This window comes from Paenibacillus sp. sgz302114, assembly GCF_056120345.1.
In genome coordinates, this window is sequence record NZ_JBVYOI010000004.1 from 115,344 (window position 1) to 173,014 (window position 57,671).

Below are 57,671 nucleotides of genomic sequence, written 5' to 3' on the forward strand. Positions count from 1 at the left end.
AGGCAAGCTGACCGGCGAGGAGCTGAGAGCGCTCGGATTGCAGCTGAATTTTGCGCCTGATCTGGACATTAACAGCAACCCGGATAATCCAATTATCGGAATGCGCTCGTTCGGAGCAGATCCAGACTTGGTGACTCGACTCGGGCTGTCTGCGATGAAGGGGCTTAAGGACGCAGGCGTGATTGCAGCGGTGAAGCATTTCCCGGGGCATGGCGATACGTCGGTTGATTCCCATCTTGGCCTGCCGGTGCTGAACTATGACCGCGAGCGGCTCGATGCTATGGAGCTGAAGCCATTCCGCGCAGCAATTGACAGCGGCGTCGATATGATAATGACTGCACATATCGCGTTTCCAGCGGTCGATAACGAGCGTGTAACTTCAATGAAGGATGGCAGCAGCATACCGCTCCCAGCGACTTTGTCGAAGAAGGTGCTCACAGGCATGCTTCGTGGTGAGCTGGGTTATAAAGGCGTCATCATCTCCGATGCCTTCACGATGAACGCGATTGCGGAGCATTTTGGCGAGAATAAATCGGTTGAACGCGCGGTTGCTGCCGGTGTAGATATCATTCTCATGCCTCAAAATATCGAAGGGGCACATCGGACATTAGTGGAAGCGGTGAAGAGCGGCAGGTTATCGGCTTCGTCGATTCACGGTTCAGTTAAACGAATTTTGCAGCTTAAGGAAAAGTATGGGTTGTTCGACCAAAGCGAGAGCCTCACTTCACAGCTCGCATCACTGAAGAATATTATCGGTTCCCCAGAGCACCGTGCTGTTGAGCGCGAAATCGCGGATCAGGCGGTCACCTTGCTTGCTGGCCGCGATCAAGTCCATCCGGATCTGATTCATTCTGGAGATCGGGTTGTCATTGCTGCTGCCGATGAGATGCAGGCGAATCAGCTCAAGACACAGCTTCAGCAAGCGGTGTCTACGTTAGCGCTGGAGATTGAGACAATCTTGATTAAGCCGGGGCAGGCGTCCGAAGCGCTTCCGGCTCTTGCGAAGGCTGATTATGTCATCGCTGCATCCTATCAATTCCGCAATGTTGCTAGCGAGTTTAACTGGAGCGATACACAGACGATCATAAATGAGTTGAACAGGCTGGAAAAGCGGTATACACTGCTGTCTCTCGGGAATCCGTACGAGCTGCTGTACTTGCACAATGCACAATCCGCGTTGGCCGTGTACGGCAAGCAAGAGCCGAATACAGCGGCTGCGATTCGAGTTCTGATCGGGCAGAAGAATCCGCTCGGAACATTGCCAGTCAAGTTACAACCATGACATAGTCATCAAGCACGCCTGTGCGAGTAGGCGTGCTTTATTATTTTTTACGAAGAGTTGGACAAAATGTGCGCTCTGACTAGCTCGCTCTGCGTGCTATTTTCATAGATTACAGTAGAAGGGAGAGGGATGCGCAGGTATGGCGAAAGTCGGAGTTGTTATGCCCGTTTATTATCAGGATGAAGCATTTATCCGTATGGCGATTCAATCCGTTCGCACTCAAAGCTATCTCGAATTTACCTTCCTGATTGTAATCGACGGGGCGCCGGAGCTTCTGCCGCTCATTCAGGAATGTACGCATGGGGATCCGAGAGTGACTATCGTTTCTTATCCGGTCAATCAGTGTGTTGCGTTCGCGCTTAATTATGGCTTCGAGATTCTAATGGACCAAGGTTATGAATATTTGACATGGGTATCGACGGACAATGTGTATTATCCATATTTCCTCGGCACATTGGTGTACGAGATGGATCAGGCGGCGCCTAACGTGGGCATCGTCTATAGCAGCTTTAACCAAATCTTCGAGGACGGAACGATTGCACATACGCCCGAGTTTCTTCAGACATTACGGAACTGGCAAAATCGCCCGAAAGAAGCGCTGCTAGACGGTTGTATCATCGGCCCATCCTTCATCCATCGGACGGAGTTTTGTCGGAAGGTAGACGGCTATCGGATGCGGTATATCCAAGATTACGATTATTGGCTGCGTATGACGGATTACTGCGATATCAAATATGTAGCGATCGAGCTGATGGATTACCGGATCAATTCGCCATTCAGCCTCTCAACGCACATTGCGAATGAGTCGTCCAAGTACCGGATGTGCTGGAATGAGGTGCATCATTCACACTTTGAAACCCGGATGAGGCGCGGAATGCCGCTCCTATACAGCGCTTTGTTCGTCGTGAAGCCGAATGAGGTGGAGAAGGCGAGGGCTGCCCTGGGCAATATTATTGATCAATACGAGACGAACTGCGAGATCCTGATCGTAAGCTTAGCGACGCAGAAGGAGGTCGAAGCCATTATCGAGCCTTATCAAGATCCGCGCGTGCGAGTCTTGTATTATGTGAAGCACACGATCAGCTATGCGCTGCACAAAGCGCTAGCCAGAGCAAGAGGAGAGTGGTGCATGATCTTCGACAGCCAGTATGCGCCTGCCGAGAAAAGCTTCGTGCGTTCAATTAAGGAGTCGGGGCTGATGGATCCGAATGTGACCTCTGCGATTTCGTGGTATAACGGAGAAGTTACCTCATCGAAGAATGTTCACTATCTCTTTCAGACGATGACGGTGCGCTCCCGGATGCAAGCATTCGTGCTCGGGGCATTGAAATAATGGATCCAATTGTGAGACCTAAGAGAGCCTAATCGGGGCTCTTTTTTCTTTTCCAGGCAGGAAAGCTGTTGCATCTGGAGAACTCTTCCAGTACAAAAAAGAGTGATGATTGCAGGAGGTTTGTTTAATATGGTTAAGGAAACGATCATTGCAGCTGAAGCAAATGAAGAAGGTTAACGAGTCTATTGCAAGAGAAAAAGCGTGCACGTTTATTAAAATGAATACGTTTAGCTTTCAAGCGCAGCAATTTTATGTGAAGAACGGCTACACGGAAGCTCTGGTCATGGAGGACGCTCCGACTGGTTATCGTCATCGTTTTTTTAAGAAAGAAATCGTCTAAACCTGTCCCAAGCTGCATAAGGTACGAGTGATTCATTATCCATAAAGCGAAAGAAGGGCTAATCTTAATGAATACACAGACGGTCCAGCCTTCGAGAGAGGATATTCTCGCACTCTATAAGGAGAAGGGCTTTGCGGTCATTCCGAATGCACTTTCTGAGGAGGAACTTGATTATTTGAATCAGCTGGTGGAAGATTCCTTGCAGCAGCATCCGGACCAGTGGCATAAGCCCCAAGCCGGCGCAGTCGGCACGGTGAGCTTGCTTCAGACGCATCCGCTGGAGATGGACCGCTTCATCCGTCATCCTGTCACGTTTCCGCTCGTACAGGAGGTATTGCTCGGTGAGGCTCGTTTTGCCCAGTTTGATTTTCGCGATGTATCGGCTGACCTTGCAAGCAGCAGCGAGATGCATTTTCACCGTGATATCAGCTTTTATGGGACGATGGGCGGGAAGATCTATGATCCCGACAATCCCTACATCAGCACGTATACATGCGTCATCTATTATCTGTCGGATGTCCACGACTGCTGCCCGGCGTTCTGCCTCGTGCCAAACAGCCATACGTATGATTCTCTAGATGAGGCGAAAGCGAAGCTGGGAGATGCTTACGAGGAGATCCCGATTCGGGGGCAAGCTGGCACTGCGGTGTTGTATAACATTACAACCTATCACACACGCAAAGGCGGAAGGGAAGACTGCACCCATGGCCGGCGTACGATGCATAATTACCATTCGCGGGCATCAAGCTATCCGCTGACGAATTGGGCTACGGTACCCGAAGTGCTAGCACTAAGTGACGATTACGAGACTCGTTTATTTTATTCGCAGTGGACGCCGAACCAAATTAAGTTCGTAAAAAGAAAATTACACGCAGCCGATCCCGTCTTATTATCCAGTGCAGATGATTAAATAGGTGATAGAATGCGAGAAGGCCGCTAAATGGAGCGGCCTTTTATTATTTAACCACATTAATCTTTACCCGCAGCGATTAAGAGGAACATCGGCCTGCGAGTTTCTTCGTGCCAAGCAGCGTTGCTCTCGAGCATCTCCTTCGTTGGCTTTAGCTCAGACAGATTCGTCAAGCTGAATCCAGCTGCCAGCAATCCGCCGATATACGTTGCGACTGTGCGGTGGTACTTGATGACATCGTCGTTTAGAAATCCCGCTTCACGAGCGCCTTCAGCATGATAATGATCCACCGGCCAGTGTTGCTTCTCGCCTTGCGGACCGTAATGCCAATCTTGCGCCGCGAGCGCTGTGAAGATCGGATGCTCCACGGAGAATACGAAGCTTCCGCCAGGAACGAGCATGTCATGCACGCTACGGCAGATTGCGTCAAAATCCTCAATATAATGGAGGGCAAGGGAACTGAGTACAACGTCAAACGTTGCAGCCGGCAAATCGATATCTTCAATGGCCATTTGTCGATATTCGATCTGCTCGTCATCCGTCATTTCTTTGGCGCGTTCCAGCATGTTAGCGGATAGCTCGATACCAAGCACGGAGCGCGCCTGCTGCTCGCGAGCATACCGGCAATGCCAGCCAAATCCACAGCCTAGATCAAGCACCTTCATATCCCGAAGATCAGGGAGCATTGCGCGAAATGTACTCCATTCTCCAGCGGCATCCAAGCCTCCGATCGAACGTGGCATCTGACTGTATTTGGCGAAAAAGCCGGAATCGTCATATTTATTCTGTTTCATATCGGTGGCAGACCTCCTTAGCAATAAGGTATAGTCTAGCAGTAATTGGATGGGCCGAGCAATCTAATTAACGATTGACTTGGAGTTAGCTCCAGAGGTTACACTACGTTTATACCATTAAGATCGTAGAGAAACGAGGAGGAAGCCGGACATGTTAATTGCTGAAGTGAGCGAGAAGTTTGAGCTATCTCAGGATACGCTCCGCTATTATGAACGCATCGGGCTCATACCGCCAGTAAATCGGAACAAGAGCGGAATCCGGGATTATACGCAGGAGGACTGCAACTGGATCGATTTTATCAAGTGTATGCGGCAAAGCGCGGGGCTTCCGGTTGAAACGCTGATTGAGTACGTAGCTTTGTTCCAGAAGGGCGACGACACGCTGCATACGAGGAAAGAACTTCTGATTGATCAACGCGAGAAGCTTGCAGCCAAGCTCGAAGAGATGAGAAGCACGTTAACACGCCTCGATGATAAAATCGCAAGGTATGATCAGACGATTGCGAAGAAAGAAAATACGCTTCGAGTCCAGCAAAAGCAGGAATCGAGATAGGAGACTTAATTAAGATGGACGCGAGAACGGAAGCAAAACGAGCTGCAGCGGAGAAAGCTGCAGAATATGTACGTGACGGGATGATCGTTGGATTAGGTACAGGCTCCACTGCTTATTGGACGATTCAAAAGCTAGGGGAGTTGACGAAGAATGGTCTCAGCATGAAGGCAGTTGCAACTTCGATGCAGTCCGAATTACTGGCGAAGGAGCTGGGGATTGCGTTAGTCCGATTATCGGAGATCGAGGAGATCGATCTTACAATTGATGGCGCTGATGAGGTCGATGATGAGTGGAACTTGATCAAAGGCGGGGGAGGCGCGCTTCTGCGGGAGAAAATCATTGCTTCTGCCAGCAAAGAGCTCATCATTATAGCCGACGAGAGCAAGGTCGTACAGCAGTTGGGGCGATTTCCTCTGCCTGTTGAGATCGTGCAATTCGGACACGAGCTTACGCTGCATAAGCTGGCCTCCTATGGGTGCATCCCTCGTTTGAGAAAACATGGCGAAGAAACATTCGTAACGGATAACGGCAATTATATTGCCGATTGTCAGTTTGATAAGATCGGATCGGCGAGCGAATTACATACGGAATTAAACATGATACCCGGAGTCGTTGAAAATGGGTTATTTATCAATCTCGCGTCGAAGGTGATTGTTGGCGGACTTGATGGGTCAGTCAAAGAATTGGCGAGGTGATAGATAGCGCCTACTATGCAGGGGCAAGCTTTCTCAAAAAGGACAAGTTCTCATAGGCGAAACGATATTGACTTGGTCAAGGGCCGCATGCAACAATGAGCTTGAAACTTAAAAAAGATTAGGGAATGAGTGATGGCGATGTATTGGCGTAATGCACGATACTGGACAATCGCATTACTACCCTTCGTAAATAGGGACCGCGTGGAAGCGAACAGCTTCCGCACGGTCCCTTTCTTATGGTAAAGCAAGAAAGGAACTGCATGATCTCGTCCATTCGTGGGAGGAGTGTTGACATGAAGCCAATCGTACTGGACGGAGAAAGCCTCACTCCTGAACAAATAGCGGAGGTCTCGTATCATAATCGAACGGTTGTCCTAAGTAGCGAAGCAAGGAAGCGGGTAGATGCTTGCCGGAAAATGGTGGAGGAGCTGGTTGCAGAGGGGCAAGTGGTATATGGAGTGACGACAGGCTTCGGGAAGTTCAGTGACGTCGTCATTTCGCCGCAGCACGCAGCACAGCTCCAGATGAACTTGATTCGCAGCCATGCGTGCGCCGTCGGCAATCCGATGAACGAACCGGCGGTACGCGCGCTCATGCTGTTACGCGCGAATGCGCTTAGCAAAGGAAATTCAGGTATTGCGATGTCAACGCTGCAGTTATTGATTGATTGTATCAACAAGCGTGTTCATCCGGTCGTTCCTGAACAAGGATCGTTAGGCGCTAGCGGTGATTTGGCGCCGCTCTCGCATCTTGTCCTCGTGCTGATTGGCGAGGGAGAGGCGTATTATCAAGGGAAGAGGCTTCAAGGCGCACAGGCACTAGCGAGAGCAGGACTTGGACCGATTACGCTGCAAGCCAAAGAAGGGCTCGCGCTTATAAACGGGACGCAGATTATGACTTCAATTGGCACGCTCGCTTATGTGAAAGCGCTGCGGCTCGCGAGAATCGCGGATGTAATCGCTTCGATGACGCTGGAAACGCTGCATGGGATACCGGAAGCTTTCGCCGAGGATGTGCAGCTTGCGCGCCCATACCCCGAGCAGATTGGTGTTGCACGCAACTTGCGAACGCTCCTGCAAGGCAGCTCTCACACAACCCGACAAGGCGAGCTCCGGGTGCAGGATGCCTATTCCCTGCGCTGCTTGCCGCAAGTGCATGGCGCGACACGGCAAGTGCTCGGTTACACGCTCGATAAGCTTCTAGTAGAGATTAATGCGGCAACGGATAATCCGCTCCTTTTTCCAGATAAGGGGCTTGTCGTATCAGGCGGCAATTTTCACGGCCAACCGATCGCTTTTGCCATGGACTTCATGAAGATTGGCATGAGCGAGCTTGCGAATATATCGGAGCGCCGCACAGAGAGGCTCGTGAATCCGGCGCTGTCGGGAGGCTTGCCGGCATTTCTCAGCCATAATCCCGGCCTCGGATCTGGCCTTATGATCTTGCAGTACGTCAGTGCGTCACTCGTCTCAGAGAATAAAGTGCTTGCGCATCCAGCCAGCGTCGACTCGATCCCGTCGTCTGCGGGTCAGGAGGATCATGTGTCGATGGGGACGACTGCCGCGAGGCACGCGGAGCTGGTAATTAGCAATGTGGCAAAAGTATTGGCGATCGAGCTCATCTGCGCAGCAGAAGCAGCTGAATTCGTCGGTGCGAACGGATTAGCTCCTGCGACGAAAGTGTTGCATGACTGCTTGCGGACTGTCGTTCCGAAGGTCGATGAGGATCGCTCCACTTCAGCGGATATAGAGCGAACGGCGAGCGCACTATTATCCGGCGAATGGCTGAAACGAGTTGAAGCGGTGTCTGGTCCATTGTATTAACTCTGAAGGAGGTTCTCTTCCATGAATGAGAATCAACCGATTGAGCCAAAGCGCATCATTCGTGCCCCGCGGGGCACAGAACTGTCTTGCAAAGGTTGGGTACAGGAAGCCGCCATGCGAATGCTCATGAACAATCTTGATCCTGAAGTTGCTGAGCGTCCGGAGGATCTCGTTGTGTATGGCGGGATCGGCAAGGCAGCGCGAAACTGGCCTTCATACGACGCGATAGTGCGTGAGCTTCAACGTCTAGAGAGCAATGAAACGCTGCTTATTCAGTCTGGCAAGCCGGTCGGTGTCTTCAAGACGCATGAACGCGCGCCGCGCGTGCTGCTGTCAAACTCGGTGCTCGTGCCGAAATGGGCAACATGGGAAAACTTCCGCGAGCTCGAGAAGAAAGGCCTTATGATGTATGGGCAGATGACCGCGGGCAGCTGGATCTACATCGGTACTCAGGGGATATTGCAAGGGACTTATGAGACATTCGCTGAAGCGGCGCGTCAGCATACGGGCGGCACTTTGCGCGGTACGCTTACGCTAACAGCAGGACTTGGCGGTATGGGCGGCGCACAGCCGTTAGCTGTAACGATGAACGATGGCGTCGTCATCGTCGTTGAAGTTGATCGCGCCAAGATCGAGCGACGAATACAGACGAGATATTGCGATGCGTTGGCGGAGACGTTGGACGAAGCACTCACGTTAGCGAATCATGCGATGGCCGCAGGGAAAGCGCTCTCGATTGGACTGCTTGGCAACGCCTCTGAGATTTATCCAGAGTTCGTACGGCGCGGGATTAAGCCGGATTTCACAACGGACCAGACATCGGCGCATGATCCGCTCATTGGCTACGTGCCAGCGGGCCTGACATTGGAGGAGGCGACCACGCTGCGCTCACGAGATCCTGAGCAGTACGTGTTGCTCGCCAAAGCAAGCATGGCTGTTCAAGTGCAAGCGATGCTTGATCTCCAGCAGATGGGATCTGTCTTGTTCGATTATGGCAATAACATTCGGCAGGTTGCTTACGACGAAGGTGTGACTCACGCGTTCGACTTCCCAGGCTTCGTCCCGGCATATATACGCCCTCTATTCTGTGAAGGGAAAGGGCCGTTCCGCTGGGTGGCTTTGTCCGGTGATCCGGAGGATATTCGGAAGACGGATGAGCTCGTCGTGCAGCTTTTCCCAGGAAATGATCGGCTTCGAAGATGGATCGAGATGGCGGGGGAGCGCGTCGCCTTCCAAGGGCTGCCGGCCCGTATCTGCTGGCTTGGCTACGGCGAACGGGAGAAGTTCGGCCTCGCGCTGAATGAAATGGTTCGCAGCGGTGAGCTGCGAGCGCCGATCGTAATTGGCCGCGATCACCTCGACTGCGGCTCGGTCGCTTCCCCTAATCGGGAGACAGAAGCGATGAAGGATGGTTCCGACACGGTCGGAGATTGGGCGATTCTGAATGCGCTCATCAACACATCGGCGGGCGCCTCGTGGGTATCCGTCCACCATGGAGGCGGAGTCGGGATGGGTTATTCGCTGCATGCAGGCATGGTTGTCGTTGCAGACGGGACCGATGAAGCGGCGGAGCGGCTAAGCGCAGTGCTGACATCAGATCCAGGTATGGGCGTCATTCGCCATGTGGATGCTGGGTACGATGAAGCGTCCGAAACGGCACAAAAGCACGGAATCCGCATCCCGATGCGGGAATAGGAGGTGGCGCTATGAGTACAAGTATGGAGCGAATTGACTTGCTTATTACAGATATTGGCTTGCTGGTCACGCCGCCGCCTGGCTGTGTTCCGCGTTACGGAGCAGAGATGAGCGTCGTTCACGAGATTGAACATGCGGCCATCGCGATTCGAGGAGAGCGGATAGCGGTGTTCGGAACGGAGCATGATGTACGGAATCAGCTTGCAGGTACTGAAATCGGGGAGAACGTTAGTGCCAAGGGCAAGCTTGTAGTGCCAGGCTTCGTCGATCCGCACACGCATCTTGTCCATGGCGGATCGCGGGAGCATGAACTGTCGACTAAGCGATCAGGCGTGCCGTATTTGGAAATTTTGGCGCAGGGCGGCGGCATTCTGAGTACAGTTCGTGCGACCCGCGAAGCAAGCGAGCAGCAATTGTTCGAGAAAGCGCGCCGTAGTCTCGACATCATGCTGCTCAATGGAGTTACGACCGTTGAAGCGAAGAGCGGGTACGGGCTGTCGCTCGACGATGAGCTCAAGCAATTGCGCGTAGCCAAGCAGCTTAATTCGCGGCATCCGGTCGATCTCGTCTCCACCTTCATGGGCGGGCATGCCGTCCCAACGGAGTATGCAGGTCGGGCGGATGAATATGTGGAGTTGATCGTGAGCAGGATGCTGCCGGAAGTAGCAAGTCAAGGGCTTGCGAAGTTCTGCGATGTGTTCTGCGAGGCGGGAGTCTTCAGTATTCCGCAATCCAGGCGCATTCTGCAAGAAGGTAAGCGATATGGGCTTATTCCGAAAATTCACGCTGACGAAATCGTATCACTCGGCGGGGCTGAGCTTGCCGGGGAGATTGGCGCCATATCTGCGGAGCATCTGCTAGCAGCTTCAGACCAAGGCTTAAGCTCGCTAGCTGCAAGCGCTGTTGTTCCAGTACTGTTGCCCGGAACATCATTCAATCTGGGGCTGAAGCAGCATGCACGCGCACGCGATATGATCGATACGTTCCAATTGCCTGTGGCGCTCGCGACAGACTACAATCCCGGCTCTTGTCCAACCGAGTCGATTCAGCTCATTATGATGCTGGCATCCTTGAACCTGAGAATGACGCCTGAAGAAATCTTAACCGCCTGCACCATCAACGCGGCAGCTGCCCTCGGTCTAGCAAGCGAGATCGGTACGATTGAGCACGGGAAGCAAGCGGATATAACGATACTGGATGCGCCGAGCCTAGCTTATTTGCCTTATCATTTTGGCATCAATCATACGTTTGGTGTAATCAAAAAAGGCAAAGTAGCCGTCTGGAATGGCCAGCTTGCAGCGGGAGAGTGGGGGTTATGAGCGAAAGTGGCAGTGGCAGTGCCTGCGGAAGCGGGAGTATACCTTTTCTGACTTCACCTGATCAGGCAGCATTTCGAGACCATTTGGAAACTAGACTCTCGCATTGGATTCGTCCATGGGATGGACTTGAGCAGCTGACGGCAGCGATCATCGGCGTCCCTCTCTCCAAATCTTCGATATCGCTCTCTGGCGCTTCGACGACGCCTGCAGCTGTTCGGGCTGCATTCAAATCTTTTACGACCTATTCGCTGGAATACGGTGTTGACCTGCAGCATATGACGGTCCGAGATATTGGAGATATTCAGATGCATGTGACAGATATAGGAGCATGCCACAGTCGTATCGAAGCTTGTTTAGCCAAGCTATATGAACTTCAACCATCGCTAGTTCCAATCGTAATCGGTGGAGATCATTCGATCAGTTGCCCATCGGTCAAAGCTTTCGCTGCACGTTATCCAGGTAAAAAGGTGGGCATTGTCCACTTCGACGCGCATCATGATGTGCGAAATTTCGAAGATGGCGGAGTTACGAATGGAACGCCATTTCGAGGCATTCTAGAGTCCGGTGCAGTCTCTGGCAATAACATTGCGCAAATCGGCATTCGCGGATTTATGAATTCAAAACCCTATCATGACTATGTGCTCAGCAAAGGCGTACATGTCTTTACTTCGCGAGATGTGCGGAACAGCGGGATGCAAGCCATACTTGCTCAAGCGCTTGCAGCCGCTAGTGATGCGACAGATGCGATCTATGTTAGCTTTGACGTCGATGTCATCGACCAAGCCTTTGCCCCAGGCTGCCCTGCTATTGGAACCGGCGGGTTGAATCCGTGGGATGCGCTTGATGCACTCTATCATCTCGGCACGCTGCCGCAAGTGCGGGGGATCGACTTCGTGTGTATTGATCCGACTGTAGATGTGCGCAATGTAACTTCACGCCTTGCGGTGCAATTCATGCTTAGCTTTCTAGCAGGAATGGCGAGCCGACCGTGTTGAATCTAGGCTGACGCAGGCGTTTGTGGAGAGCTGATTCGGTATGCTAAAGTTAGAGACAAAGCTGAGCAGGATTCGTATCTAGCATTGCAGCAGGAGCCTTAGAGCTCCGCGCAGAATCAATTGGATAAGGGAAGCTAGAATAGCTGAAGACCTGAGAGAGGGAGCGAACTATGGAAAGAATGAAAGCAATCGTATTAAACGAGCCAGGAAAGCCCGAACAATTCGTACTGTCTGATCTACCTGTTCCTTCTGTGAAAGCCGGGGAAATTCGAGTGCGTGTACAAGCTGCCGGATTGAATCCGGTTGATTACAAAGTAGCGATGAACGGCCATCCGAATTGGCAGTATCCTCATGTCAGCGGTGTCGATGTTGCGGGAATCGTTGACGCCGTAGGAGAAGGCGTAACACAGTGGCAAGTAGGGGATCGTGTCGTTTACCATGGAGATTTCTCAAAGCCAGGAGGCTTCGCGGAGTACAGCACGACTATAGCGCATACAGCAGCAGCGATACCTGCCGGAGTCTCATTCGTTGATGCCGCAGCATTCCCATGCGCTGGCTTGACTGCGTATCAAATTCTCGTTCGCAAAATGCACTTGCAGAGCGGACAATCCATTCTTGTACATGCAGGAGCAGGCGGGGTAGGCGGTTATGCGATTCAATTGGCTAAGCTGCTCGGTGCTTCAACGATCATCGCGACTGCTTCACCGAACAATGCCGACTATGTGCGCAGCCTTGGCGCTGATTATGTGCTGGATTATAACCAAGAGGACGTACACGCAAGAGTGTTGGAGATTACAGCTGGCGAAGGGGTAGATCTGATCGTTAGCTCCGTTAATCGTGCCACCTCGCAGAAGGATCTGTCCACACTATCTTTCGGCGGCCAGCTCGCCTGTATCGCTGGCGCTCCTGAGACAGTTGCAGACTTCCAGCCTTCCACGAAGACATTCACGCTGCACAAGCTGATGCTAGGCGGGGCATATGGCTCTGGAAGGAAAGCCGAGGAGGAGCTTGCAGCAATGGCAGCCGAATTTCTACAATTGCTTGAGGAGAAGAAGATCGACGCGATGGTCAATAAGGTGATCACGTTAGCAGAGATCCCGCAAGGACTGCAGCTGCTGTCAGAGCGTCATGTACAGGGGAAAATGGTTGCGAAGATAGGAAGCTAAACGCCTCCTGAATAGAACGAATCTATTATACCGACGAAGACGACTATGTTATATTGGAAGAGTATGACAGTATGACAGTATGACAAAACTTGATCTTTGGAGGATGAACGTCAATGGCGAATCAATTTTCAGAGGAAAGACGTTTTCTAGAGGAGACACTGGCCGTGCATGGCGGGCAGCAGTTGGATGCTTCGACTTACGCGCGTGCAGTTCCCATTTACCAAACGACATCATATGGCTTCAGAGACACAGAGCATGCAGCTAATTTATTCGGTTTGAAAGAGTTTGGCAATATTTATACACGCATCATGAATCCGACGACCGACGTTTTCGAGCAGCGGATTACAGCGCTTGAAGGCGGAATCGGCGCGCTCGGCGTCGCGTCCGGACAAGCAGCGATTACATATTCGATCTTGAACATTGCCGAAGCAGGCGATGAGATTGTATCTGCAACAAGTCTTTACGGGGGGACTTATAATCTATTCTCTTATACGCTGAAGAAACTAGGTATTACGGTCCGCTTCGTCGATCCTAGCAACCCGGAGAATTTCCGCGCGGCGATTACGGATAAGACGAAAGCGATCTTCGCCGAGACTATCGGCAACCCGAAAGGCGATGTGCTCGATATCGCGGCGGTATCCGGAATTGCACATGAGAATGGAATTCCGCTGATCGTCGACAATACGTTCCCAAGCCCTTATTTGCTCAAACCGATTGAGCATGGCGCGGATATTGTCGTTCATTCCGCTACCAAATTTATTGGCGGACATGGCACGTCCATCGGCGGCGTCATTGTCGACAGCGGCAAGTTTGACTGGGCTGCCAGCGGCAAGTTCCCAGGTCTGACAACGCCGGACCCGAGCTACCACGGTGTCGTCTTCTCCGAAGCGGTCGGACCGATTGCTTATATTATTAAGGCGCGTGTACAGCTGTTGCGTGACATGGGCGCTGCGCTCTCCCCATTCAACTCCTTCTTGCTGCTGCAAGGCCTTGAGACGCTTCATCTTCGGATGGAACGCCATTCCTCCAATGCGCAGAAAGTAGCGGAATATCTGGAGCAGCACGAAGCTGTCGAGTGGGTTAGCTATGCCGGCCTCGAAAGCCATCCATCGTACGAGCTTGCGAAGAAGTACTTGCCCAAAGGACAAGGCGCGATTCTTACGTTCGAGATTAAAGGCGGCGTAGAGGCAGGCAAGAAGGTCATTAACTCCGTCAAGCTGTTCTCGCATCTGGCAAATGTTGGCGATTCCAAATCTCTTATTATCCATCCTGCCAGCACGACGCACCAGCAGCTCTCGCAGGAAGAGCAGCAGGCGACTGGCGTTACACCGGGTCTCATCCGGTTGTCCGTCGGTACTGAGGCGATAGATGACATCATCTATGATCTTGAACAGGCAATTCGGGCAAGCAGAGAATAAATTGACCAACAGCCTGAATATCAAATACAGCCCCGCGGTTCGCAGTCTTCTAACAGACGCGAGCCGCGGGGCTGTATCATTTTATTGCGTATCTAGCTGAGGCAGCGATAGATTATCGCCGATTCTAACAATATCGTTATCTTCCAGCTGGTTATAGCTAGCAAGTGCGTTTGCGTATTTGCTATCGCCGTAATAAAGTCTGGCAATGCTGGATAGCGTCTCGCCAGTTTTCACTTTATGCTTCGGTAAAGCAGGAATAAGGAGTGACGTTCCAGCCTTCAAGCCTGCGTTCACATCCAACTTGTTATGCTTCGCAATCATTTCCACGTAATCGTCCGAACGATAGAATTGCTTCGCAATATGGTACAGCGTATCGCCGGATTGCACGAGATAGGTTGCGGGGAGCGTAACTTTGGAGTAGTCCAAATCACGTTGCTTTCCAATCGTTGATCCAGCGGACCCAGACGGCGCTGGGATGGTAATCGTCTCGCCTTCAACCATATCATTGATAAATAAGATATGGTTCGCTTCAGCGATCCGGTTTACTTGCTGCTTGGAATGGTAGAACTTCACCGCAATCTTCGACAGCGTATCGCCCTTCTGAATCACATACTTCTTTGGATAATCGGAAGACGATGATACCGGAGCCGACGCTGAAGCTGCGCTTACGGGTCTTGCGTCTTTAAAGGTCGTCGGCTTCGATACGTAAGGGGAAGTGATAGATGTATTGGTTGCACTGGAAGTACTAGGTGTACTGAAAGCACTGGAAGTACTCGATGCGCTGGTCATGCTAGATACACTCTGACCGCCCTTCACCTGTGCCGGCTTCATCGGTTTATCCGCCTTCGTATCTATCCGGATGTCAATCGGCTTCTCGTTCTTATCGCTGTTACTTGCATCAGATTCAGCTGATGATGGACCGCTTGGATTCGAAGCCAAGGGCTTATGTCCGAAGTGAGATTGAGTTGCATAGATACTGTACAGTACAACACCCATAAGTAGCAGCCCTGTAGAGACTTGCAGGATTGAAGCAACGCGCCTTTTCCTGGCTCGCATCGCTCTAGGACCATATTTAGCGTTTGTCGAATTCGGTTTCAAAGTTGAACCTTCCTTTCATGGGCAGAATCGGTATAGACCATATTACATGAAGTTGTACGGAAGAAAAGGCAATTTGCCATAATCAGGTGATTCGCACTAGGTATAGTCGTGTTTGGAATAGACATCTCAAGGATTCTCATCCGGGTGGAGGGGCTGCGGGCATGGATAGATCCGGTAAAATGTAGCTAGTGCTGGATCAGGATTGCAGACGCATGTACTACCTAAGCAGGAGTGCAGGACTAAGGCTTTTTACGTTCATGATGCGCTCTGTGCCTGTAAATACGAAATCTTTGTTAGCCAAATTTCTCTTTATTGTTCTGTTGTTTCTTGTATGCTATTGATAAGGAAGGTTCTAGAACGGAGGTAACTGATTGAACGTGAAGTGGTCGATGGCGCCAATCATACAGCTGCTAATCTTCGGCTATCACCAGGCGATGAGCTGTATATTTCCAGTCGCGATCTTCGGTACGCTTGCAATGTCAACCGTTATCGAAGTGCCCTTCATCCACCGCTACGATGCCATTCTTCTCATTCTCATAGGCGTGCAGGCACTCATGTACTTCAGCGGGCTCGAGACACGAGACGAAATCAAAGTCATCTGCGTCTTCCATGGGATTGGCTTGCTGCTGGAGATCTACAAAGTTAGCGTCGGGTCTTGGTCCTATCCGGAGCCTGCGTTCATGAAGCTGTTCCATGTACCGTTATACAGCGGATTTATGTATGCAAGCGTGGCTAGCTTTATGTGTCAAATTTGGCGTAGACTAAGGATGGATATGACAGGTTGGCCGGGGCTGGTTCCTGCGGGACTCGTAGGCGGAAGCATCTATCTGAACTTTTTTACCAATCATTATATCGCTGACTTCCGGTGGTGGCTGACAGGGCTTGTCGTCATTGTCTTCTGGCGAACGTGGATCATTTACAGAGTGCGCTCCAAGACGTATCGGATGCCGCTCACGGCTGCTTTTTTCATCGTCGGTTTCTTTATATGGCTGGCAGAGAATATCGCAACGTTCTTAGGTGCTTGGAAATATCCGAATCAGCACCATGCGTGGCATGTGGTTCATGTAAGCAAGATCAGCTCGTGGTTTCTGCTGGTCATCATCAGTGTCATCATTGTTGCACAGCTCAAACATGTGAAAGCAGATATGAAATCTAAGTAGAGAGGACGATTGAAGCCATGCAGGCAGAGACAGTAATGCAGGAGCTTGAAGCGCTCGGCAAGGAACGATTGAAGAAAATGTATCTATCGAATGGTGCGACAGAGCCGGTGTTTGGCGTAGCGACGGGTGAGATGAAGCCGATTGCCAAGAAGATTAAGAAGGATCAGCAATTGGCTGATCAGCTGTATGACACGGGCAACTATGATGCGATGTATTTTGCGGGCGTAATTGCAGATCCGAAGGCGATGACTGCCGCGGACTTCGAACGATGGATAGCTGGAGCTTACTTCTATATGCTGTCGGATTATGTAGTGGCTGTTACCCTCGCTGAGACAGACATCGCGCAGGAAGTTGCCGATGGGTGGATTGCAAGCGGCGATGAGCTGAAAATGTCGGCAGGGTGGAGCTGTTACTGCTGGCTCCTCGGGAACCGGAAGGACAGTGAATTCGACGAAAGCAAGCTTGCCGCGATGCTGGATCAAGTCGCGCAGACGATTCATGATGCACCGGAGCGAGCAAAATATGCGATGAATTACTTTATTTACACGGTCGCCGTCTCGTATGTGCCATTGCATGAGAAAGCGGTAGCGACTGCAGCTGCGGTAGGTCCGGTCGAAGTGAACAAGGGCAAGGGACCAAGCAAGCTGATTAACGCAGGCGCGAATATTCAGAAAGAAATTGAACGAGGCAGAATCGGGTTTAAGCGTAAATATGTCAGGTGCTAAGCCATCAAAAAAGCAGCTATCGTCTTGGTACGCCAGGACGATAGCTGCTTATTATTTGTATCCCTAAAAATGCCATGGATAAATAATAGTATATAAAAAAATCCAGCATAAGTCTATTCCTTTTTTAGAATAAAATGTATGTTTATAAAGCGGCCGCAGCGTAAACAAACATCGGACTTCGAGGGGAGACAGTGTATGATTACACTCCGTAAGATCACGCTTGAGAACAGAAGAGAAATATTCAATCTGGAGGTTACAGAAGATCAGCGACGTTTCGTTGCGTCCAATCTGTCCAGCGTCGCCTCCTGTTATGTCATTGCAACAAATGGAGGACATCCGTTTCCTTTTGCAATCTATGCAGATGAGAAGCCGGTCGGCTTTGTGATGATAACGTATAAGATTACAAGCTATGAGCTCCCCTCCGTTGCAGAAGAAGGCTATTGTGTTCTGCGGCTGATGATTGATCAGCATTACCAGAAAAGGGGATACGGCAGGGAAGCGATGGAGCGCGTCATGTCCTTCATTCGCACCCTTCCGGCAGGTCCGGCAAAGTATTGCTGGATCTCCTATAAAGCAGATAATCTGCCTGCGAAGAGTCTCTACGAAAGCTTCGGCTTCCGCGACAATGGCGAAGTGATCGGGGATGAGCAGATCACCGTGTTGCAGCTCTAAACGTTGTCGTGAAACCCACCTTCGTTGAATAGAAAGAGAATGTAACGTCTAAGCGGCGTGGAGATGACGAAGCGGGAGGCAGGTCCAATGCTGGAAGCTTTCGTAGAGTTTCTGCTCGAACTGCTCGCGGAAGGAATCGTTTGGGTTCTGCTTTTCAGCTCATGGCTGTGGTTCGTTATAATGGGAATCGGCTGGCTGCTATATGCGATATTGGATTACCAGACGCTGCTGTGGATGTGCACAGGATTCTCGATTTGGTGGCTCATTACGCTCTTCGTACCGATGGAGGATCGAGATAGCACATGGTAACTTGTTAATAAATAAATGAGGGCTATCCCAATTGGTGATGAGTTCACTACCGAGACAGCACTTATCTATGATGGCAATTTTAACGCAAATAGTGGTGCGGTGGCTTAACTCTGTACCGTAATGGACCACTGTATGAGAAAATTGACGAGATTTACATGAGCAGCGCACCGTTCTTCCAATCAACTTAAGGAATAGCACTTCCGAAGCAGCCGGACCTAGCGACCGGCTGCTTTGACGTTTTCTGCAGAGACCGCCTTACGAACCTCAGACGCGCTGTTTGTCGATTTTCATAATTTCCATGCAGAATGCTCATAACTATATTGTTGTCATTCTTTACCTACGGAGGGAGGGATTGTCCTTTGCCGAAAGTGTATCAGCAACAAGCGAACGATGCGGGAAGCTGTATTCTGACAGCTGCATTGGAAGAAAACGAAGCCGTATTAAAAAACTTGTTCCAGTCTTGCTCCGACGTCGTCTTCCGTTCTTTTCAAATCAGCGGTCAGAAGGATGCCCTTCTTATTTATATTGATGGATTAATCGAAGAAAAACTATTGGATGAATCGCTGCTTAAACCGCTTATGTTAAGCCGTTCAGCCGAACCTCTAGATACGACGAATGACATTCTTACTTCCCTGCAAAATCAACTGATAACGATAAGCCAAGTGAAACGAGCTTCGGATATTTCCATTATCGTGCAAAATGTTCTGAAAGGTTATGTCGCCATTCTGATTGATGCCGAGGCCGAGGCGCTCATGCTCAGCATTCAAGGAGGGGAGAGAAGATCCGTTGAGCAAACTTCTTCCGAGACTTCAATTCGTGGTCCGCGCGATTCCTTCACCGAAAGCATTCGAACGAATACGAGTCTAATCCGAAGAAGGATACGCTCCGCCCGGCTGAAATTCGAATCGATTACCGTGGGGGAGCTTACTCAAACGGATGTGGCGATCGCTTATCTTGAAGATATCGCAAGCCCTGCTGTCATACAGGAAATCAGGTCGAGAATCGAACGCATTCAAATCGACGGTGTGCTGGAATCGGGCTATATTGAACAATTTATCGAAGAACGATCCTACTCTCCATTTCCTCAGTATCTCGTTACGGAACGGCCGGATTATATCGTCGCCGCCTTATTGGAAGGTCGAGTTGCAGTCTTCACCGACGGAACCCCATTCGTTCTGAGCGGCCCGATGTCGTTCTGGGGATTCATACAGGCAGGAGAAGATTATTACGACCGCGTTCTGTTTGCGAATTTGATCCGGGTCATTCGGCTGACGCTGATGTTTGTTGCTCTGTTCTTGCCATCCATCTATGTGGCGCTGACGACGTTTCATCAGCAAATGATTCCTACCAATTTGTTATTGAGCATATCGGCAGCCAGGGAAGGCGTGCCTTTTCCAGCAATCGTAGAGGCACTCATTATGGAAAGTACGTTCGAGGCTTTACGTGAGGCCGGCGTTCGTCTGCCTAAGCAGATAGGTCAAGCTGTCAGCATCGTAGGCGGCCTTGTCGTCGGACAAGCAGCCGTGCAAGCTGGCATCGTATCAACCCCGATGGTTATCGTGGTGTCATTAACGGGAATCGCATCGTTCGCCATCCCCCGGTACAATTTCTCGTTCGCTTTTCGAATTCTGAGGTTTCCGATGATTCTGCTTGCGGGGATGTTTGGGCTTTACGGCATTACAGTAGGGATGCTATGCATATTAATTCACCTTGCCAGCCTCAAGTCGCTTGGAGTCCCTTATTTATTCCCTATGGCTCCCGTTAGTTTTCAGGGACTTAAGGATACTTTTTTTCGAGCCCCATTATGGACGATGAATTATCGCCCTCAGCTGGAGGGGAAGAGTCAAGCCCAAACCCGTATACCGAAAGGGCAAAAACCGTAGTGTGCGGAAGGAGGAATCAGGTTGAACAATAAAGTGCGGACGCTTCTTTTGCTTATGTATATCCCGCTGTTGAGCAGTTGTTGGGACAGGGTTGAAATGAATGATGTGGCTTTCTTCATGGCATCATCGCTCGATATGACCAAAGATGGCCGTTTACTTGTTTCGATTCAGATCCCTCTCCCCGCTGCGAAAGGAACTCCATCAGGCACGCTTGGCAAAACGTTCTTCGTGCTGTCCGCCGTAGGGACCAATATTTACGATGCAGAGCGAAAGTGCCAGCAGCTGCTCTCGAGGAAATTTTTCAAAGGACATCGCAGGGTTGTCTTTATCGGAGAATCGTTTGCCCAAAAAGGGATAAAAGATATCATGGATTACTACACCAGAGATCCGGGAACTCGTCTGCGTACTTACCTCGTAGTTGCCAAAGGGAAACAGGCTATCGAATTGATCAAGATGGATCATCCTTTTGAACGCATACCGTCCGAGGAAGTTCGTGAATTGGAGTATAAACAAGTAGGTACTGCGGTTACGTTTCGCGACTTTCTGATCAATCAGGGTCGAGATGGAATTGTTCCTGTTCTAGGCGCGGTGGAAATTCAGAAGCTCCCGCAGACTAAAGAACAACAGGGAGGCGAGAAGCCCAAGCAAACCGTATTTCATCTATCGTCGACTGCCGTAATGAAAGATTACAAGTTGGTTGGCTACCTGGATGACATTGAAACGAGAAGCCTCAGGTGGGTCAAAGGTGATTTGAAGCATGAATATCTGGCCGAGGAAATTCCGACGACTGGAGGGAGTGTCGGCGTTATTATGACCAAAGCGAGAAAGAAAGTGAAAGTGAGTATCAAGGATGGCAAAGCAACGATTCATGTTGAGCTAAGCGGCGAAGGATTGCTTCAAGAATCGACGGTCAAGCTAGATATCGCTCGAGCAGAAAGCGTAATCAAGATTGAACAAGGACTTAATAAACGCATTGAAGAGCAGACCCTTCGCACCATAAAGAAAGCACAGACACAATGGAAATCCGATATTTTCGGATTCGGCTTGTTGGTGCATCAATATCACTATGGGACGTGGAAAAAGGTGAGGCAGGATTGGGATACGATATTTTCTAAAGCTGATATTACCGTAGATACTGACATCCACTTGCGGAGAGCCGGTATGATTGGTTCCTCAGTAAATACCGAATGATGAATATAGTGATGTACTCGTTGTTTGTTGCCATTCTCTGCTGGGTTCAGCTTAAGCTGATGAAAAAGATGGCGCAACCAGTGGATTATGTTGTGGTGGGGCTTATTTTAACACTTTCGACTATTGTCGGTTTATGTTTGGCATTGGGGATTCAACTCACGAGCCCTACTATGATATTACAGAAATGGCTCTTGTCTGTAGTGAAATGATAGAGATAAGAAAGGGAATCACAGATGAAAAGTTATGGAAGCAACAACCTGATCTCAAATACAGAGCTATGGGCTCTCATGTTCGTATTTATGGTCGCAAGCTCCATGTCATTGCCCATCGGTTACACTTCCGAACATGATTCATGGATTTCCGCCATCATTGGCAGCCTTGCTGGACTATTCATAGCCTGGATATATGTGACGCTGTGCGGAAAATTTCCGCAAAAGTCCGTCATTCATATCGCCCAAACTCTGTTTGGGACCTGGATTGGGACAGCGATCGGGATTTTGTATACCGGATACGGCTTTCAGCTTGGAGCTTACGTTTTGCGAAACTTTGAGGATCTTACCGTAACCGTGTTACTGCCTCGAACCCCAAGCGTTGTCATCGGTTTGATTATGATCACCATTTCGGCATGGGCTGCTTATCAAGGGATCGAAGTGATTTGCAGATGCGCGCTAATATTAATGCTCATTGCCGTTCTGCAAATTGTTTCATTCACCATGTTATTAATACCGGAGATGAATCCAATCTTATTATTGCCTGTATTTGAAACCGATTGGGAATCCGTGCTCGACGGAGCCACGCAAATCACAACCTCTCCGCTGGGAGAGACCGTGCTATTTATCATGTTCATCCCATTTATTAACCGCCCTGAGAAAGTAAAAAAGACGGTCCTCTCCGTTGTAGGAATATCCGGTATTATTTTGATCTCCACTCATTTCATTAATGCAATGGTAATGGGGGAGCTTTCCAGCACACAAGTGTTCCCCGCGTATACGACCGTGATGTACATCTCTGTGGGGGACTTCTTCGAACGAATCGAGCCGCTTGTGTATATCGTTTGGGTGTTTGGTGAATTTACGATGCTAAGCGTTTGCCTCTATGCTGCCGCTTTAGCTTTAGCGCAGACGGTAGGGAGCCGAAATTATCGGATATTCATTGTGCCTCTCGGGTTAGCGCTGTTAGAACTAACTCTGTTTCTTCATCCGAATCAACTTGACGTAATCGAGTTTCAGAAGCATTTTTGGCCGTGGATCTCCTTGCCTTTCCAGATTGTCATTCCTCTGGCCTTGCTGCTATTCTCTCTATTCAAACGGAAGGACAAAACAGACGCCTTGGCATGAGTACAAGCAGGTTCGTTCAGTTCTCGGCTCTAGGCTTGGTTGGATCGCAATCCGGGCGGGCTAGACCATTCGAAGCTTGAGACAGCTTCGTTAAGTAGTAGCATTCCTCCCGGTACATATGGTCTGTAAGCAGAATCGTCATCGTGCCCAGCAGCTCTTTGTTCGCCGTGAACTCCTGAACTTCGGTCAGAAACTTCATGAATAGGCGCATCTCACCATAGGCGTCTTGATTAAACCTGCGCAGAGCAGGGAAGTCTGCAAGTCCAGTTCGCATATACCCCGCAAGCTCAATCGCTTTGAGATACAACGCTTGAAAACAATGATCGAATTCCGCGCTTCTATTAATCCAACCTTTCTCCACGAGATCAAATTCTTTCGCTAAGCTGCTGGAATGTCCAATCACATCTTGAAGCCATACGAGATGCTGATGAACAACGGGCCCCGGCGGAGGCAATTGTCCGTTTGTCAACGATCCAAATACACGCATTCCTTCTTCAAGCTCATTGACGTTATGATTCAGAAAAGTCTCGGACAAATGGATGACGATATTCCCTGTGAGAGATCGCTGCAGCAAATGCAGTTTGAAGGTGCGCAGCTCATTGGTTAACGGTATGACTACTTGCAGCAAGACAGCAATAGCCTCCGTGGACAAGTTCATTCGCGCTTGTGCCAACAGCTGGTCGAAGGCTTGAATGAAATGCTGAGCTCGAGCGATCTCCACCGTCTCTCCCGGAGCAAGACTATCATGGATAAACCTGGAATGATCCCCGAAGATTTGCAGCCAGAACCGGAGCTCGAATCTTGCGCCTTCCTCAAAGGTATTTTCCGCCGCCATGCCACAAAACCCCCCGTCCGAATTGCACACCTTCCATGTATTAGACTATGTGGCTGTTGTCTTGTCAGATTCCTGACTACTGATCCTCTTTGAGTCGATTATAGACTCGGCTGAATGTAGATCACACGGATCGGCTGCTTCTTTGTTGGTTTTTGTTGCTTTATTGGAATACCTTATACATCTTATAAAATCAATTGTGTTGTTCATACGAGCAAGGCGTGGTAGGGTAAATATATGAATGTTTGTAATTGATATCCGAATGCTCGGAATAATTCATATTGCGATGAGTGAGGTGTACGAAAGAGATGCTGCAAGTAACGAACAGTCCATTCGGACAAGAGCAAGTGGAATTGCTGAACCGCCTGCTGCCTACGCTGTCAGAAGGACAGAAGAATTGGTTAAGCGGCTATTTGGCTGCTTATCAGCAGGTTGGCGTACAAGCAGGCGGCGCGGTTGCAGCGCAAGGAGCGCCTGTGGCGAGCGCAACGGCAGTTTCGGTAACGAAAGAAGCGACCGTACTCTTCGGATCGCAAACTGGCAACAGCCACAAGCTCGCGAAGAAGCTTGCTGGCAAGCTGCAGGATCAGGGGCTGCAGGTTACGCTCTCATCGATGATTGATTTTAAGCCAAACACGCTTAAGAAAATTGAGAATTTGTTCATCGTCGTGAGTACGCACGGTGAAGGCGATCCGCCAGACAATGCCATCTCGTTCTACGAATATCTGCATAGCAAACGGGCGCCGCAGCTGAATGAAATGTCTTTCTCGGTACTTGCGCTTGGCGATACGTCCTATGAATTCTATTGCAAGACGGGCAGAGATTTCGATACTCGTCTGGAAGAGCTCGGAGCGAAGCGAATTGCTCCACGTATTGATTGTGATGTCGACTTCGAAGACTCGGCACAGGAGTGGCTCGCGAGCGTGCTGCAAGCAGTGGGACAGTCCGCAGCTGCGACGGCAGATGCGTCTGCATCGGCAGCCGGGTCCAGTACTGCAGCTGAGCTGAGCGGACAATCGACGGCAACGGAATATACGAGATCGAATCCTTTTCAAGCGAATGTGCTTGAGAATTTGAACTTGAACGGACGGGGCTCCGAGCGGGAAACACGCCATCTCGAAATTTCACTAGCGGGCTCGGGCATCCAATATGAGCCTGGTGACAGCGTTGGCATCTATCCGCAGAATCATCCACGTCTTGTCGATGAGCTGATTGAAGCGATGGAATGGCAGCCGGATGCGCTAGTTCCTCTTCGGAAGAGTTCCGAGCGTATTCCGCTCAAGGATGCTCTCACAAGTCATTATGAGATTACGGTGCTGACACCTGTATTAATCGAACAGCTTGCGGAAGTAGCCCCAGATAGCGGGTTGAAGCAGCTGCTTGCGCCAGGTCAAGAAGGGGAGCTAAGATCGTACTGCAAAGGCCGGGATCTGCTGGACTTGGTACAGGATTATGACTTGAAGGGGCTAAGCGCTAAAGCGTTCACCGCTCAGCTGCGCAAGCTGCCTCCAAGACTATATTCCATTGCAAGCAGTGAGAAAGCTTATCCGGAAGAAGTTCATCTGACGATTCGCAAGGTGCACTATGAGAGCTTGGGAAGAGTCCGTTACGGCGTCTGCTCGACATTCGTATCGGAGCGGCTGGAACCGGGTCAAGAGCTGCCGCTCTTCGTGCAAGAGAATCCGAACTTCAAGCTGCCTTCGAACCCGGAGACGCCAATTATTATGATTGGTCCCGGAACAGGAGTTGCACCATTCCGTGCGTTTCTAGGTGAGCGGGAAGAGCTTGGCGCGAAAGGGAAGACGTGGTTGTTCTATGGCGATCAGCATTTCTCTTCGGACTTCCTCTATCAAGTGGAATGGCAGCGCTGGCTGAAGGAAGGCGTTCTGACTCGGATGGATGTCGCATTCTCGCGGGATACGGATCAGAAAGTGTACGTCCAGCATCGCATGCAGGAGCACAGTAAGGACTTGTATCAATGGCTGCAAGAGGGAGCCGTTGTCTATATTTGCGGTGATGAGAAGAAGATGGCGCATGACGTTCACGCAACCCTGCTAGAAATTATTAGGCAGGAAGGCGGCTTAAACGAAGAGGACGCTGCTGCGTACTTGTCGAAAATGCAGCAAGAGAGACGCTATCAACGGGATGTCTATTAAGGAGAAGGAGGTTAGCGAGAATGTCAGACAATAACTTGCTGTCGAAGAACAGTGCACCGCATAGCGATGTAGAGGCGATCAAGGAAAGAAGCGATTATTTGCGCGGAACGCTAGAAGAGAGTTTGAAGGATCGGATTACCGGCTCAATCTCTGAAGACGACAACCGGCTGATGAAATTTCACGGCAGCTATATGCAGGACGACCGTGATGTCCGTAATGAGCGGAATCGGCAGAAGCTGGAGCCTGCGTATCAATTCATGGTTCGTGTTCGCGCGGCCGGTGGTATCGTCACGCCTGAGCAATGGCTAATGATGGACCGTGTTGCGCAGAAGTATGCGAATGATACGATTCGGTTGACGACAAGGCAGTCTTTCCAGCTGCATGGCGTAATCAAATGGAATATGAAACAAGTCATTCAAGAAGTGAATGAGGAGCTGCTCAATACACTTGCTGCCTGCGGTGACGTTAACCGTAACGTGATGTGCAACCCGAACCCTTATCTGTCCGAAGTACATGAAGAGGTCTATGAGTGGGCAAAACGGGTAAGCAATCATCTTGATCCGCATACAAGGGCTTACCATGAATTGTGGCTCGATGAGGAGAAGGTTGCTAGCAGCGATGACGGAGTCGAACAGGAACCGATCTACGGCAAAGTCTATCTGCCACGTAAATTCAAGATCGGCATCGCGATTCCGCCTGCGAATGAAGTCGACGTATTCTCCCAAGACCTCGGTTTCATCGCCATTCACGAGAATGGTCGCTTGCTCGGCTTCAATGTTGTGGTCGGAGGCGGCATGGGGATGTCGCACGGTGATCCGAAGACGTATCCGCAGGTCGCGCGTACGATCGGGTTCATTACGCCTGAGCAGATGGTTGATGTTGCGGAGAAAACCGTTACGATCCAGCGTGATTACGGGGACCGCGCGGTTCGCAAGCACGCGCGCTTCAAATATACGATTGACGATCGCGGACTCGAATGGTTTATTGAAGAGCTGCAGCTGCGTTTGGGCTGGAAGCTAGAAGAAGCACGTTCGTATCATTTTGACCATAATGGAGATCGGTACGGCTGGGTGAAGGGGAGCAACAACAACTGGCATTATACGTTGTTTATTCAGAACGGCCGTGTGAAGGACGATGGCGGCTACCAGCTGATGACGGGTCTGCGCGAGATTGCGAAGATTCATAAAGGGGACTTCCGTCTTACGCCTAACCAGAACCTCATTATCGGGAACGTATCCAGCCAGCGGAAGAAGAAAATCGATCAGCTTATTGAAACCTATAAGCTGACAGACGGAGCGATATATTCAGCGCTGCGCCGTAATTCAATGGCTTGTGTCGCATTGCCGACTTGCGGCCTCGCGATGGCGGAGTCGGAGCGCTATCTGCCTACGTTGATCGATAAGCTCGATCTGGTAATGGAAGAAGCCGGATTGCGCGACGATGAAATCGTCATTCGAATGACTGGCTGTCCGAACGGCTGCGCGAGGCCGGCTTTAGCGGAGGTTTCGTTCATCGGTAAAGCGCCAGGCAAATACAATATGTATTTGGGCGGCGGCTTTGCCGGCAACCGGCTCAACAAGCTGTTCCGCGAGAATATTGGCGAGAATGAGATTCTGAATGAACTGCGTCCGATCCTGCTCCAGTATGCGAAGGAGCGTAAGGATGGAGAGCACTTCGGAGACTTCTGCATCCGTGCGGAATATGTGAAGGAAGTTCATTCAGGGCTGGATTTCCACGAATAGAGGTTTGTTATGCAAGCAGTCGATCTCGAATGAGGATCGGCTGCTTTTTTAATTGAGGAGACCAGGAGGAAGCTGAATTGCAACACGCGAATATAGTTGTTATGCAATAAATTTCCAATTATAGGAGTGGGTCGTAATGGCAGAACAGACAAGCGTGAAGCAGCAGGTCGTCAAAGATTTTACGCTCGAAATTCCGGTCAAAGACATTGAGCAGTCGGCAAAATGGTACGTGGATTATTTAGGCTTCGAGTTAGTTGAACCCGTGCTTGGCATAGCGGAGCTGAAGCTCGAATCGGGTTGCCGCATCTGTTTGTTTCACCCTGATCACTCAGATGAGACGAGCTACTGGTATGTCAGGGATGCGGACAATTACCGCGTTCGCGTCTGTTTGAGGATTCCCGATCTCGAACAGTTTCACAGTCGGTTAGTCGAAGCCGGTGTTACGGTTAGTCCAATCGAAGGAGATCTCGGCTGCGGCTGGGCATTTCATTTCTATGACATCAACGGGAACAAGCTCATCGCTTGGGGCGGCTATACGAAGGAGCATGTTTGGTATTATGAGTGAGGTTTGCATACGATCAACTCATCAATAGCTCGCTACAACTCACTCCCAAGCAGTCCGACACCAGCATATTTAAGTGACTACTTTTCAATTTCCAAATGCTGTGATATGGTTAAATAAATACATACGGTTGTGAAGTACACACCGCTCTTTCTGGACACGACGTGTCCCGGATTGGGCGGTTTTTTATTTTAATTAGCGAGGGAGAGTGTTAGATATGACCTTTCAAATGGTATATCAGAATTGGTTCGAGGAGCAGTTAGTCAACGCACAAGGTGATAGAAAGCATCGGCTCGAGGAGGGGCATGGACATGCGGAGAAGTTATTTTTGCAGCAGGTATGGTTTCCTGCTTTCCAAAGCTTCGACCATCTTCAAGCAGAGCATGAGGTGGCAGACTTCAAAGACGGTTCACGTTTTCTGGATTTTGCATTCATTCAGTCTCCAATAAAACTTGCTATCGAAATCGACGGGTATGGCGCTCACTCCTCCAAAATCACCCGCTGGCAGTTCGCCGACTCACTCATGCGCCAAAATCATCTCATCATCGACGGTTGGCAAACTCTCCGATTCTCATACGATGATGTGAACGAGAGACCGCGGATGTGCGAACAAACGCTGCAGCAATTCATGGGCTGCTGGCTTGGAGGTAACCGTTCTTCGACCAGCAGTGTCGACGATCTCATCGAGGCTGAGATTCTCCGCCACGCCTTGCGTCTTGACCGCCCTCTGCGTCCACGTGATGTGATGGAGATGCTCCATATCAGCAGAATAAAAGCTTATCGTGTGTTACATCAGCTACGTCATAAGAAAGTATTACTCCCAGCAGGGAAGGGTACACAAACAATCCGCGGATTCCTTGTAAATCAACAAGGAATAAATCACCGAGAGTAGGATTTTGTGACTCTCGGCTTCATTTTGGCCTCGTTTGGCTGCTGAGCGTCTGATTTCTGTACTCTCAGCAAGCAATCATGTACTTCTGTCAATAAAGTGGACACAGAGGTGAGCGAGAACCACTCATGCTTAAATGCTTAGGGACGCCTTACTAGCTTTTTGCATTAAGCAGTAGAAAGTCTTTCTTATTGTTCTTGTATAACGCCTTGAACACTTTGAAGTTCCTATCATGTATGGCTTTATTCATTCGATTAGGCGTGTATCGCGCACTCGCCTTAATCAGCCGCTTGGCGTCGTCGATCTTGTCAATCCAGCCAAGGCCTACGGCTGCAGCGATCGCCGCGCCGACAGCGCCGACGTTATGCGGGTTGTCTACAGTCTCAACATCGCGGCCGAGAATGTCGGACAGCAATTGGCAGGTAAGAGGCGCAAGCGCGCCGCCGCCGACGAAACGGATCACCGGCGATGTCCTCACTTTCTTCTCCTGCGCTTCCAGATGCCATCTCAGATGGTAACAGATTCCTTCGAGCACCGCGTGAATCATCTCCGTTTTCCCGGTTTCAAGTCCAATGTTGAAGAACATGCCGCGCGCGTTGGCATCTTCGAAAGGGCAACGATTGCCGTGCAGCCATGGCGTGAAGATAACGCCGTTGCTGCCGGCAGGCACGTTCTTGATCGCATCCATCATGTAATCGTACAGGCTTTCGTAATGCGATTCATAAGCCTCCGACACATGCTTCTTCTCCAGATAGATGTTGATCTCATCGAGCGCAAGATGATCCTTGACCCATTCCAAACATTTTCCAGCGGTCTCAAGCTCTGCAAAATAGTTATACGTCCCAGGATTCGCACCAACAATCGCAGCAATCATCGCCGATGCATCGACGACTTGACGGTTCACGACGGTGGATACCCAGCCGGATGTGCCCGAATAAATATGCGTGCTGCCAGGCTCGACTGCGCCAGCCCCTACACCAATGAGCGAAACATCGCCGCCGCCGCCGAACACAGCCGTACCTTCCGCGAGATGAAGCTGGGATGCAGCTTCCTTCGTGAGGCATCCGACCATATCGGTGCTGCGGACGATGCGAGGGAGATGGGTCATATCGACGCCATACATACTGCACACCGATTCGCTGAAGCATTCTTTGCCTTTACGAGTATCATAGAGCAGGGCAGCGAATGCGCTGTCTCGGGTCATAATGAACTCACCGGTACATTTGCAGATGAGATACTCCTTCACATCAAGCCACTTGAATACTTTGCTGAAGATGGAGGGCTCATTACGCTGCACCCATTTGTACTTCCAGACCGGGTCTTTGACGCTCGATGCGACGGCGCCCGTAATGGCCAGCGATTTGAGCAGCTTGAAAACATTCGCTCCAGCAATCTGCAAGCCGTTCGCAATCCCTTCTTTCAGTTCACGCTTCGCCCGATAATCCATATAACTCATAGCCCGTCTCACCGGAACACCGTGCTTGTCGACAAGCACGAGCCCTTGCATCTGGGCACAGAACGATATCCCTTGTATCCTTTCGGCAGGGAGGCCTGATTGTGTAAGTACGCGCTCCGTTGTGATGCACATCGCATCCCACCAATCCTGAGGCTCCTGCTCGACGCCGCCGTTCTCCATCACATACAGCTTGTAGTGCTCCGTTGCGGAAGCCACCAGCTTTATCGTGTCCTTAACTTCAATGAGACAGGTCTTGATCCCTGTAGTTCCTACGTCATACGCAATCACATAACAAGACATGTTCCAGCATCCTCTCGCACGGATTGGGTCAATTTCACTTAATTCAAGAAGAAGGCTCCCTTAATAAACTTTAGCAGCTGCTCTGCCACAAGCTCATCCTGATCAAGAATATCCATGCCTGCAAAAGTCCGCAGCCGTTCTTTGTAATAATCGCTCGAGTAGGAGAATTGCAGCGTAATGAAGAGGTTATCGAGAAAGAACGCAAATAATTGCGGATGAATATCGGCACGAATCAATTGGGAGGCTTTAGCTTCTGCAATGAACGAAGCATAGAGCCCGGCTGTGACGTTCTCCATCTCGGACACAATTCTGCCGGCAAGCTCGGATTTGCTCTCTGCTGCCATAATATTATAGAGCCTCGTTAGATGAAGATTCTCCCGGGATTGGAGCTGAATCGTCCGTATGATCCGTTCGATGCGGCTGAGGAAATCTTGCTCGCCCTGCATAATCTCCTCGAGCACTTTCTTGGTGGATTCAATTCCGATTCGAATGATCATGAGATACAACTCTTCTTTGCTGCCAAAATATTTATAGAGAGAGCCGACGCTAATCTCTGCCTTCTGGGCGATCTGATTTATGTTAGCGCTGTCAAAACCGTGTTCGGCAAATTCAATAATGGCAGCATTTAATATTTTATCTCGTTTTTCCTGCGATATTTTCTTGAAAGAATCAGTGTAATAGGATTCAAGCATGAGTAACACCTCGAGTCAGTGAGTGAACGTTCACTCACATTCTAGCATACAATTTAACTATTGCAACCATTCAGATAATTCTGTTGACAACTGGCGATAGCCAACTATACTGAAATCGTGAGTGAACGTTCACTCACCTGCGTATGATGCATGCTGAACCACCGCTTATTACTTTGTGGAGGGCGATTATGGACAATAAATATGGGATTTCCGAGTACCCGGATACGGCTGCAATCATAAGACAATTGGATGAGTTGATCAAACAACCGATCTATACGATAAAACCAGAGGCGCTTGCAGCCTACGAGCAACAATATTACGAGAAGAAGTGCGCCAAGTCTAAGGCCATGATCCAGGAGGCGGTCCATGTTATTCCTGGAGGCGTGCAGCATAATCTCGCCTTTAACCACCCGTTTCCGCTCGTATTCACAAAGGCGGAAGGCGCCTATCTCTACGACATTGACGGCAACCAATACTATGATTTCCTGCAGGCAGGCGGCCCTACGGTGCTTGGCAGCAATCCCATTCAAGTCCGCAGCAAAGTCATCGAATTGCTGAATGATTGTGGTCCTTCGACGGGCTTGTTCCATGAGTATGAATATAAACTAGCGAAGAAAATCGCAGATCATATTGAAACGGTCGAGATGTTCCGGATGCTCGGCTCAGGTACCGAAGCTTGCATGGCTGCAATAAGAGTGGCACGACTAGCGACCAAGAAGAAGAATATTATTAAGATGGGTGGCGCCTATCATGGCTGGAGTGATCAGCTGGCATACGGCATTCGTATTCCCGGCTCCAAATGGACGCAGGCACATGGCGTTCCGCGTCATATGTTTAAGTATACGCAAGAATTCTATCCCGGCGATTTGAATGACCTTGAGCGGAAGCTAAGATTTAATCTTCTGCGCGGCGGTACGGCTGCTGTACTGATCGAACCCGTCGGACCAGAGAGCGGGACGAGGCCGCTCGACTTCGATTTCAACAAAGGTGTGGAAGCGTTGTGCCGAAAGTATGGTGCGCTGCTCGTGTTTGATGAGGTTGTCACTGCTTTTCGGATCGGAATGAGTGGGGCGCAAGGTTACTTCGGCGTATCTCCTGACCTGACCGTGTTCGGCAAAGTCGTTGCCGGCGGATACCCGGGAGCAGGCGGCCTCGGAGGCAAGCAGCAATATATGAAATATCTGTCCGCCGGCTTGCAGTCGGGAGACAAGCACAAGAAAGCGCTTGTAGGCGGTACGATGGCGGCGAATCCGCTAAGCTGTGTGGCGGGCTATTATACGCTTGATGACATGGAACGAACGAACGCGGTGCAGCGTGCAGGCAAGATGGGCGATGTACTTACAAGCGGTTTGAAAGCGCTTATCGCGAAGTATAAGCTGCCATTCGTCGCGTTCAATCAGGGATCCATCTGCCATCTCGAAACGGTAGGGACACTGCATTATGCTATCGATTGGTCGAAGCCGTGGCGTATACCAGGCGTGCTCAAAGCAACCTCGGAGCGCAAGAAAGAGATGGAGCATATGGGCGCGGCATATATGGCTGAAGGAATTGTGACACTTGCAGGCAGTAGACTTTACACAAGCGCTGCGTATACGGATGAAATGATAGATGATGTGTTGGTCCGATTTGACCGCGTATTTCGGCAAGTTGCTATAAAAGCTTAATACTCGGCAGGTACTGGGGGATCTCATGCATGGAGATGGACGCACTTGAAGCTAGAGAAAGAGTAGTCAAGGCAGGCAGAAAGCTGGTCGAGTCAAAGCTGATCGCGCGCACATGGGGAAATGTCAGCTGTCGGATAAGCGACTCGCATTTCGTCATTACGCCTAGAGGCCGGGATTATATGAAAATGACGGTTAACGATATCGTTAAAGTGGCTATTGCAGATTGCAGCTACAGTGGAGATGTGAAGCCTTCTTCCGAGAAAGCGATGCATGCAGCGGTGTATAAACAGTATCCAGATGTCAATTTTGTCATCCATACTCATCAGGAGAATGCGTCCGTCGTAAGCGCAGCTGGATTAAAGACGATGAAGGTAGTAGGGGAGTATCCGCTCCTCGGCGGGGAAGTGATCTGTGCGGATTATGCCTTGCCGACAACCAAGAAACTTGCTCGCAAAGTTTCGAAGGTGTTAACGCGAAAGAGTGGGCAAGCTGTTATTTTGGCCAAGCATGGTGCGCTGTGCTTCGGTGTAAGTGATGATGAAGCGTTCCAAGTTGCTACGGACTTGGAGACGGCTTGTGCAGACTATGTCACCAGACAGTATAATCAATTAAGCGGAAATCGCAGTCGTGATATGGCGGAGCTTTGCTATTATGCCATCTCGCGTCTAACGGGTAAGCCTCAACCTCAGCCGGAAGGAGTCGCACCCAGCTTTTATTTCGAGAGCGAGAGGACGGAGTCGGGGTTCAGACTAAAGCTCAACAATGGTGCAACGATGGAAGTGAAGAGAGGCGAGCTGCATTCGTCGATGCCCGAAGAAGCGAAGATGCTTAACGAGATTTATGATTCTTTTAACGACGTTAATTACATTGTGCATACGAACTCCCTAAGTGTCGCAGCCGTGTCGCACGCCGATATGACCGTTCGTCCGCTTCTCGACGATTTCGCTCAGCTAGTGGGCACTTCTGCGAAGACTGTACCGCCTTATAATGTTTCGCGCATTCAAAGTGCATTAAAGCATGCTTCTGCAGTGTTGCTCCATCGGAAAGGCGCATTATGCTGTGGCAGCACTAGAAGTGATGCAACCGCTGTAGCAATGGTCATGGAGAAGAACTGCAAAGCCCTCATCGGCGCTTCTTTGTTCGGACCAGTCAAACCGATCCATAAGCTAGAGAGCTTACTAATGAGATTCATGTATTTGAAAAGCTATTCTAAGCAGGCAGCGAAGAAGTCTTAAATCTTATACCCGATTGGAGGTAGATCAGACCGATGCCGTCATATTCAGAGCTTGTCGCATCCCAGCGGGCGTTCTTTCACTCTGGTACAACGCGATCCTATGCATTTCGCAAGCAGCAGCTGGAGAAGTTATACCGGCTCGTTGCGGACAACGAACAGCTTATTCTTAAAGCCGTTCACGACGATTTAAACAAGAGCGAATTGGAAGGGTTCTTCGCGGATGTCGGCTATATCAAATACGAGATTTCGCATGCCCTTAAGCATCTGAGGCGCTGGATGAAGCCGCAGCGCGTGAGAACACCTCTGACGCATTTTGGCAGCAGCAGTTCCATCTATCGTGAACCGTACGGCGTGAACCTCATTATCGCCCCGTGGAATTATCCGTTCTTGCTGACCCTTACGCCGTTGATTGGGGCCGTTGCAGGCGGTAACACAGCGATTGTCAAACCTTCTGAGCTTGCAGCCCATTCCTCGGATTTGCTGCATAAACTGATCGCTAATGCATTCCCGCCAGAATACATCGCCTGCGTAGAAGGCGGGGCGGAAGAGACGACGGCACTTCTGAAGGAGCGATTCGATCACATTTTCTATACAGGAAGCAGTTCGATTGGCAAGATCATCATGACCGCCGCAAGCCAATATCTCACTCCAGTTACGCTTGAGCTTGGCGGCAAGAATCCGGCCATTGTCGATGAGAGTGCCAACATTCCGCTTGCAGCCCGAAGAATCGCATGGGGAAAGCTGCTTAATGCGGGACAGACCTGTATCGCTCCTGACTATATCTATGTCCATCGCTCGGTTGAACAGCGGTTTCGAGAGAGCTTGAGAGATGAGATGATCCGGTTATATTCGAGTCAACCATTGGATAATCCAGACTATACCTGCATCATTAATGAGAGACACTTGAGCCGTTTGCAACGTTTGTTAGATGAACCGACTGTTTACTATGGGGGAGAAGTGGACCAGCAGAAACGAATGCTTGCCCCGACCATACTGACAAACGTCACTTGGGACCACGCGGTTATGCAGGAAGAGATATTCGGGCCGATCACACCTATTCTTACCTATGATTCGCTGGGTGTAGCAATTGCTCAAATCAAGAAGCAAGAAAAGCCGCTCGCGCTTTATCTATTCACAGAAAACAAACAAGTGAAGCAGCAAGTCATTCGCGAGATTCCATTTGGTACAGGCGGTATCAACGACACGCTATTCCAATTCTTGAATCCGAATTTGCCGTTTGGCGGCGTTGGCAGCAGCGGCTCCGGCTCCTATCACGGGGTTTATTCGTTTCAATGCTTCACGCACTCCAAGAGTGTGCTCTCCCAAACGACCAAATTTGACCTTCCTCTCCGTTATGGCAGAAATAAAACGGCACTTCAGATCATTCGGCAATTGTTCAAGTAGCACCCGGAATCCGTTATCCGTTCCAGTCAAACTACTGTAAAAAGGACAAGGTGAGCGTATGAGTGAGCGGAATCGAATTGAAGTTAATCTGGCGAATAAGAAGCAGCAGATGGAAGGCTTCGGCGCATCAGGAGCTTGGTGGGCACAGCATACGGGGAGCTGGCAGCCAAACGAACTATCCCGATTTCTCGAGCTGCTATTTAATCAGCAAACAGGTATAGGCCTCACCATCTATCGACACAACATCGGCGCAGGAGATGGTCAAGGGATTGAAGATCCTTGGCGCCGTGCAGAAACGTATGAAGTGTCGGAAGGGGAGTATGATTGGAGCCGAGATGCGCAGGCTGTCGCTGTTATGAAGCAGGCGGTTGCAAGCGGTGCTGAACGAATCGTCGCATTCGCGAACAGTGCTACACCAAGAATGACGCTTTCCGGTATGACTTCCGGGCATCAGGAAGGAAGATCCAACTTCAAGGAAGGCATGGAGGATGCTTTCGCCGCTTATTTAGTTGATGTCGTTAAACATCTCATCGACGACGAAGGATTGCCGATTGATTGGATCTCTCCGATTAATGAACCGATGTGGCTGTGGAACGCGCAGAATGGGCAAGAAGGCTGCCACTATCAGCCGGAGGAATGCGTAGCTATCTACCGCGCGCTCGCAAGGCGTCTCAAGGAGCAAGGGGTGACTGCCCGGATTTCTGCTATCGAAGCAGGGGAATGGACGAGTGCTAGAATGTATTACTACAGGCTGGCTGAGGATAAAGAGCTTATGAAGTCCATTGATAATATCGCGGTGCACTCGTATGTCCCGCACGTATCGAACAATGTCTTCAAGGAAGAGTTTGCGACATTGATACAGAAGGAACAGCCTGAGTTGCCTATATGGATGTCCGAATGGACTGAAATGGAGGGTGGCAAGGACTTCGGTATGTCATCGGCGCTTCTTATGGCGAACTTGATTCAAGAAGATCTAGCAATCGGACAAGTCACCTCTTGGCAGTATTGGATTGCGGTATCTCGTTATGACTTCCGCGATGGACTCGTTTACTTGGATGAGCTGAGCGGAACGTTCCAAGAAACGAAACGTCTGTGGGTATTCGGCAATTTCAGTAAATTCATTCGTCCTGGTGATATTCGGGTCGAGGCGGATTCCGCTCATCCGGAGCTTATAGTTGTTGCTTATGAGGAACCAGGAGGCGAGCGTGCGACACTGGTTGTTATCAATAATAGCAAGGAAATGCTTACTTCCGAACTCCGGTTCGGCACGGATCCATGCTTCAAGCATGCTGGCGTGCATGTCACTTCAGAGGATGAGAATCTGTCATGTGTATACAGCGGTTTGCCATTGGAGGAGTGGACATTTAAAGCAGAAAGTGTAACAACGATTGTCGTGGAGACGAGTAAACTATAATGCATTCAAGAACTAGACTAGATTAGGATTGCAAAAGGCTGCCTGAAATCATTTCGGCAGCCTTTTATTATGGGTGGATTTATCGGTTTGCGCGAATACGACGTTCGAATACAAACGGACCTAATGGCAGGAATGCACAAATGATAGCTCCAAGTAGCCTTGGAATCCGCCAGCCAGCCGAGAAAAGCATCGAAATAGCAGCTAGAATATAGAGGCTGAATAATGCGCCGTGAATCATGCCCACGATGGTGACGGGACCTGGTATATCGGCCCAATATTTGAGCGGCATTGCAATGCAAAGTAAGAGCAGGAATGAGATGCCTTCAAGCGTTCCGATGAGACGGAAACGGCTATGTGGGTTGCGGAGCATGTCTTCAAGAACCTCCTTGAGGAATGGGAATGCTTTTATTTTACCGTAGCCCGTTCGTATAATGCCAGCAGTTCACGAAAGTATCATCATTTCCGCAAAGAATGAGAGGAAAGAATCGAGTATAGATTTGGCAGATATAAACAAGTAAACTAGAGTAGATATATACCAATCGGAGGTGCGCGGGTAATGAGTGAGCAGCATGCGATTGAACAATTCAAGCAAGCCGTTATGAATAATAATGTGACAGAGGCAAGCAAGAGCTTGCTCGATAATCCGTTCCTGGCTGAGCGAATTAACGAGCCTTGGTTTTCATTCGATACACCCGCAATTGTCCAAGCAGCGGCTAGTGGCAATCGTGAGATGATAGACCTGCTTCTTGAGAACGGGGCTGATCTGCATGCCAAGAGCACTTGGTGGGCCGGCGGCTTCGGCGTTCTGCACCATGACCATCATGAGCTATCCCGCTACCTAATTGAACGAGGTGCTCCTGTTGATATTCATGCAGCCGCTGCTCTTGGCTTGATGGAGATTTTGCAAGATAAGATCGAGAAGAATCCCGATTCCGTCAATGAGCGAGGGCCAGATGGACAAGTTCCGCTTCACTTTGCGACTGAGACAGCGATTATAGATTTCCTGCTCGAACATGGTGCCGAGATTGACCTGCGCGATATCGACCATTATAGTACACCAGCGCAGTGGGCGATCGATGATGCGGAGAAATGCAGCTATCTCCTTGAACGCGGCGCGTCTGCAGATATTTATATGGCGATTCAGCTTGGAGATACGGAGCTAGTCCGCAGAATATTGGAGACGGAGCCCGATTGTCTAGACGCTCGTGTAGGTCAAGGACGATTCACATCAGGGGATTCCGATGGCGGCCATATTTACTTGTACAAAATCGGCGGCGATGTGACACCGCTGCAGCTCGCAGCCCGCCATAAGCGTGCTGAAATTGCACAATTAATGCTGGAGCATCGTCCTTCTGCTCACCGGTTGCTCTATGCGTGCTTAACTGGTGATCAATCTCAAGTTCAAGCTCTGATAGCGCAAGAGCCTGACATCGTTCAGTCGCTTTCGCTCGAGGAGCTTAGCACGATTACCGATGCTGCTTCGAATAACGATACGGATGCCGTTCGCGTCATGTTGGAAGCCGGGTTCGATGCCGATGCGAGGCGCAGTCCGGCGGATTTCACAGCACTCCACAATGCAGCGATGAGAGGGAATGCCGAGATCGTGCAACTCCTTCTTGCACACGGTGCATCCCCTCAGCTAACCCATGGATTCGGCGGTGACGCACTCAGCAGCAGTATGTGGGGCTCGGTTAATTTCCGCTCTCCGAATGGTGATTATGCAGCAGTTGCAGAGCAGCTCGTAAAAGCCGGCGCACCAGTGCCAAGCCAGTTGAACGGCAGTGAAGAGGTTAATCGGGTCATTGAACAAACTAAGCTATAGAATTGTAAGAATCCGCGGCTTCCGCGGATTTTTCTATTGGTACGAAACTCTTTAATAACAATCGATTTTTTCTGTATTTCAGTTAAAATTTATTGTAAAGCGATATATTTCTAGCTACATTATAGCTAATAATAAAGAATTGAGGTGCATATCGTGGAACGAGGAACAACACTCTTTTTAAAATTAGCGGTTTATCTTATTGGTATTTTGGTTCTTGCTATGCTTTGTATATTGCTGCCTGTGATTGCGAACGAAGCATCCGGGCAATATCCGGCTTATTTGCTCTATCCCGTGTTTATTGTTCTGTATTGTTCGGCGATACCATTCTTCTATGCCTTATACCAGTCGCTGCGTCTTCTTGTCTTAATTGACAAGAAAGAAGCTTTCTCCCACCTCGCCGTGTTGGCGCTGAAGCGGATCAAGCACTGTGCATATACGATTTGTATCTTGTATGTGGTTGGTTTTCCATTCTTATTTATGTTGGGGGATAAGGGTGACGCACCTGGTCTTGTTGTAATCGGTTTGGTCATTTTTTTTGCTTCCATGGTCATTGCGATCTTTGCCGCTGTTCTTCAAAAGCTTCTAAAAACGGCGATCGATATCAAGTTAGAAAACGATCTTACGGTCTGAGGTGAAGAACATGGCGATCATTATCAATATAGATGTCATGCTGGCAAAACGGAAAATGAGCGTAACCGAGCTATCGGAGAAGGTAGGCATCACGATGGCCAATCTGTCAATCTTGAAGAATGGGAAGGCGAAAGCGATTCGAATCTCCACATTAGAGGCAATTTGCAAAGCGCTCGAATGTCAGCCCGGCGATATTTTGGAATACAAGCAGGATTGATCACAAGGTTCGCGGAATACAAAAATTGGAGATCGGTCATTGAATGCCTGCATATAGTTGTAAGGGATTTCGCATGAACTTGTGAAGGACTCTTACGAAAGAGCAGGTGTTCCTTGTGACTGTCAATCTGGATATTGCCGCACTTGTATCTGCCGTGATGTGGCCGGTGGTCATTTGCGTCTTACTCTTAATCTCTCGAAAGCACTTGCCGGATTTGCTGAAGGTGTTGTTGAAACGCGTGAAGCGAATCGATTTTGCCGGGGTATCGCTCGAATTATCGGAGACCAAATCCTTCACACCGACCTTGTCGGTTAGTCAATTAGATCTCATCAATATGATGGAAATCATGCAAAAGTCCAGTGAACCGATCGATATTAGAGATCTTTTGTTATCGGAAGGCAGCGCAGATTATACCGTTATCCATTTGGGAAGCGGCAAGAATTGGCTTACATCGCGTCTATTTATTATGTCTATCATGTTTGCGCATCAGAAGAATATGAAAGCCTTCGTATTCATTGAATCAAATAACGATAATCGCAAACGATATGCTGGCTGGGCCAAACCTGCCCACATCCGCTTTGCGCTAGCCAAACGATACCCGTGGTTTGAAGCTGCGTTCGCTGAAGCTTATTGCGCGTTAGTAAAGAAGAATGGTCATCTTCAGCTAGTTACATCCAATAGTGGGGAACTCGGTAACGGTGAGGCGTTTGTGTCCGTTCTTCGCGATTTTTTGAACGAGGTTCAAGTTAACGACATGAAACAAATTGAGCTTGCTGCAAGATCCGAATGGATCAGCTTATCTTCCTCGAATCGTACCTATGAACATGCAGAATGGATCAATGGTGTGTTGTTAGAGGAGCTTCTTGAGGAAGACTTACATGTAGCTGTCATTCAATCGAACAAAGCCAAGGAGAATAAGCTAGACAACGCACAGTTTCAGACGATAATGGACTCGCCAGAGGAGTTCATTGCGATAACTTCGTTCAATGGTAAATTTAAAGCACTGTTGGAACGAAATGCGGTGCTAGAGCAAGTCGTTAGACAAGTTACACAATCGACGGAGTGAAATCGTAAAGCATACTTACTTGGAAATGAGGAAAAAGATTGTTAATTGACGAAAAGGTTGTGTCCGAATGAAGCCGCAGTTGTCTCCGAAAGCTATCATGAATACAGTCACACGAGAACTAGACTGTGAGCTATCTAAATGGGAGCCTGTTTCCGAAGGAGAGGAATCGCAAGCTTTCGCAGTCTGCATCGGTGAGAAAGAATGTATTATTCGCGTCAATCGCTCAGCGAATGATTTTTACAAGGATGCATTCTGTTCTCATCAATTTGCATCATCGGACTTGCTGATCCCAGAAATCATCCATATCGGTGCGCTCGATGATGAATATACATACTGTGTTTCAAGACGCGCGCCAGGTGTTACTTTGCAGGATCTGCCGTCTACGGAGTTGCCAACTGTGGTCAAGCCAGTCATGCAGGTCATGGAAGTGATGGCGAATGCGAATTGTGATGGAACAACCGGGTTTGGCCCATTCGACGTGAATGGAGTCGGTCGCTTTGCGAGTTGGCACGATTTTATTATGAGTATCACGGATTCAACTCGGTATAATTGGGCTGCTCTGAACGAGCGAGTTATCGATGTTCACAGGCTCGCGCCTTATTTTGAAGCGCTTGAAGCTTTCGCACCGCGCTGCCCCGAGATTCGCCAGCTCGTCCATGGCGATTTCGGTTCGAACAATGTTCTGGCGGAGGGAGCTCGCATTACGGGTATCATCGATTGGAGCGAGGCTATGCTCGGCGATCCGCTCTACGATGTCGCGAACATCTTCTTCTGGCGCACTTGGCTCGATTGCATGGAAGTGCAGGCGCAATATATCGAGGAGCAGCATCCCGAGCTTATAGGTAGAGCAGAAGCGCTGCATTGCTACCAGCTCCGAATTGGACTTGATCTGATCTTCCAAAGCGCGTCGGTGGGTGACACGGAGATGCTCGAATGGGCGTTGACGCGCTGCGACGCGATTGTCGGAATTTGAGCAAAGCTCATCGTTCGTGCTTGAATGGATCCATATTTCCTTCTTAAACAACTAGTCCGCGATTGATATCACGGGCTTTTTCATTCGCAACAGGGCATACTAAACTAGATTTGACAGGACACCAATTGGTGTCATATAATAAAAGTGTCACCAAATGGTGTCCTATATAAGTCGACTGAAAACGTAGGAGAGGGTGTTGTGAGGGATAACGATCAGTTGCGGGATGTGTTTGACGCGATTGCAGATCCAACTAGGCGAAGGCTCATACAGCTGTTATCAGAGGCTGAGGAGCTGCCCCTTCATGAGCTAACGTCACAATTCGAGATGGGCCGAACAGCGGTTTCCAAGCATTTGACGATACTGAAAGAAGCTGGACTAATCATTGACCGGAAAGTCGGCCGAGAAACGCGATTTAAATTAAATGCGGCTCCACTACAAGAAATTCAAGATTGGGTAGCCTACTATAGCAAGTTCTGGAGTACCAATATGCTGCGTTTAAAGCAGCTGTTATTAGAGGAGGAAGAAGAGTTATGAGTTTAACTCTGAATTTGGATTTTCAATATACAACAACGATCGAGAAGCTGTGGAACGCAATCACGGATCCGAACAAGCTTGCCAAGTGGGTGATGGAGAACAACTTCAAGCCGGAAGTCGGCTATCAGTTTCAGTTCCGCCAGAAGCCGACCGAATATTGGGATGGCATTGTTGAAGGTGAAGTGCTAATCGTAGACGAGCCAAGCAAGCTGTCTTATACGTGGGGCACTGGAGCAGAGAAGCATACGGTCGTCTGGACCTTGCAGGATCTGGGAGACGGCAAAGTCAATCTCCACCTCGAGCAAACGGGTATTTCCAATCCACAAGCGCTGGGCGGCGCAAAATATGGTTGGACGAATATGGGCGGCGAGCTAGAGAAGCTGCTGGCACAATAATGACAGATTAGCTTAGACCGGCTGCATACAAGCAGCCGGTTACGTCTGTTTATACAGTCTGACAAATTCCTCTTGTTTCTGTACAATATGAAGAGGAATATTATTGAATACATAAGCGGAAGGATGTTATCATGACCGATTCGAATCAGGAGTATATCGTCATATCAGGCGCGAGAGAGAACAATCTCAAGGAAGTGTCCTTGCGCATTCCGAAGCGGAAGATCACGATCTTCACCGGGGTTTCCGGCTCTGGCAAGTCATCGATCGTCTTCGATACGATCGCGGCGGAGTCTACGCGGCTGCTGAATGAGAATTTCAGTATGTTCGTGCGCAACTTTCTACCGCGTGTACCACAGCCGGACGCAGATGCCATCGAGAACTTGAGCATGGCTGTCATTGTGGATCAGAAGCGGCTAGGCGGCGGTTCACATTCGACGATGGGCACGATTACCGATATTTCTCCTATTCTTCGTCTACTCTTCTCCCGAGCGGGGCAGCCTCATGTTGGACCCGCGCATATGTTCTCCTTCAACGATCCGCAAGGCATGTGCCCGGAGTGCAACGGTCTCGGCCGCAGTCTGGTCGTGGATATGAGCAAAGCGATTGATATGACCAAGTCGTTGAGTGAAGGGGCTATTCTGCTGCCGGACTACAAGGCGAGCAGTTTTGATCTATCTATTCTAATTGAGTCGGGGTCTTTCGATCCTGATAAGAAGCTGAGCGATTTCTCTGATGCAGAGCTTGAGGAGCTGCTGCATGGCAAAGCCAAGAAAGTAGAAGTCCAATTCATGAGCAAGCCGATGAATGTTACGGTTGAAGGCTGCATCGAGAAATTCACCAACAAGTACATAAGACGAGATATAAAGACGATGTCCGAGCGTACTCAAAAGGCCGTAATGCCTTATATTATTGAAGGCGTATGCTCCAGCTGTCATGGTGCAAGACTCAGTCAAGCTACGCTTAGCAGCAAGATTAATGGGTATAACATTGCTGATTTGGCCGCTATGGAAGTCGGTCAGCTCATCCGAGTCGTGCGGGAGATTGACAGTCCAGTCGCTGCGTCTATCATCAAGGCATTAACTGATCGGCTGCAGCATCTTGTCGATATCGGACTGGATTACTTAACGCTCGACCGCGAGACCGATACATTATCCGGAGGAGAGTCGCAGCGTGTCAAGATGGTTAAGCATCTGAGCGGAAGTCTGGTCGATGTCACCTATATTTTTGATGAGCCAAGCGTTGGTCTACATCCTCGTGATGTGCATCGTCTGAATGAATTGCTCCAGAAGCTGCGCGATAAAGGCAATACGGTCATCGTCGTAGAGCATGATCCAGATGTCATAAAAGTGGCGGATCATGTTATCGATGTAGGTCCATTTGCCGGTAGCCGTGGCGGTAACATTGTGTTTGAAGGAAGCTACCGAAGCTTGCTGGAATCAGGCACGTTGACAGGCAACCATATGAAACGCCCGCTCGAGCTGAAGCAAGAGACCAGGAAGCCAAGCGGCAAGCTGTCCATTAACAATGCGACTCTGCACAACCTGAATAACGTCAGTGTTGATATTCCAACGAGTGTGCTCACAGTCGTTACCGGTGTTGCTGGATCTGGCAAAAGCACGCTCATTAACGATGTATTCCTAAGCAATCATTCGGACGCAATCGTCATCGACCAGTCGGCGATAGGCGTATCTTCCCGTTCGAATCCGGCAACTTACACGGGCATCATGGATGATGTGCGGAAAGCTTTTGCTACGGCGAATAAAGTTAATCAAGGCTTGTTCAGCTTCAACTCCAAGGGAGCTTGTGAGAACTGTGGCGGGCAAGGCGTCATCTCCATTGACCTGTCATTCCTGGACAGCGTGGATCTTCCATGTGAAGTTTGCGGAGGCAGAAGATTCAAGGAAGAGGTGCTCGTGTACAAGCTGAACGGCAAGTCGATTGCCGATGTACTCGAGATGACGGTAGAGCAGGCGCTCGAGTTCTTCGAGCTGAAAGAGGTTGTGCGCAAGCTTCAGGCGCTTAGTGATGTCGGACTGACGTATATTACACTGGGTCAGCCGATGAGCACGCTGTCAGGCGGGGAATGCCAGCGCATCAAGCTCGCAAGCGAGCTGCACAAGAAGGGCAGCATCTACGTGATGGACGAGCCTACGACAGGGCTGCATATGTCGGATATCGGGCATCTGCTCGAAATTATGAACCGCCTCGTGGACGCTGGCAATACGGTCATTGTTATCGAACACAATCTCGAAGTCATTAGCCAAGCCGATTGGCTTATCGACATGGGACCTGACGGAGGCAGCAAGGGCGGGCAGGTCGTGTTCGAAGGGACACCTTCGGATATTGTGAATGCAGAGCGCTCGATTACGGGAAAATATTTGAAATCCTCCTAATAAACACGATCATGATCACCATCATCATCACCATCTCGTAGAAAGGAGTGTACAAGAGTGGCCAATCCAGTCAAAAATGCAACAGTGGATACGTTTATGAGCATGGCTAGCAAGTGGAAGGAAGAGTTCGAGAAGCTTAGGGAAATCGTCCTGGATACCGAGCTTACCGAGGATTTCAAATGGATGCACCCATGCTATACGCTGAATGATAAGAACGTCGTACTCATTCACGGATTCAAAGAATATTGCGCGCTGCTGTTTCATAAAGGGGCTTTGTTGAAAGATCCGCATGGCATTATGATCCAGCAGACGGAGAACGTGCAGGCGGCACGCCAGCTTCGGTTCACCAGCTTGCAAGAAATTATCGATATGGAGCTCACCATTAGAGCCTACTTATATGAAGCGATTGAGATCGAGAAGTCCGGCAAGGAAGTGCCTCTCAAGAAGGCTGCCGAGTTTGCCGTCGCTGAGGAATTTCAAGTGAAGCTTGATGAGAACCCAGGTTTGAAAACGGCGTTTGAAGCGTTGACGCCAGGCAGGCAAAGAGGTTACCTGCTTCATTTCTCTCAGCCAAAGCAATCGAAGACTCGCGCTGCAAGGGTAGAGAAGTACACGCCTCATATTTTGAACGGAAAAGGGATCGACGATTAATGAAGATGAAGTCCGCGCTGGTCGCGGGCTTCTTTCTTTTAGCGGGGTGTGATGCTATTGTATTAACAAACGATAGGAAACGAGGGGAATACATAGATGGAGAAACCGTACAAATTAAAGGTCGGCGTGCTCGGCTGTGGTGTGATCTCCCAAGCTGCCCATCTGGAAGCTTGCGCTAGAGCAAACAATGTAGAATTAATTGCCATCTGCGACGTCGCTCCTGATTTAGTAGAGAAGATGCAACAGAAATATAATCCGAAACGTACCTACACCAATTATGATGAGATGCTGGCTGATCCAGAGGTAGAAGCGGTGATCATCGGAATTGCAGACCAATTCCATGTTCCAATGGCGAAGAAGGCCATTCTTGCCGGCAAACATGTTCTCGTGGAGAAACCGCTTGGCGTTACTATAGAGGAATGCGAGGAGCTTGAAGCAATCGTGAAGCGCTCAAACCTGACGTTCCAGGTCGGCAACATGAAGCGATTCGATCCGGGCATCGCCTACGCGAAGAATTTCATCCAAGAAGAAATGGGAGAGATGCTGGCACTGAAAGCTTGGTACTGCGATTCAACTTACCGATACACGGTTACAGAGAACGTAATGCCTGTCATGATGTCGAGTGACGCAGCCAAGAAACCAGAGGGAAATCCGAAGCTGGACAAACAGCGCTATTATATGATGACGCATGGAAGTCATCTCGTGGACACAGCGAGATTGCTCGGCGGGGAGATCGAGAGCGTACATGCCTGGCATACGGAACGATTCGGTGCGCATAGCTGGCTTTGCACCATTACCTATACGAACGGCACAGTAGGACAGCTAGATCTCACTGTTGCTGTGAGAATGGATTGGCATGAGGGCTTTCAAGTGTATGGAGAGCACGGCAGCGTAGTTGCGAAGACCTATAATCCTTGGCTGTTCAAGGCAAGCGACGTCGAAGTGTTCTCGGCCAAAGACGGGTTATATCGCAAACCGCTTGGTGCAGACGCGCATTTCTACAAGCTCCAGCTAGAAGGCTTCGCGGATACGATTCTGGGCGGCGCTCCCATGGTCGGCGCTTCGATTCATGATGGCGTTCAAAATATGAAGGCGATGGTCGCACTGGCAAGATCAGCGGAAATCGGCGGCGGTAAAGTCAGCCTATCCGAAGTGACAGGCGGCGTGTAATGGAACTCGGAATATTCGCGAAGACCTTTAGCCGGAGCTCGGTCGCAGAAGTGTTTCAAACGATTCGAAAGCATGGGCTCTCAAGCACGCAATTTAATATGTCCTGTGCCGGACTCCCACCGATGCCAGACTATATAGAACCGGAGCTTGCACAATTAATCAGAAGTGCTTGTCAACACAATCAGATAGAGATATCCGCACTATCGGGTACGTTCAATATGGCTCATCCCGATGCAAGCATTCGCAAGGCGGGGATCGACCGTCTGAAGGTGCTGGCACAAGCTTGCAGCACACTCGGAACATCAACGATTACGCTCTGCACGGGAAGTCGAGAACGAGACAATATGTGGAAGCTGCATCAGGATAATCGGAGTAACGAAGCATGGGCCGATTTGATGCATACGATAGCGGCTGCAGTAGAAGTTGCGGAGCAATATAACATCGTACTCGGTGTCGAGCCAGAGCTCGCCAATGTCGTGTACGATGCGAAGAGAGCAAAGCTGCTGCTGGACGAGCTTCAATCGCCTCACGTCAAGATTGTAATGGATGCCGCGAATTTGTATAATCCTGAGAGTGGCCGTTCGCAGAATGATATATTGTCTGAAGCATTCGATTTACTAGGCGAACATATCGTCATTGCACATGCGAAGGATATGATTATCAATGGTCAAGCGGAGTTTGTAGCTGCTGGGGCCGGCATGGTCGATTATCATCATTATTTACAGCTGCTCTCGGCAGTGCATTTTACAGGGCCGCTCATTCTGCATGGTTTGAGTGAAGATCAAGTGGATTCAAGCTTATCTTTCATAAGAGCTCTGATTCCATAACGAACAAGGAGATTATGATGAAAAGTTACGATTTTTTACCAATTATACTTGGAAGCGATGAGAATGCGTACGGCAATGTAAGACTGATTCATGAGCGATACCAGATCAAGCCGCTGCTGCTATGCAGCCGATTGTTAATTCCGACGATGAACAGTTCGTTGTTCGACCTCGTGCAAATTGATCGCTTCGACAGTGAGAGCGTATTCCCAGGCGCATTGCTTCAGATATTGGAGAAGCACGCGGCTCCAAACCGCAAATTAGTCGTCATTCCTTGCTCGGATTACTACGCCGGGATGCTGTCGCGTCATTACAGCACATTCAAAGGGCTGATCGCGAATCATTTTATATCCGAGTCCTTGCTCGACACGCTGGATACGAAGGACAAGTTCTACAAGCTTTGTGAGAAACATGGCATGGATTATCCGAAGACCATTGTAAGCGAGCCGCACGAACGCGAGAGCGCGCTTGAGCAGATGGACTTCAAGTTTCCAATCGTCGTGAAGCCGGAGAACAGCAATGCGTATGAATATTTGCATTGCGAGTTCGAAGGGAAGAAGAAGGTGTTCTTCTTTAATTCGAAAGAAGCATACTTCGCGATGGTTAGAAGCATGAATACGTCTGATTACAAAGGCAAACTGATCATTCAGGAATTTATTCCAGGCGGGGACAGCTCGATGCGTGTCATCAACAGCTTTTCCGATGATAACGGGAAAGTTCGCATGATGTGTCTCGGCCAGCCTGTACTTGAGGAGTACACGCCGAAGACACTCGGAAACTATGCTGCGATTATTAGCCGTTCGGATAAGGCGATTTATGAGAAAATCAAAAAGTTTCTGGAAGAGATCGGATATATCGGCTTCTCCAATATTGATATGAAATATGACAGCAGAACAGGCAAATATATGCTGTTCGAAATTAATCCTCGCCTAGGCAGAAGCAGTTTCTTTGTAAGGGCCGCTGGGTTAAATATGATTGAAGCATTGATCGAAAACGTCGTTTATGGCAAGAACGAGGCCACCGTTTACAGCGACCAAACAGCGCTCTGGACGAACGTACCGAGAGCTGTCCTCCGCAAATATGTAACAGAGCCGGCTCTATCTTCGGAGATTAATGCGCTGTATAGGCAGAATAAAGTGCTCAAGTCGTTGTGGTACAGCAAGGATCTGAACCTGAAGCGCATATTGCGAGTTTCACGTTACTATTTCGGCCATATCAACAATTATCGGAAGTATTATTTTGATAAATTGGATACTTCGGCGACCGAGCTTTAATGAAGACTTGGAGGGAGGGATCCGCATGCTGCGAAAACTAGCAGTCGTTGTGAGTGTGCTTGCTGTCCTACTCGGAGGAGCATTTCTCTACTACAAAGACACCATAATCGATACGGTCCACTTTGCCAAACAAACGAAGGAAACCGCTTCGACGGTCAATGAGGTGAATAAGAAGCTGCCTGCATTGATTGAGCAAGTGAAGAATGGAAAAGGTGCAGCGAAGAGTGAGGATAAATCGGCGGCAGAGCAGGAGATCAAACAGCAATTGGTCACTGTCAAACAAGAACTGAACAAGCTGGTTAAGACAGAGCCGCCAGCGAAACTGAAGAGTCTTCATGATCAGCTCGCATCGAGTTCCGACGAGGCCAATCAGCAGATCGACGAATATATCCGTCAAATTGATTCCGGCAATTTCGACCCGGAACAATTCGAAGCGCTCTACGAACAGCTGAAAGATTCACCTGAGTTTAAAGAGGCTGAGAAGTACTTGAATATGTTAAAGTAACCTAACCGTGCTTGAGCAGTCGATTATACGTTAATCGGCTGCTTTTTTTTGTTGCTTAAGAGTTTACATTGATCGTTGCTGGTGAAGACTTACAATCAGTGCATCAGTACAACTTACTGAAAGTGGAAGATCTATGGAACTGACTAATATCTCGTTTAAAGCGTTATCCATCACAAGCGAAATCGATCTCAACAAAATCGCCATTTACTTAGGCATGCCCAAGAAATATACGTGGGAGCAGCCATTAATTCTAAGAGCGAAGGAACTCAAATCCATATACTCGACGCGAATGGATGAGCTGCAGCAGGTACTCATATTCTCGTTTGGCAGCGTCGTCTTTGTGAATCACACGGGCAAGGGCGAGATCAATATGCTGCTGAAGTTTCTCCAAACCTTCGAACGGGATATCGATCTATCACGAGCGGATCGCTTCACGGATGACTATAGTCTGCATATTGGGAATATCGAGAATATGGAGCTGACGGACGAGTACGTAGTCGTGAATGAGTATGAATTTTTTTTGCCGGAATTAATCTCGACAGTGCTAGCCAAATCGGTCGCTCTTGAGAAAGCCGAGCAGCAGTTAGGCAATGTGCAAGACAGCTTGGAAGTGATGATTGAGCAATTAGAGAAGGGCAAGCTTCGGATCAGCAACAAGGTATTAGCCACAACGACTGCGAAGATCGTTCGGCATGAATTCAATACACTTGCCTATATTATGATACTGGACAAGCCCGAGGTCACATGGACGCATCAATCGGCCAGCCAGTTTCACGATCAGATGATGAATTTCTTTGAATTAAACGACCGATATACGATCTTGAAAAGCAAAACTGATATTCTGTATCACATCACGGAAGGCTTCTCGGACATCAGCCACTCCATCCGCGGTCTCTTCGTCGAATGGATTGTCGTTATTCTCATCGTCATCGAAGTTGTTCTCACCGTGTTGCAAATACTTGGTTGGGTTCCTTCCCATACGTAAACTAATTTTGCCTCAGCAATCGCTGAGGTTTTTTATTTTGTTTAGGAAATTAGACTCGACGAACCCCGAATGAACACGCAAGAGCGGGGAAATTCTCTCTTGCCTAGCGAATTTGGGCAAAATCACCGAGCGGAAAAACCCTCTCTAAACCCCTGTTGAACCCCGAATGATCACAGAAGAGCGGGAAAAGCCTCTCTCGCCTTGCATCCTCGGGCACCTTGCACCAGAGCTTTGCCACATCTCCGACTCTATTTGCTCACTCAGCATCATTACGTTGAGAGATCATATTGGAACTCTCAGCCGACTTTTGACGCGATTTCGATGCTGAGAGATCGTATTGGATCTCTCAGTTTCGCGAAGTTGCCGACGATAACGGCTTTTGCCCTCTCGGCGGTGCGAACCGCCGATTTTGTATGTTGAGAGAGTGGATTTTCTCACTCAGCATCATGTCCACAAGCTTTCGTGCAGGCAACCATGCACGAAAGCTTTTTTTATTGGAGTAGTTTTTCCTTGGAAAAAGGAGGAATGGTTAATGTGGCGAAGTTATTTAGGGAAGCGATGGTAGAAAGGAGTTTATCCGATTGGCAATACTTATGGGCATTGATATTGGCACATCAAGCGTGAAATCGATGGTAATGGACGATCAGGGCAGCATGCTCGGCTTCGCACAGCTAAATTATGACATTAGCATCCCTAATCAAGGCTATGCGGAACAAGATCCAGATGAATGGTGGGACTTGGTATGCCAAACCTCCACTGCGGCCATTCGGCATGCGCGATTAAAGCCAGATGACATTGCAGGAATTGGCTTCTCGGGCCAGATGCACGGACTAGTGGCGCTGAATGCTGAAGGTAAACCGGTCAGGCCTGCGATTATATGGTGTGATCAGCGTTCCATTCCGCAGAAGGAGAAGCTTAGCGAGCTCTTCTCGCCGGAGGAGCTTGGACAACTCATTCAGAACCATATCGCGACGGGGTTCCAGTTGGCTTCCTTATTATGGGTCAAGGAGAACGAGCCCGAAGTCTATAGCCAGATCCGCTCAGTCATTCTTCCAAAAGATTATGTCAGATATCGGCTCACTGGCGTCATAGGTGTCGATACAACGGATGCATCCAGCACTTCTGCCTATAGTGTGGCAGAGAGGGAATGGTCCACCGAGCTGTTGTCGCGCGTTCAGATTGACCCGACCATGTTCCCTATAACTCGCGAGCCATGGCAAATATGCGGAACCATCACGGCAGCGGCAGCCGCAGAATCGGGCTTATGTCCAGGAACTCCGGTCGTCTACGGCGGAGCCGATCAAGCGATGCAAGCGGTTGGCAACGGGATTGTTGAGCCTGGCGTTGTTTCTTGTACGATAGGCACTGGCGGTCAGCTATTCACGACGGTCAACCGCATGGTATTCGATGAAGCGTTAAGGACGCATACCTATGTTCATGCCGTACCGAACAAGTGGTATTTGCTCGGTGCCTCCATGAGCGCAGGATTGTCGCTGAAATGGCTGAGCAGCCAAATTCTGAATGTGCAGGATTACGGCGCTCTCGATGAGCTGGCAGCAGCGATCCCGGCAGGAAGCGATAACTTATTGTTCTTGCCGTACTTGGCCGGGGATAGGACGCCACATATGGACCCTCATGCGAAAGGGGCGTTCTTCGGACTCACCTTAAATCATGGAAGAAGCCATCTCGTACGTGCTGTGCTGGAAGGCGTTAGCTTCTCGCTGAAGGACAGCTATGATATTTTCAGAACGCTTGGTGTGCTGTCGGATCGATTGATTCTATCTGGTGGCGGAGCAAAGAGTACGTTATGGAAGCAGATTATCGCTGATATTTTCGGTGAAGAGGTGTACACCAGCACGATGCACGAACAAGCTTGCGTAGGCGCTGCTATTATGGCTGGCGTCGGCATTGGTCGTTACACAAATGTAGAAGAAGCGTGTAGAACGGTTGTAAGAATCAATGAGACCCCTGTGACTCCGAATATGGCTAATCATGAGACATATGCGCGATTGCATGCCGTTTACAAGGAGTTGTACAGCGCGAATCAGAAGCTATTCCCATTGCTAGATTCTCACTTCAATTAGAAACGGAGCAGAGTTTATATGAATAAGTATGCATCAATAGAAGCTGCAGTTACAGCCGAGCGCGGCGGCGAACCTGTTAAGCTGGATTGGGGTAAGGTTCAAGCGTTAGCGGTCAGCATTGAAATTGACAGCCAATCAGAGGGAGAGCTTGCTGCAATCACTTCAGCAGAATCCGGCGTGCGGATTCGATTCTATAATGGAACTTCAAATGAAATTAAAGCGCTTTCGTTGATCGCCGAGATGTACACGGATGCGAGAGAAACTCCGTTAGTATTATCCGCTCCATGGGATCGACTCGGCAGCTCGACGAAGCATTCCGTTCACTTGCAAAACTTGGGCTATTCGGTTCGATTATTCGTAGACGGAGTTCTCGTTGATGAAGACTGGCCAATGGGGGCGATTGACCTTCATGATGCGACGATTAAGTTATTTAACGATGCGGAGCAGCTTCGCATATGGAATGATGCCATCGAGCCTGTATCACAAGCGACACCAGAGCTCGAATCGCTCATTCTGGGGGAAGAACCGGCAGCACTACAATATTGGCGGCCCAAAGGCTTCAACACTAGCGTCGGTGATTGCATGCCCTTCTTCGACGGTGAAAACTTCCGCGTTTATTACTTGTTTGACCGGAGAGGTCATGCCAGCAAATGGAGCCTAGGCGCACATCAGTGGGCACAAGTTTCGACTAAAGATTTGCGAGCGTGGGAGCATCATCCCATCGCAGTCGGAATTACAGATGAAGCCGAAGGCTCTATTTGTACAGGCTCGGTGTTTGTGAAGGACGGTATTTATTATGCGTTCTACGCGGTCAGAGCAACCGACGGTTCTCCAGCACAGCTAACGTGGGCGGAGAGCCGCGACGGCATTCATTTCGACAAGACGAATACAAGCATCCGAATTTCGGACCGCTATCTGCTATCTTCCGTTCGCGATCCTCATGTGTATCAAGATAAACAAGGCAAATACCATATGCTCGTGACGACGAGTCTCGTTCATCCGATTAAACATCAAGGCTGCCTCGCACATCTCGTATCCGATAATCTTACGGATTGGGAGGAGCTTGAGCCATTCATCGTGCCAGGTTATCATGACGAGCCGGAATGCGCAGATTTCTTCGAATGGAATGGCTGGTACTATCTGATCTTCAGTAATGACGGCCTTGCTCGTTATCGGTATTCACGTAATCCGGAAGGTCCTTGGCTCCGTCCGGCGATGGACACTTTGGATTGTGTGCAATGGCGTGTGCCGAAGACAGCACCATTCCATGGTGGAAGACGTATTGCAGCAGGATTCCTCTCATCGCCAAACCGATATGGGGGCGAGCTCGTATTCCGCGAAGTCATTCAACAGACTGACGGTTCCTTGGGGCTTGGTTTCGTGCCTGAGCTGCGTGAAGAGACGAAGCTTGCCATGATGACATACGAGGACATCTCGCTTGACGCCATGAGCGGCTTCGATGCGAGGACGATCGGTTCGTTCGACGGAGATTATATCGTCTCGTTCGAGGTCACCGCGAACTATCCGAACATGTATTTCGGTTTCTCCGTAGCGGATTCAGCGAACTTCGAGCAAGGACACGGATATGATGTCCGGTTTGAACCAACCGCTCGGAAAGCCGGCATTCACAAGATCCATGCGCGCTCACTTCAAGCTAACGAAGATTCTTCCATTTATCAAGTAGAAGGGTTAACCGAGAAAATCGCCATTGAAGCAATTGTGAAGGATGGCTGGATTGACCTGTGCGTCGGCGGAAACCGCACCCTTATTACACGGACGTCTAATGGGAACCGAAATCTTCGTTTCTTTGTCCAGTTCGGAGCTGCACAATTTGAACGAATTTCCGTGAAAAAGTTATAACTTCCAACAATCGGGAGGATTCAACATAAGCGATGTGGAAGTTTACCTTTGGAGACAAATCAATTTGCGCTAAAAGGGGGCGTATTCACTGCGGTTACAATCTAGTTATCAGTACATACCTGTATCGAATCTTCAGGCAGCTTCAGAATGGTACGCGGAACATCTCGGTTTTACATTAGCGGTCGAAGATCCGATTTGTTTGGAGCTGAGAAGCGCATCAGGGATTCGGATATTTCTACTTCCGAATGAAGACGGCAACGTTACTTCGCATATGAAATATTCGAATGGCGTGCAAGCCTCTTACGGATTTACTGTGGCTGATGATGTCGAATCGTTGTACCAGCACTTCAAGGACAAAGGAATTCAGGTAGGAAAGCTGACTGACTATCAAGGCTTGTCTTTTAAGTTCTACGACCCAGATGGTAACGCCATTGAATTATGGGGGGACTATCCGCAAGGTTGAGAGACTCATTCTCTAACAAAAAGGAGATCGCCAATGAAAGCTGTAGTCAATTATTCGTCTGGAAGTGGAAGCGTGGAAGTTCGCGATGTGCCGATTCCTTCGGAACTCGGACCTAGAGAAGTGCTTATTCAAGTAAAAGCAGCAGGTGTATGCGGCAGCGATCTGCATATGTATCATGATATTCAAGGATTTCCAGTGAATCGTCCGGTAACGCTTGGGCATGAATTCTCAGGAGTCGTGGCCGCTGTTGGAGCGGAAGTGAAGCAGTTTAAGATCGGTGATCGTGTAGTAAGCGAAACACCTTCTTATGTATGCGAAACTTGCATTTATTGCCGTACAGGTCAATATAACCTTTGCCCGACACGTAGAGGGTTTGGCGTTCTGGAGAACGGAGCGATGGCGGAATATGTGAGAACGAGAGAAGCAATCGTTCATCTTATCCCGGATAACGTCAGCTTCGAGAAAGCAGCACTAACAGAGCCTTCTTGCGTCGCCTACAATGCCGTCGCTCATCATTCGCAAATTCGTCCTGGCGATTACGTCGCTGTATTCGGACCTGGTCCAATCGGATTGTTGTGCGTGCAAATTGCCAAGCTGTTCAGCCCAGCGAGACTGACCGTCATCGGAACGGAGAAAGACGCGAGGCGCATGGAAGTTGCCAAGCAGTTTGGTGCGGATTGCGTCATCGTTGCCGAGAAGCAGAACGTTGTCGAAGAACTGCTAGCTTATGGCGATGGCTTTGGTCCTGATGTGATTTTGGATGCTGTAGGTGTAAGCGCTTCACTCCGCCAAAGTGTAGATGCTATTCGTCCTGGCGGACAAATTACGAAGATTGGTTGGGGTCCAGCGCCTGTAGGTTTCTCGCTCGATCCACTGATCCAGAAAGCGGCCAAGCTACAAGGCTCTTTCAGTCATAATTATCCGATGTGGGAGAAAGTATTGACGTTGATGGGCGCTGGCTTGATTGATCCACTTCCGATGGCAAAATGCTACGGCATTAGCAATTGGAAACAGGCCTTCGATGAAATGGACGGATTACAGCATGCGAAATCGATTATTTTGCCAGAAGCTTAATAGTTAAATGGGGGAGATGATGCTCGAATGGAACCGATCGTGCAAATTTCATTAGATTTAACGACCATAGAAGAAGCGCTGGAAATGGCTGAAATCGCCGTTGAAGCAGGAATTGATTGGATTGAAGCTGGTACGCCGCTGTTGCTTGGTGAAGGGCTTCATGCTGTAGTTGCGCTCCGCAAAGCGTTCCCGAACCATCCGATCATCGCGGATCTCAAGACGATGGACGGCGGTTACCTGGAAGCGGAAATGATGGCGAAGGCCGGCGCGACCCATGTCGTCGTCATGGGTGTTGCTCATCCGGCAACTATTCGGGCTGTCGTTCGTGCGGCAAGGGATTATGGCATCAAAGTGATGGGCGATATCATGGCTGCTCCAGATCCGGTCGCTTGCGCACAGTTTCTAGAGCAGAATGGCGTCGATTACATCCTCGTTCACACTTCTTTCGATGAACGTGGGGAGGACCCTGCCCGGAGCCCTTACGATCACTTGGCTGCCGTGGTGGCTGCGGTGAACATACCCGTTCAAGCCGTTGGCGGACTTTCCATTGATCAAGCCGCGGAGATGCCGAAGCTCGGTGCCCCGCTTGTCGTCGTTGGCGCACCGCTCGTCATTGATCACAAAGAGTTTCGTCCGAGCACAGATCGCGGGGAACTGAAGCAGGTACTTGAGACGCTTGTAGCGAGGGTGAAGAACAGTGCCAACATCTAGTCTAAGAGATGCGAGAGTCGCCGTTTTCCCGAAAGGGCTTATGGATGAATTGACGGACGGTACGATTACGATATTCGATTGGATCGAGATGGCCGCATCGCTCGGTGTAGACGGTCTCGAGCTATATCCGACTTTTCTCAAAGAAAGCGATGAAGACTATCTGCTTCAAGTGAAGGCTGCCGCTGATGCCCATAACCTTGCAATTCCGATGATGTGCTCATCGCCTGATTTCACAACTCCTGATGCGGAGCAAAGAGAGCAAGAAATCGAGAAGATGAAACAGATGATCGACCTGATGGCGCTGATCGGACCGGACGAGTTCCGCAGCGTTCGCGTTCTCTCGGGGCAGAATCGGCCGGACCTTGACCGGGAAGATGGCATCAGATGGACCGTTGATTGCATCCGTCAGCTGCTGCCTTATGCGGAAGCGAAGCGGGTTCATCTCGTCATGGAGAATCATTATAAAGATGGCTACTGGGTGTATCCAGAGTTTGCGCAATCATCCGAGCTGTTCTTAGCTATAATTAGTGAAATTTCGTCTCCTTGGTTTGGCGTCAACTTTGATCCGTCGAACGCGCTGCTCGCGGGGGAGGATCCTCTTGATGTGATGGAGAAAGTGAAGCATCGCATCCTTACGATGCATGCAAGCGACAGATATTTGAAGCCGGGCTATACGCTGAACGATCTGCGAGAATATACGCTTCAGGGATATTCCGCGGCGCTGGCGCACGGCGTCATTGGCCAAGGGCTTAACGATTATGACGCGATCTTCGCAAATTTAGATGAAATCGGTTTCAACAGATGGATTTCCATTGAAGATGGGGTTAATGGATTGGATGAAATGCAGCAATCTGGCGTTTTTCTGAAATCGAAATTGGCGGAGTGGGCTGCGAAGGAGTGAAGCGAATGGGACAACGTCTAAGTGGTAAAACAATCATCGTAACAGGAGCGACGAAAGGAATCGGTAGAGGCATTGCGCTCAAATGTGCAAGCGAAG

At 49.6% G+C, this 57,671-nt stretch carries 54 protein-coding genes (2 of these 54 cut by a window edge); 48 read left to right on the forward strand and 6 right to left on the reverse strand.

Annotated elements, in window-relative coordinates; genetic code table 11:
- The 4 genes from AC0LWF_RS12560 to AC0LWF_RS12575 form a co-directional block, all read left to right on the forward strand.
- Positions 1 to 1,282: the 3' portion of a glycoside hydrolase family 3 N-terminal domain-containing protein gene (locus AC0LWF_RS12560; protein WP_474651873.1), read on the forward strand. 992 nt of this gene lie to the left of the window's left edge; the window shows 1,282 of its 2,274 coding nt (coding positions 993–2,274); its start codon lies beyond the left edge, outside the window; the stop codon is at positions 1,280 to 1,282.
- 139 nt (positions 1,283 to 1,421) lie between these two features.
- On the forward strand, positions 1,422 to 2,615 hold the full coding sequence (locus tag AC0LWF_RS12565) for a glycosyltransferase family 2 protein (protein ID WP_474651874.1): 1,194 nt from the start codon (positions 1,422 to 1,424) through the stop codon (positions 2,613 to 2,615).
- Positions 2,616 to 2,763: 148 nt separating this feature from the next.
- Positions 2,764 to 2,955, forward strand: coding sequence for a hypothetical protein (locus AC0LWF_RS12570; protein WP_474651875.1), 192 nt, complete (start codon positions 2,764 to 2,766; stop codon positions 2,953 to 2,955).
- Positions 2,956 to 3,022: 67 nt separating this feature from the next.
- Positions 3,023 to 3,865, forward strand: a complete 843-nt coding sequence (locus tag AC0LWF_RS12575; protein WP_474651876.1) for a phytanoyl-CoA dioxygenase family protein — start codon at positions 3,023 to 3,025, stop codon at positions 3,863 to 3,865.
- Between the two features lie 59 nt (positions 3,866 to 3,924).
- Here the strand turns inward: AC0LWF_RS12575 and AC0LWF_RS12580 are convergent, their stop codons facing one another.
- Positions 3,925 to 4,659, reverse strand: a complete 735-nt coding sequence (locus tag AC0LWF_RS12580; RefSeq protein ID WP_474651877.1) for a class I SAM-dependent methyltransferase — start codon at positions 4,657 to 4,659, stop codon at positions 3,925 to 3,927.
- 151 nt (positions 4,660 to 4,810) lie between these two features.
- Here AC0LWF_RS12580 and AC0LWF_RS12585 point away from each other — a divergent pair, with 151 nt between their 5' ends.
- The 8 genes from AC0LWF_RS12585 (at position 4,811) to AC0LWF_RS12620 (ending at position 14,323) form a co-directional block, all read left to right on the forward strand.
- Entirely contained in the window at positions 4,811 to 5,212 is a 402-nt protein-coding gene (locus tag AC0LWF_RS12585; protein WP_474651878.1) for a MerR family transcriptional regulator, read from the forward strand.
- A gap of 14 nt (positions 5,213 to 5,226) precedes the next feature.
- The gene (gene rpiA, locus AC0LWF_RS12590; protein WP_474651879.1) at positions 5,227 to 5,907 is read left to right on the forward strand and encodes a ribose-5-phosphate isomerase RpiA; all 681 of its coding nucleotides are present in this window, start codon (positions 5,227 to 5,229) and stop codon (positions 5,905 to 5,907) included.
- A 293-nt stretch (positions 5,908 to 6,200) separates the two neighbouring features.
- Complete coding sequence (hutH, locus tag AC0LWF_RS12595; RefSeq protein ID WP_474651880.1) at positions 6,201 to 7,730, forward strand: histidine ammonia-lyase; 1,530 nt, start codon at positions 6,201 to 6,203, stop codon at positions 7,728 to 7,730.
- A 21-nt stretch (positions 7,731 to 7,751) separates the two neighbouring features.
- Positions 7,752 to 9,425, forward strand: a complete 1,674-nt coding sequence (hutU, locus tag AC0LWF_RS12600; RefSeq protein ID WP_474651881.1) for a urocanate hydratase — start codon at positions 7,752 to 7,754, stop codon at positions 9,423 to 9,425.
- A gap of 11 nt (positions 9,426 to 9,436) precedes the next feature.
- Complete coding sequence (gene hutI, locus AC0LWF_RS12605; protein WP_474651882.1) at positions 9,437 to 10,744, forward strand: imidazolonepropionase; 1,308 nt, start codon at positions 9,437 to 9,439, stop codon at positions 10,742 to 10,744.
- On the forward strand, positions 10,741 to 11,739 hold the full coding sequence (gene hutG / locus AC0LWF_RS12610; protein WP_474651883.1) for a formimidoylglutamase: 999 nt from the start codon (positions 10,741 to 10,743) through the stop codon (positions 11,737 to 11,739). Before hutI ends, hutG begins: the two co-directional genes overlap by 4 nt.
- Positions 11,740 to 11,909: 170 nt before the next feature.
- Positions 11,910 to 12,905, forward strand: a complete 996-nt coding sequence (locus AC0LWF_RS12615) for a zinc-binding dehydrogenase (RefSeq protein WP_474651884.1) — start codon at positions 11,910 to 11,912, stop codon at positions 12,903 to 12,905.
- Positions 12,906 to 13,018: 113 nt separating this feature from the next.
- A complete protein-coding gene (locus AC0LWF_RS12620; RefSeq protein WP_474651885.1) occupies positions 13,019 to 14,323 on the forward strand; it encodes a homocysteine synthase in 1,305 nt (434 codons plus the stop codon).
- An 81-nt stretch (positions 14,324 to 14,404) separates the two neighbouring features.
- Here the strand turns inward: AC0LWF_RS12620 and AC0LWF_RS12625 are convergent, their stop codons facing one another.
- Positions 14,405 to 15,319: a LysM peptidoglycan-binding domain-containing protein gene (locus tag AC0LWF_RS12625; RefSeq protein ID WP_474651886.1), complete on the reverse strand. Its 915-nt coding sequence runs from the start codon at positions 15,317 to 15,319 to the stop codon at positions 14,405 to 14,407.
- A gap of 491 nt (positions 15,320 to 15,810) precedes the next feature.
- Between AC0LWF_RS12625 and AC0LWF_RS12630 the strand changes: the two genes are divergently transcribed.
- The 7 genes from AC0LWF_RS12630 to AC0LWF_RS12660 all read left to right on the forward strand — a co-directional run bounded on the left by AC0LWF_RS12630 (position 15,811) and on the right by AC0LWF_RS12660 (position 22,698).
- Positions 15,811 to 16,581, forward strand: coding sequence for a DUF817 domain-containing protein (locus tag AC0LWF_RS12630; RefSeq protein WP_474652239.1), 771 nt, complete (start codon positions 15,811 to 15,813; stop codon positions 16,579 to 16,581).
- Positions 16,582 to 16,598: 17 nt separating this feature from the next.
- Positions 16,599 to 17,306 (forward strand): DNA alkylation repair protein, encoded by a 708-nt coding sequence (locus AC0LWF_RS12635; RefSeq protein WP_474651887.1) that lies wholly within the window; start codon positions 16,599 to 16,601, stop codon positions 17,304 to 17,306.
- Positions 17,307 to 17,501: 195 nt separating this feature from the next.
- Complete coding sequence (locus AC0LWF_RS12640) at positions 17,502 to 17,978, forward strand: GNAT family N-acetyltransferase (RefSeq protein ID WP_474651888.1); 477 nt, start codon at positions 17,502 to 17,504, stop codon at positions 17,976 to 17,978.
- 87 nt (positions 17,979 to 18,065) lie between these two features.
- A complete protein-coding gene (locus AC0LWF_RS12645) occupies positions 18,066 to 18,287 on the forward strand; it encodes a hypothetical protein (protein WP_474651889.1) in 222 nt (73 codons plus the stop codon).
- Positions 18,288 to 18,655: 368 nt separating this feature from the next.
- Positions 18,656 to 20,170, forward strand: coding sequence for a spore germination protein (locus AC0LWF_RS12650; RefSeq protein ID WP_474652240.1), 1,515 nt, complete (start codon positions 18,656 to 18,658; stop codon positions 20,168 to 20,170).
- Between the two features lie 21 nt (positions 20,171 to 20,191).
- Positions 20,192 to 21,361, forward strand: a complete 1,170-nt coding sequence (locus AC0LWF_RS12655) for a Ger(x)C family spore germination protein (RefSeq protein WP_474651890.1) — start codon at positions 20,192 to 20,194, stop codon at positions 21,359 to 21,361.
- A 233-nt stretch (positions 21,362 to 21,594) separates the two neighbouring features.
- Entirely contained in the window at positions 21,595 to 22,698 is a 1,104-nt protein-coding gene (locus tag AC0LWF_RS12660; RefSeq protein WP_474651891.1) for a GerAB/ArcD/ProY family transporter, read from the forward strand.
- Between the two features lie 16 nt (positions 22,699 to 22,714).
- Here the strand turns inward: AC0LWF_RS12660 and AC0LWF_RS12665 are convergent, their stop codons facing one another.
- Positions 22,715 to 23,533: a DUF2935 domain-containing protein gene (locus tag AC0LWF_RS12665; protein WP_474651892.1), complete on the reverse strand. Its 819-nt coding sequence runs from the start codon at positions 23,531 to 23,533 to the stop codon at positions 22,715 to 22,717.
- A 305-nt stretch (positions 23,534 to 23,838) separates the two neighbouring features.
- Here AC0LWF_RS12665 and AC0LWF_RS12670 point away from each other — a divergent pair, with 305 nt between their 5' ends.
- The 4 genes from AC0LWF_RS12670 (at position 23,839) to AC0LWF_RS12685 (ending at position 28,882) form a co-directional block, all read left to right on the forward strand.
- Entirely contained in the window at positions 23,839 to 25,686 is a 1,848-nt protein-coding gene (locus AC0LWF_RS12670) for an assimilatory sulfite reductase (NADPH) flavoprotein subunit (protein WP_474651893.1), read from the forward strand.
- Between the two features lie 20 nt (positions 25,687 to 25,706).
- A complete protein-coding gene (gene cysI / locus AC0LWF_RS12675) occupies positions 25,707 to 27,428 on the forward strand; it encodes an assimilatory sulfite reductase (NADPH) hemoprotein subunit (protein WP_474651894.1) in 1,722 nt (573 codons plus the stop codon).
- 136 nt (positions 27,429 to 27,564) lie between these two features.
- Positions 27,565 to 27,993, forward strand: coding sequence for a VOC family protein (locus AC0LWF_RS12680; protein ID WP_474651895.1), 429 nt, complete (start codon positions 27,565 to 27,567; stop codon positions 27,991 to 27,993).
- A gap of 214 nt (positions 27,994 to 28,207) precedes the next feature.
- Complete coding sequence (locus AC0LWF_RS12685; RefSeq protein WP_474651896.1) at positions 28,208 to 28,882, forward strand: DNA-binding response regulator; 675 nt, start codon at positions 28,208 to 28,210, stop codon at positions 28,880 to 28,882.
- A gap of 151 nt (positions 28,883 to 29,033) precedes the next feature.
- Here AC0LWF_RS12685 and AC0LWF_RS12690 read toward each other — a convergent pair whose 3' ends face one another.
- Together AC0LWF_RS12690 and AC0LWF_RS12695 are read right to left on the reverse strand one after the other, a co-directional pair.
- Positions 29,034 to 30,635, reverse strand: coding sequence for a xylulokinase (locus tag AC0LWF_RS12690; protein WP_474651897.1), 1,602 nt, complete (start codon positions 30,633 to 30,635; stop codon positions 29,034 to 29,036).
- A 38-nt stretch (positions 30,636 to 30,673) separates the two neighbouring features.
- Positions 30,674 to 31,327: a TetR/AcrR family transcriptional regulator gene (locus tag AC0LWF_RS12695; RefSeq protein ID WP_474651898.1), complete on the reverse strand. Its 654-nt coding sequence runs from the start codon at positions 31,325 to 31,327 to the stop codon at positions 30,674 to 30,676.
- Between the two features lie 188 nt (positions 31,328 to 31,515).
- Here AC0LWF_RS12695 and AC0LWF_RS12700 point away from each other — a divergent pair, with 188 nt between their 5' ends.
- Genes AC0LWF_RS12700 through AC0LWF_RS12715 form a run of 4 tightly spaced genes read left to right on the forward strand, consistent with a single transcriptional unit; the run spans position 31,516 to position 37,043 of the window.
- Positions 31,516 to 32,991 carry an aspartate aminotransferase family protein gene (locus AC0LWF_RS12700; protein WP_474651899.1) on the forward strand — a complete coding sequence of 492 codons (1,476 nt, stop codon included), beginning with the start codon at positions 31,516 to 31,518 and terminating at the stop codon, positions 32,989 to 32,991.
- A 29-nt stretch (positions 32,992 to 33,020) separates the two neighbouring features.
- Positions 33,021 to 34,226, forward strand: a complete 1,206-nt coding sequence (locus tag AC0LWF_RS12705) for a class II aldolase/adducin family protein (protein ID WP_474651900.1) — start codon at positions 33,021 to 33,023, stop codon at positions 34,224 to 34,226.
- A 32-nt stretch (positions 34,227 to 34,258) separates the two neighbouring features.
- On the forward strand, positions 34,259 to 35,629 hold the full coding sequence (locus AC0LWF_RS12710; protein WP_474651901.1) for an aldehyde dehydrogenase: 1,371 nt from the start codon (positions 34,259 to 34,261) through the stop codon (positions 35,627 to 35,629).
- A 58-nt stretch (positions 35,630 to 35,687) separates the two neighbouring features.
- Positions 35,688 to 37,043, forward strand: coding sequence for a glycoside hydrolase family 30 protein (locus tag AC0LWF_RS12715; RefSeq protein WP_474651902.1), 1,356 nt, complete (start codon positions 35,688 to 35,690; stop codon positions 37,041 to 37,043).
- A 79-nt stretch (positions 37,044 to 37,122) separates the two neighbouring features.
- Here the strand turns inward: AC0LWF_RS12715 and AC0LWF_RS12720 are convergent, their stop codons facing one another.
- Positions 37,123 to 37,413 carry a DUF3817 domain-containing protein gene (locus AC0LWF_RS12720; protein WP_474651903.1) on the reverse strand — a complete coding sequence of 97 codons (291 nt, stop codon included), beginning with the start codon at positions 37,411 to 37,413 and terminating at the stop codon, positions 37,123 to 37,125.
- A gap of 186 nt (positions 37,414 to 37,599) precedes the next feature.
- Here AC0LWF_RS12720 and AC0LWF_RS12725 point away from each other — a divergent pair, with 186 nt between their 5' ends.
- From AC0LWF_RS12725 to AC0LWF_RS12825, 21 genes are all read left to right on the forward strand, one after another.
- Positions 37,600 to 38,865: an ankyrin repeat domain-containing protein gene (locus AC0LWF_RS12725; protein ID WP_474651904.1), complete on the forward strand. Its 1,266-nt coding sequence runs from the start codon at positions 37,600 to 37,602 to the stop codon at positions 38,863 to 38,865.
- A gap of 153 nt (positions 38,866 to 39,018) precedes the next feature.
- A complete protein-coding gene (locus AC0LWF_RS12730; RefSeq protein ID WP_474651905.1) occupies positions 39,019 to 39,495 on the forward strand; it encodes a DUF2975 domain-containing protein in 477 nt (158 codons plus the stop codon).
- Positions 39,496 to 39,505: 10 nt separating this feature from the next.
- Positions 39,506 to 39,712: a helix-turn-helix domain-containing protein gene (locus tag AC0LWF_RS12735; protein WP_474651906.1), complete on the forward strand. Its 207-nt coding sequence runs from the start codon at positions 39,506 to 39,508 to the stop codon at positions 39,710 to 39,712.
- A gap of 115 nt (positions 39,713 to 39,827) precedes the next feature.
- Entirely contained in the window at positions 39,828 to 40,778 is a 951-nt protein-coding gene (locus AC0LWF_RS12740; RefSeq protein WP_474651907.1) for a hypothetical protein, read from the forward strand.
- A 67-nt stretch (positions 40,779 to 40,845) separates the two neighbouring features.
- A complete protein-coding gene (locus AC0LWF_RS12745) occupies positions 40,846 to 41,751 on the forward strand; it encodes a phosphotransferase family protein (RefSeq protein ID WP_474651908.1) in 906 nt (301 codons plus the stop codon).
- 198 nt (positions 41,752 to 41,949) lie between these two features.
- Positions 41,950 to 42,285, forward strand: coding sequence for an ArsR/SmtB family transcription factor (locus AC0LWF_RS12750; protein ID WP_474651909.1), 336 nt, complete (start codon positions 41,950 to 41,952; stop codon positions 42,283 to 42,285).
- Positions 42,282 to 42,680, forward strand: a complete 399-nt coding sequence (locus tag AC0LWF_RS12755) for an SRPBCC family protein (RefSeq protein ID WP_474651910.1) — start codon at positions 42,282 to 42,284, stop codon at positions 42,678 to 42,680. The genes AC0LWF_RS12750 and AC0LWF_RS12755 overlap by 4 nt, the downstream gene beginning before the upstream one ends.
- A gap of 131 nt (positions 42,681 to 42,811) precedes the next feature.
- Entirely contained in the window at positions 42,812 to 45,073 is a 2,262-nt protein-coding gene (locus tag AC0LWF_RS12760; protein ID WP_474651911.1) for an ATP-binding cassette domain-containing protein, read from the forward strand.
- Between the two features lie 57 nt (positions 45,074 to 45,130).
- Positions 45,131 to 45,724: a YdeI/OmpD-associated family protein gene (locus AC0LWF_RS12765; RefSeq protein WP_474651912.1), complete on the forward strand. Its 594-nt coding sequence runs from the start codon at positions 45,131 to 45,133 to the stop codon at positions 45,722 to 45,724.
- Between the two features lie 96 nt (positions 45,725 to 45,820).
- Positions 45,821 to 46,894, forward strand: coding sequence for a Gfo/Idh/MocA family protein (locus tag AC0LWF_RS12770; protein ID WP_474651913.1), 1,074 nt, complete (start codon positions 45,821 to 45,823; stop codon positions 46,892 to 46,894).
- Positions 46,894 to 47,721 carry a sugar phosphate isomerase/epimerase family protein gene (locus AC0LWF_RS12775; protein ID WP_474651914.1) on the forward strand — a complete coding sequence of 276 codons (828 nt, stop codon included), beginning with the start codon at positions 46,894 to 46,896 and terminating at the stop codon, positions 47,719 to 47,721. Before AC0LWF_RS12770 ends, AC0LWF_RS12775 begins: the two co-directional genes overlap by 1 nt.
- 14 nt (positions 47,722 to 47,735) lie before the next feature.
- Positions 47,736 to 48,992: a carboxylate--amine ligase gene (locus AC0LWF_RS12780; RefSeq protein ID WP_474651915.1), complete on the forward strand. Its 1,257-nt coding sequence runs from the start codon at positions 47,736 to 47,738 to the stop codon at positions 48,990 to 48,992.
- Between the two features lie 25 nt (positions 48,993 to 49,017).
- The gene (locus AC0LWF_RS12785; RefSeq protein ID WP_474651916.1) at positions 49,018 to 49,497 is read left to right on the forward strand and encodes a DUF6376 family protein; all 480 of its coding nucleotides are present in this window, start codon (positions 49,018 to 49,020) and stop codon (positions 49,495 to 49,497) included.
- A gap of 133 nt (positions 49,498 to 49,630) precedes the next feature.
- The gene (locus tag AC0LWF_RS12790) at positions 49,631 to 50,482 is read left to right on the forward strand and encodes an RMD1 family protein (RefSeq protein WP_474651917.1); all 852 of its coding nucleotides are present in this window, start codon (positions 49,631 to 49,633) and stop codon (positions 50,480 to 50,482) included.
- A gap of 581 nt (positions 50,483 to 51,063) precedes the next feature.
- A complete protein-coding gene (gene xylB, locus AC0LWF_RS12795; protein ID WP_474651918.1) occupies positions 51,064 to 52,566 on the forward strand; it encodes a xylulokinase in 1,503 nt (500 codons plus the stop codon).
- 18 nt (positions 52,567 to 52,584) lie between these two features.
- Positions 52,585 to 54,426 carry a glycoside hydrolase family protein gene (locus AC0LWF_RS12800; protein ID WP_474651919.1) on the forward strand — a complete coding sequence of 614 codons (1,842 nt, stop codon included), beginning with the start codon at positions 52,585 to 52,587 and terminating at the stop codon, positions 54,424 to 54,426.
- Between the two features lie 115 nt (positions 54,427 to 54,541).
- On the forward strand, positions 54,542 to 54,889 hold the full coding sequence (locus AC0LWF_RS12805) for a VOC family protein (protein ID WP_474652241.1): 348 nt from the start codon (positions 54,542 to 54,544) through the stop codon (positions 54,887 to 54,889).
- Positions 54,890 to 54,922: 33 nt separating this feature from the next.
- Complete coding sequence (locus AC0LWF_RS12810) at positions 54,923 to 55,963, forward strand: zinc-binding dehydrogenase (RefSeq protein WP_474651920.1); 1,041 nt, start codon at positions 54,923 to 54,925, stop codon at positions 55,961 to 55,963.
- A gap of 27 nt (positions 55,964 to 55,990) precedes the next feature.
- A complete protein-coding gene (locus AC0LWF_RS12815; RefSeq protein WP_474651921.1) occupies positions 55,991 to 56,674 on the forward strand; it encodes an orotidine 5'-phosphate decarboxylase / HUMPS family protein in 684 nt (227 codons plus the stop codon).
- The gene (locus tag AC0LWF_RS12820; protein ID WP_474651922.1) at positions 56,661 to 57,575 is read left to right on the forward strand and encodes a sugar phosphate isomerase/epimerase family protein; all 915 of its coding nucleotides are present in this window, start codon (positions 56,661 to 56,663) and stop codon (positions 57,573 to 57,575) included. The genes AC0LWF_RS12815 and AC0LWF_RS12820 overlap by 14 nt, the downstream gene beginning before the upstream one ends.
- A 5-nt stretch (positions 57,576 to 57,580) precedes the next feature.
- On the forward strand, positions 57,581 to 57,671 hold the 5' portion of the coding sequence (locus AC0LWF_RS12825) for an SDR family NAD(P)-dependent oxidoreductase (RefSeq protein ID WP_474651923.1). Its footprint extends 683 nt past the window's final position; only the first 91 of its 774 coding nucleotides appear in the window; it begins with the start codon at positions 57,581 to 57,583; its stop codon lies beyond the right edge, outside the window.

Bases quoted from the DNA above. Each gene is read 5' to 3' on its own strand.
- AC0LWF_RS12565 (WP_474651874.1), top strand. From the start codon at position 1,422: ATGGCGAAAGTCGGAGTTGTTATGCCCGTTTATTATCAGGATGAAGCA.
- AC0LWF_RS12575 (WP_474651876.1), top strand. From the start codon at position 3,023: ATGAATACACAGACGGTCCAGCCTTCGAGAGAGGATATTCTCGCACTC.
- AC0LWF_RS12580 (WP_474651877.1), bottom strand. From the start codon at position 4,659: ATGAAACAGAATAAATATGACGATTCCGGCTTTTTCGCCAAATACAGT.
- AC0LWF_RS12585 (WP_474651878.1), top strand. From the start codon at position 4,811: ATGTTAATTGCTGAAGTGAGCGAGAAGTTTGAGCTATCTCAGGATACG.
- rpiA (WP_474651879.1), top strand. From the start codon at position 5,227: ATGGACGCGAGAACGGAAGCAAAACGAGCTGCAGCGGAGAAAGCTGCA.
- hutH (WP_474651880.1), top strand. From the start codon at position 6,201: ATGAAGCCAATCGTACTGGACGGAGAAAGCCTCACTCCTGAACAAATA.
- hutU (WP_474651881.1), top strand. From the start codon at position 7,752: ATGAATGAGAATCAACCGATTGAGCCAAAGCGCATCATTCGTGCCCCG.
- hutI (WP_474651882.1), top strand. From the start codon at position 9,437: ATGAGTACAAGTATGGAGCGAATTGACTTGCTTATTACAGATATTGGC.
- hutG (WP_474651883.1), top strand. From the start codon at position 10,741: ATGAGCGAAAGTGGCAGTGGCAGTGCCTGCGGAAGCGGGAGTATACCT.
- AC0LWF_RS12615 (WP_474651884.1), top strand. From the start codon at position 11,910: ATGGAAAGAATGAAAGCAATCGTATTAAACGAGCCAGGAAAGCCCGAA.
- AC0LWF_RS12620 (WP_474651885.1), top strand. From the start codon at position 13,019: ATGGCGAATCAATTTTCAGAGGAAAGACGTTTTCTAGAGGAGACACTG.
- AC0LWF_RS12625 (WP_474651886.1), bottom strand. From the start codon at position 15,319: ATGGGTGTTGTACTGTACAGTATCTATGCAACTCAATCTCACTTCGGA.
- AC0LWF_RS12630 (WP_474652239.1), top strand. From the start codon at position 15,811: ATGGCGCCAATCATACAGCTGCTAATCTTCGGCTATCACCAGGCGATG.
- AC0LWF_RS12635 (WP_474651887.1), top strand. From the start codon at position 16,599: ATGCAGGCAGAGACAGTAATGCAGGAGCTTGAAGCGCTCGGCAAGGAA.
- AC0LWF_RS12640 (WP_474651888.1), top strand. From the start codon at position 17,502: ATGATTACACTCCGTAAGATCACGCTTGAGAACAGAAGAGAAATATTC.
- AC0LWF_RS12645 (WP_474651889.1), top strand. From the start codon at position 18,066: ATGCTGGAAGCTTTCGTAGAGTTTCTGCTCGAACTGCTCGCGGAAGGA.
- AC0LWF_RS12660 (WP_474651891.1), top strand. From the start codon at position 21,595: ATGAAAAGTTATGGAAGCAACAACCTGATCTCAAATACAGAGCTATGG.
- AC0LWF_RS12665 (WP_474651892.1), bottom strand. From the start codon at position 23,533: ATGGCGGCGGAAAATACCTTTGAGGAAGGCGCAAGATTCGAGCTCCGG.
- AC0LWF_RS12670 (WP_474651893.1), top strand. From the start codon at position 23,839: ATGCTGCAAGTAACGAACAGTCCATTCGGACAAGAGCAAGTGGAATTG.
- cysI (WP_474651894.1), top strand. From the start codon at position 25,707: ATGTCAGACAATAACTTGCTGTCGAAGAACAGTGCACCGCATAGCGAT.
- AC0LWF_RS12680 (WP_474651895.1), top strand. From the start codon at position 27,565: ATGGCAGAACAGACAAGCGTGAAGCAGCAGGTCGTCAAAGATTTTACG.
- AC0LWF_RS12685 (WP_474651896.1), top strand. From the start codon at position 28,208: ATGACCTTTCAAATGGTATATCAGAATTGGTTCGAGGAGCAGTTAGTC.
- AC0LWF_RS12690 (WP_474651897.1), bottom strand. From the start codon at position 30,635: ATGTCTTGTTATGTGATTGCGTATGACGTAGGAACTACAGGGATCAAG.
- AC0LWF_RS12695 (WP_474651898.1), bottom strand. From the start codon at position 31,327: ATGCTTGAATCCTATTACACTGATTCTTTCAAGAAAATATCGCAGGAA.
- AC0LWF_RS12700 (WP_474651899.1), top strand. From the start codon at position 31,516: ATGGACAATAAATATGGGATTTCCGAGTACCCGGATACGGCTGCAATC.
- AC0LWF_RS12705 (WP_474651900.1), top strand. From the start codon at position 33,021: ATGGAGATGGACGCACTTGAAGCTAGAGAAAGAGTAGTCAAGGCAGGC.
- AC0LWF_RS12710 (WP_474651901.1), top strand. From the start codon at position 34,259: ATGCCGTCATATTCAGAGCTTGTCGCATCCCAGCGGGCGTTCTTTCAC.
- AC0LWF_RS12715 (WP_474651902.1), top strand. From the start codon at position 35,688: ATGAGTGAGCGGAATCGAATTGAAGTTAATCTGGCGAATAAGAAGCAG.
- AC0LWF_RS12720 (WP_474651903.1), bottom strand. From the start codon at position 37,413: ATGCTCCGCAACCCACATAGCCGTTTCCGTCTCATCGGAACGCTTGAA.
- AC0LWF_RS12725 (WP_474651904.1), top strand. From the start codon at position 37,600: ATGAGTGAGCAGCATGCGATTGAACAATTCAAGCAAGCCGTTATGAAT.
- AC0LWF_RS12735 (WP_474651906.1), top strand. From the start codon at position 39,506: ATGGCGATCATTATCAATATAGATGTCATGCTGGCAAAACGGAAAATG.
- AC0LWF_RS12745 (WP_474651908.1), top strand. From the start codon at position 40,846: ATGAAGCCGCAGTTGTCTCCGAAAGCTATCATGAATACAGTCACACGA.
- AC0LWF_RS12755 (WP_474651910.1), top strand. From the start codon at position 42,282: ATGAGTTTAACTCTGAATTTGGATTTTCAATATACAACAACGATCGAG.
- AC0LWF_RS12760 (WP_474651911.1), top strand. From the start codon at position 42,812: ATGACCGATTCGAATCAGGAGTATATCGTCATATCAGGCGCGAGAGAG.
- AC0LWF_RS12770 (WP_474651913.1), top strand. From the start codon at position 45,821: ATGGAGAAACCGTACAAATTAAAGGTCGGCGTGCTCGGCTGTGGTGTG.
- AC0LWF_RS12775 (WP_474651914.1), top strand. From the start codon at position 46,894: ATGGAACTCGGAATATTCGCGAAGACCTTTAGCCGGAGCTCGGTCGCA.
- AC0LWF_RS12780 (WP_474651915.1), top strand. From the start codon at position 47,736: ATGATGAAAAGTTACGATTTTTTACCAATTATACTTGGAAGCGATGAG.
- AC0LWF_RS12785 (WP_474651916.1), top strand. From the start codon at position 49,018: ATGCTGCGAAAACTAGCAGTCGTTGTGAGTGTGCTTGCTGTCCTACTC.
- AC0LWF_RS12790 (WP_474651917.1), top strand. From the start codon at position 49,631: ATGGAACTGACTAATATCTCGTTTAAAGCGTTATCCATCACAAGCGAA.
- AC0LWF_RS12800 (WP_474651919.1), top strand. From the start codon at position 52,585: ATGAATAAGTATGCATCAATAGAAGCTGCAGTTACAGCCGAGCGCGGC.
- AC0LWF_RS12810 (WP_474651920.1), top strand. From the start codon at position 54,923: ATGAAAGCTGTAGTCAATTATTCGTCTGGAAGTGGAAGCGTGGAAGTT.
- AC0LWF_RS12815 (WP_474651921.1), top strand. From the start codon at position 55,991: ATGGAACCGATCGTGCAAATTTCATTAGATTTAACGACCATAGAAGAA.